Source organism: Aquirufa sp. (genome assembly GCF_964796385.1).
Genome location: NZ_CBAUBA010000011.1, coordinates 1 through 57,671 on the forward strand (window position 1 = coordinate 1; position 57,671 = coordinate 57,671).

56 protein-coding genes (1 of these 56 running past the window's edge) are annotated in these 57,671 nt (G+C 40.5%); 30 read left to right on the forward strand and 26 right to left on the reverse strand.

Translation table 11 applies throughout. The features are described 5' to 3' along the window. The 4 genes from AC1W6K_RS05115 to ribD form a co-directional block, all read left to right on the forward strand. Window positions 1-575: efflux RND transporter periplasmic adaptor subunit (locus AC1W6K_RS05115; protein WP_481946692.1), on the forward strand; the 575-nt coding region annotated here is incomplete at its 5' end. Between the two features lie 6 nt (window positions 576-581). Then, entirely contained in the window at window positions 582-1,589 is a 1,008-nt protein-coding gene (locus AC1W6K_RS05120; RefSeq protein ID WP_481946693.1) for a glycosyltransferase family 9 protein, read from the forward strand. A 3-nt stretch (window positions 1,590-1,592) separates the two neighbouring features. Beyond that, a complete protein-coding gene (locus tag AC1W6K_RS05125; protein WP_481946694.1) occupies window positions 1,593-4,667 on the forward strand; it encodes an efflux RND transporter permease subunit in 3,075 nt (1,024 codons plus the stop codon). Beyond that, a complete protein-coding gene (gene ribD, locus AC1W6K_RS05130) occupies window positions 4,660-5,685 on the forward strand; it encodes a bifunctional diaminohydroxyphosphoribosylaminopyrimidine deaminase/5-amino-6-(5-phosphoribosylamino)uracil reductase RibD (RefSeq protein ID WP_481946695.1) in 1,026 nt (341 codons plus the stop codon). The genes AC1W6K_RS05125 and ribD overlap by 8 nt, the downstream gene beginning before the upstream one ends. Here the strand turns inward: ribD and AC1W6K_RS05135 are convergent. After that, on the reverse strand, window positions 5,659-6,981 hold the full coding sequence (locus AC1W6K_RS05135) for an Nramp family divalent metal transporter (protein ID WP_481946696.1): 1,323 nt from the start codon (window positions 6,979-6,981) through the stop codon (window positions 5,659-5,661). The genes ribD and AC1W6K_RS05135 overlap by 27 nt on opposite strands. A 108-nt stretch (window positions 6,982-7,089) precedes the next feature. On the opposite strand from AC1W6K_RS05135, the gene AC1W6K_RS05140 reads away from it, so the two are divergent. Beyond that, window positions 7,090-7,749, forward strand: coding sequence for a metal-dependent transcriptional regulator (locus AC1W6K_RS05140; RefSeq protein ID WP_481946697.1), 660 nt, complete (start codon window positions 7,090-7,092; stop codon window positions 7,747-7,749). Here AC1W6K_RS05140 and AC1W6K_RS05145 read toward each other — a convergent pair. The 4 genes from AC1W6K_RS05145 to AC1W6K_RS05160 all read right to left on the reverse strand — a co-directional run bounded on the left by AC1W6K_RS05145 (window position 7,746) and on the right by AC1W6K_RS05160 (window position 13,374). After that, entirely contained in the window at window positions 7,746-10,682 is a 2,937-nt protein-coding gene (locus tag AC1W6K_RS05145; protein WP_481946698.1) for a DEAD/DEAH box helicase, read from the reverse strand. The genes AC1W6K_RS05140 and AC1W6K_RS05145 overlap by 4 nt on opposite strands. A gap of 96 nt (window positions 10,683-10,778) precedes the next feature. Next, entirely contained in the window at window positions 10,779-11,606 is an 828-nt protein-coding gene (gene prmA, locus AC1W6K_RS05150; RefSeq protein ID WP_481946699.1) for a 50S ribosomal protein L11 methyltransferase, read from the reverse strand. An 8-nt stretch (window positions 11,607-11,614) separates the two neighbouring features. Beyond that, a complete protein-coding gene (locus AC1W6K_RS05155; protein WP_481946700.1) occupies window positions 11,615-12,568 on the reverse strand; it encodes an MlaD family protein in 954 nt (317 codons plus the stop codon). A gap of 5 nt (window positions 12,569-12,573) precedes the next feature. Beyond that, window positions 12,574-13,374: an N-acetylmuramoyl-L-alanine amidase family protein gene (locus tag AC1W6K_RS05160; RefSeq protein WP_481719359.1), complete on the reverse strand. Its 801-nt coding sequence runs from the start codon at window positions 13,372-13,374 to the stop codon at window positions 12,574-12,576. Window positions 13,375-13,396: 22 nt separating this feature from the next. On the opposite strand from AC1W6K_RS05160, the gene AC1W6K_RS05165 reads away from it, so the two are divergent. Next, window positions 13,397-16,183: a putative LPS assembly protein LptD gene (locus tag AC1W6K_RS05165; protein ID WP_481946701.1), complete on the forward strand. Its 2,787-nt coding sequence runs from the start codon at window positions 13,397-13,399 to the stop codon at window positions 16,181-16,183. On the opposite strand, the gene msrA is transcribed toward AC1W6K_RS05165, so the two are convergent. Continuing rightward, the gene (gene msrA / locus AC1W6K_RS05170) at window positions 16,180-16,827 is read right to left on the reverse strand and encodes a peptide-methionine (S)-S-oxide reductase MsrA (protein ID WP_481719361.1); all 648 of its coding nucleotides are present in this window, start codon (window positions 16,825-16,827) and stop codon (window positions 16,180-16,182) included. The two genes, AC1W6K_RS05165 and msrA, sit on opposite strands and share 4 nt — an antisense overlap. Window positions 16,828-16,891: 64 nt before the next feature. Between msrA and AC1W6K_RS05175 the strand changes: the two genes are divergently transcribed. Beyond that, window positions 16,892-17,527 (forward strand): phosphatase PAP2-related protein, encoded by a 636-nt coding sequence (locus tag AC1W6K_RS05175; RefSeq protein WP_481719362.1) that lies wholly within the window; start codon window positions 16,892-16,894, stop codon window positions 17,525-17,527. Here AC1W6K_RS05175 and AC1W6K_RS05180 read toward each other — a convergent pair. The 4 genes from AC1W6K_RS05180 to AC1W6K_RS05195 all read right to left on the reverse strand — a co-directional run bounded on the left by AC1W6K_RS05180 (window position 17,517) and on the right by AC1W6K_RS05195 (window position 21,737). Beyond that, complete coding sequence (locus tag AC1W6K_RS05180) at window positions 17,517-19,445, reverse strand: polysaccharide biosynthesis protein (RefSeq protein ID WP_481946702.1); 1,929 nt, start codon at window positions 19,443-19,445, stop codon at window positions 17,517-17,519. The genes AC1W6K_RS05175 and AC1W6K_RS05180 overlap by 11 nt on opposite strands. A 64-nt stretch (window positions 19,446-19,509) precedes the next feature. Further along, window positions 19,510-20,211 carry a WbqC family protein gene (locus tag AC1W6K_RS05185; protein ID WP_481719364.1) on the reverse strand — a complete coding sequence of 234 codons (702 nt, stop codon included), beginning with the start codon at window positions 20,209-20,211 and terminating at the stop codon, window positions 19,510-19,512. A 3-nt stretch (window positions 20,212-20,214) separates the two neighbouring features. Next, window positions 20,215-21,237: a thiamine-phosphate kinase gene (thiL, locus tag AC1W6K_RS05190; RefSeq protein ID WP_481946703.1), complete on the reverse strand. Its 1,023-nt coding sequence runs from the start codon at window positions 21,235-21,237 to the stop codon at window positions 20,215-20,217. A gap of 50 nt (window positions 21,238-21,287) precedes the next feature. Continuing rightward, window positions 21,288-21,737 carry a hypothetical protein gene (locus tag AC1W6K_RS05195; RefSeq protein ID WP_481719366.1) on the reverse strand — a complete coding sequence of 150 codons (450 nt, stop codon included), beginning with the start codon at window positions 21,735-21,737 and terminating at the stop codon, window positions 21,288-21,290. Window positions 21,738-21,829: 92 nt separating this feature from the next. On the opposite strand from AC1W6K_RS05195, the gene AC1W6K_RS05200 reads away from it, so the two are divergent. The 4 genes from AC1W6K_RS05200 to AC1W6K_RS05215 all read left to right on the forward strand — a co-directional run bounded on the left by AC1W6K_RS05200 (window position 21,830) and on the right by AC1W6K_RS05215 (window position 26,761). Next, a complete protein-coding gene (locus tag AC1W6K_RS05200; protein ID WP_481946704.1) occupies window positions 21,830-22,069 on the forward strand; it encodes a cytochrome b5 domain-containing protein in 240 nt (79 codons plus the stop codon). Then, on the forward strand, window positions 22,066-22,914 hold the full coding sequence (locus AC1W6K_RS05205) for an N-acetylglucosamine kinase (protein WP_481946705.1): 849 nt from the start codon (window positions 22,066-22,068) through the stop codon (window positions 22,912-22,914). Before AC1W6K_RS05200 ends, AC1W6K_RS05205 begins: the two co-directional genes overlap by 4 nt. 81 nt (window positions 22,915-22,995) lie before the next feature. Next, window positions 22,996-24,405 carry a TonB-dependent receptor gene (locus tag AC1W6K_RS05210; protein ID WP_481719369.1) on the forward strand — a complete coding sequence of 470 codons (1,410 nt, stop codon included), beginning with the start codon at window positions 22,996-22,998 and terminating at the stop codon, window positions 24,403-24,405. 79 nt (window positions 24,406-24,484) lie between these two features. Further along, on the forward strand, window positions 24,485-26,761 hold the full coding sequence (locus tag AC1W6K_RS05215; RefSeq protein ID WP_481946706.1) for an ATP-dependent helicase: 2,277 nt from the start codon (window positions 24,485-24,487) through the stop codon (window positions 26,759-26,761). Here AC1W6K_RS05215 and AC1W6K_RS05220 read toward each other — a convergent pair. The 5 genes from AC1W6K_RS05220 to mutY all read right to left on the reverse strand — a co-directional run bounded on the left by AC1W6K_RS05220 (window position 26,751) and on the right by mutY (window position 31,659). Continuing rightward, window positions 26,751-27,626, reverse strand: a complete 876-nt coding sequence (locus AC1W6K_RS05220; protein ID WP_481946707.1) for a hypothetical protein — start codon at window positions 27,624-27,626, stop codon at window positions 26,751-26,753. The two genes, AC1W6K_RS05215 and AC1W6K_RS05220, sit on opposite strands and share 11 nt — an antisense overlap. Before the next feature lie 65 nt (window positions 27,627-27,691). Continuing rightward, on the reverse strand, window positions 27,692-28,648 hold the full coding sequence (locus AC1W6K_RS05225) for a hypothetical protein (protein WP_481946708.1): 957 nt from the start codon (window positions 28,646-28,648) through the stop codon (window positions 27,692-27,694). Continuing rightward, window positions 28,629-29,981, reverse strand: a complete 1,353-nt coding sequence (gene gldE / locus AC1W6K_RS05230; RefSeq protein WP_481719373.1) for a gliding motility-associated protein GldE — start codon at window positions 29,979-29,981, stop codon at window positions 28,629-28,631. The genes AC1W6K_RS05225 and gldE overlap by 20 nt, the downstream gene beginning before the upstream one ends. A 79-nt stretch (window positions 29,982-30,060) precedes the next feature. Continuing rightward, window positions 30,061-30,522, reverse strand: coding sequence for a single-stranded DNA-binding protein (locus tag AC1W6K_RS05235; protein ID WP_481719374.1), 462 nt, complete (start codon window positions 30,520-30,522; stop codon window positions 30,061-30,063). A 60-nt stretch (window positions 30,523-30,582) separates the two neighbouring features. Then, window positions 30,583-31,659 (reverse strand): A/G-specific adenine glycosylase, encoded by a 1,077-nt coding sequence (gene mutY, locus AC1W6K_RS05240; RefSeq protein WP_481946709.1) that lies wholly within the window; start codon window positions 31,657-31,659, stop codon window positions 30,583-30,585. A 153-nt stretch (window positions 31,660-31,812) separates the two neighbouring features. Here mutY and AC1W6K_RS05245 point away from each other — a divergent pair, with 153 nt between their 5' ends. From AC1W6K_RS05245 to AC1W6K_RS05275, 7 genes are all read left to right on the forward strand, one after another. Continuing rightward, window positions 31,813-32,109 carry an HU family DNA-binding protein gene (locus tag AC1W6K_RS05245; protein WP_395783160.1) on the forward strand — a complete coding sequence of 99 codons (297 nt, stop codon included), beginning with the start codon at window positions 31,813-31,815 and terminating at the stop codon, window positions 32,107-32,109. A gap of 22 nt (window positions 32,110-32,131) precedes the next feature. Continuing rightward, window positions 32,132-32,971, forward strand: coding sequence for a tetratricopeptide repeat protein (locus AC1W6K_RS05250; protein WP_481946710.1), 840 nt, complete (start codon window positions 32,132-32,134; stop codon window positions 32,969-32,971). Between the two features lie 334 nt (window positions 32,972-33,305). Continuing rightward, complete coding sequence (locus AC1W6K_RS05255; RefSeq protein ID WP_481719377.1) at window positions 33,306-34,862, forward strand: Rne/Rng family ribonuclease; 1,557 nt, start codon at window positions 33,306-33,308, stop codon at window positions 34,860-34,862. Beyond that, complete coding sequence (locus AC1W6K_RS05260) at window positions 34,840-36,066, forward strand: tetratricopeptide repeat protein (RefSeq protein ID WP_481719378.1); 1,227 nt, start codon at window positions 34,840-34,842, stop codon at window positions 36,064-36,066. The genes AC1W6K_RS05255 and AC1W6K_RS05260 overlap by 23 nt, the downstream gene beginning before the upstream one ends. Window positions 36,067-36,104: 38 nt before the next feature. Beyond that, window positions 36,105-36,731 (forward strand): 16S rRNA (guanine(527)-N(7))-methyltransferase RsmG, encoded by a 627-nt coding sequence (rsmG, locus tag AC1W6K_RS05265; RefSeq protein WP_481719379.1) that lies wholly within the window; start codon window positions 36,105-36,107, stop codon window positions 36,729-36,731. Between the two features lie 9 nt (window positions 36,732-36,740). Then, complete coding sequence (locus tag AC1W6K_RS05270; protein ID WP_481946711.1) at window positions 36,741-37,727, forward strand: glycosyltransferase family 2 protein; 987 nt, start codon at window positions 36,741-36,743, stop codon at window positions 37,725-37,727. 1 nt (window position 37,728) lies between these two features. Next, window positions 37,729-38,433, forward strand: coding sequence for a DUF5672 family protein (locus AC1W6K_RS05275; protein ID WP_481946712.1), 705 nt, complete (start codon window positions 37,729-37,731; stop codon window positions 38,431-38,433). 1 nt (window position 38,434) lies between these two features. Here AC1W6K_RS05275 and AC1W6K_RS05280 read toward each other — a convergent pair whose 3' ends face one another. Next, window positions 38,435-38,776 (reverse strand): LytR/AlgR family response regulator transcription factor, encoded by a 342-nt coding sequence (locus AC1W6K_RS05280; protein WP_481946713.1) that lies wholly within the window; start codon window positions 38,774-38,776, stop codon window positions 38,435-38,437. A 281-nt stretch (window positions 38,777-39,057) separates the two neighbouring features. On the opposite strand from AC1W6K_RS05280, the gene AC1W6K_RS05285 reads away from it, so the two are divergent. Then, complete coding sequence (locus AC1W6K_RS05285) at window positions 39,058-40,029, forward strand: aldo/keto reductase (RefSeq protein ID WP_481946714.1); 972 nt, start codon at window positions 39,058-39,060, stop codon at window positions 40,027-40,029. Here AC1W6K_RS05285 and AC1W6K_RS05290 read toward each other — a convergent pair. Continuing rightward, window positions 40,010-40,720, reverse strand: a complete 711-nt coding sequence (locus tag AC1W6K_RS05290) for a thioredoxin domain-containing protein (RefSeq protein WP_481946715.1) — start codon at window positions 40,718-40,720, stop codon at window positions 40,010-40,012. The two genes, AC1W6K_RS05285 and AC1W6K_RS05290, sit on opposite strands and share 20 nt — an antisense overlap. A gap of 132 nt (window positions 40,721-40,852) precedes the next feature. On the opposite strand from AC1W6K_RS05290, the gene eno reads away from it, so the two are divergent. Both eno and AC1W6K_RS05300 read left to right on the forward strand, forming a co-directional pair. Further along, on the forward strand, window positions 40,853-42,130 hold the full coding sequence (gene eno / locus AC1W6K_RS05295; RefSeq protein ID WP_481946716.1) for a phosphopyruvate hydratase: 1,278 nt from the start codon (window positions 40,853-40,855) through the stop codon (window positions 42,128-42,130). Between the two features lie 6 nt (window positions 42,131-42,136). Next, window positions 42,137-42,451, forward strand: a complete 315-nt coding sequence (locus AC1W6K_RS05300) for an FtsB family cell division protein (RefSeq protein ID WP_481719386.1) — start codon at window positions 42,137-42,139, stop codon at window positions 42,449-42,451. 30 nt (window positions 42,452-42,481) lie between these two features. Here the strand turns inward: AC1W6K_RS05300 and AC1W6K_RS05305 are convergent, their stop codons facing one another. From AC1W6K_RS05305 to AC1W6K_RS05315, 3 genes are all read right to left on the reverse strand, one after another. Further along, window positions 42,482-43,141, reverse strand: a complete 660-nt coding sequence (locus AC1W6K_RS05305) for an acetyltransferase (RefSeq protein ID WP_481719387.1) — start codon at window positions 43,139-43,141, stop codon at window positions 42,482-42,484. 99 nt (window positions 43,142-43,240) lie between these two features. Continuing rightward, entirely contained in the window at window positions 43,241-44,761 is a 1,521-nt protein-coding gene (gpmI, locus tag AC1W6K_RS05310; RefSeq protein WP_481946717.1) for a 2,3-bisphosphoglycerate-independent phosphoglycerate mutase, read from the reverse strand. 40 nt (window positions 44,762-44,801) lie between these two features. Further along, on the reverse strand, window positions 44,802-45,488 hold the full coding sequence (locus AC1W6K_RS05315; RefSeq protein WP_481946718.1) for an NAD-dependent epimerase/dehydratase family protein: 687 nt from the start codon (window positions 45,486-45,488) through the stop codon (window positions 44,802-44,804). Window positions 45,489-45,519: 31 nt separating this feature from the next. Here AC1W6K_RS05315 and AC1W6K_RS05320 point away from each other — a divergent pair, with 31 nt between their 5' ends. The 3 genes from AC1W6K_RS05320 (at window position 45,520) to AC1W6K_RS05330 (ending at window position 46,542) form a co-directional block, all read left to right on the forward strand. Continuing rightward, window positions 45,520-45,912 (forward strand): Dabb family protein, encoded by a 393-nt coding sequence (locus AC1W6K_RS05320; RefSeq protein WP_481946719.1) that lies wholly within the window; start codon window positions 45,520-45,522, stop codon window positions 45,910-45,912. Between the two features lie 52 nt (window positions 45,913-45,964). After that, complete coding sequence (locus AC1W6K_RS05325; RefSeq protein ID WP_481719391.1) at window positions 45,965-46,207, forward strand: hypothetical protein; 243 nt, start codon at window positions 45,965-45,967, stop codon at window positions 46,205-46,207. Between the two features lie 62 nt (window positions 46,208-46,269). Then, a complete protein-coding gene (locus tag AC1W6K_RS05330; RefSeq protein ID WP_395783192.1) occupies window positions 46,270-46,542 on the forward strand; it encodes a hypothetical protein in 273 nt (90 codons plus the stop codon). Here AC1W6K_RS05330 and AC1W6K_RS05335 read toward each other — a convergent pair. Continuing rightward, entirely contained in the window at window positions 46,539-47,240 is a 702-nt protein-coding gene (locus AC1W6K_RS05335; protein ID WP_481946720.1) for a TVP38/TMEM64 family protein, read from the reverse strand. The two genes, AC1W6K_RS05330 and AC1W6K_RS05335, sit on opposite strands and share 4 nt — an antisense overlap. A 49-nt stretch (window positions 47,241-47,289) precedes the next feature. On the opposite strand from AC1W6K_RS05335, the gene hisH reads away from it, so the two are divergent. Genes hisH through AC1W6K_RS05360 form a run of 5 tightly spaced genes read left to right on the forward strand, consistent with a single transcriptional unit; the run spans window position 47,290 to window position 50,314 of the window. Next, window positions 47,290-47,877: an imidazole glycerol phosphate synthase subunit HisH gene (hisH, locus tag AC1W6K_RS05340; protein WP_481946721.1), complete on the forward strand. Its 588-nt coding sequence runs from the start codon at window positions 47,290-47,292 to the stop codon at window positions 47,875-47,877. Window positions 47,878-47,880: 3 nt separating this feature from the next. Continuing rightward, a complete protein-coding gene (hisA, locus tag AC1W6K_RS05345; protein ID WP_481946722.1) occupies window positions 47,881-48,615 on the forward strand; it encodes a 1-(5-phosphoribosyl)-5-[(5-phosphoribosylamino)methylideneamino]imidazole-4-carboxamide isomerase in 735 nt (244 codons plus the stop codon). Next, the gene (gene hisF / locus AC1W6K_RS05350) at window positions 48,609-49,367 is read left to right on the forward strand and encodes an imidazole glycerol phosphate synthase subunit HisF (RefSeq protein ID WP_481946723.1); all 759 of its coding nucleotides are present in this window, start codon (window positions 48,609-48,611) and stop codon (window positions 49,365-49,367) included. Before hisA ends, hisF begins: the two co-directional genes overlap by 7 nt. A 10-nt stretch (window positions 49,368-49,377) precedes the next feature. Continuing rightward, the gene (hisIE, locus tag AC1W6K_RS05355) at window positions 49,378-49,974 is read left to right on the forward strand and encodes a bifunctional phosphoribosyl-AMP cyclohydrolase/phosphoribosyl-ATP diphosphatase HisIE (protein WP_481719396.1); all 597 of its coding nucleotides are present in this window, start codon (window positions 49,378-49,380) and stop codon (window positions 49,972-49,974) included. A 1-nt stretch (window position 49,975) separates the two neighbouring features. Next, on the forward strand, window positions 49,976-50,314 hold the full coding sequence (locus AC1W6K_RS05360) for a phage holin family protein (RefSeq protein ID WP_481719397.1): 339 nt from the start codon (window positions 49,976-49,978) through the stop codon (window positions 50,312-50,314). Between the two features lies 1 nt (window position 50,315). Here the strand turns inward: AC1W6K_RS05360 and AC1W6K_RS05365 are convergent, their stop codons facing one another. Beyond that, complete coding sequence (locus AC1W6K_RS05365; RefSeq protein ID WP_481719398.1) at window positions 50,316-50,690, reverse strand: hypothetical protein; 375 nt, start codon at window positions 50,688-50,690, stop codon at window positions 50,316-50,318. A gap of 62 nt (window positions 50,691-50,752) precedes the next feature. Between AC1W6K_RS05365 and AC1W6K_RS05370 the strand changes: the two genes are divergently transcribed. Next, the gene (locus AC1W6K_RS05370; protein ID WP_481946724.1) at window positions 50,753-51,847 is read left to right on the forward strand and encodes a glycerate kinase; all 1,095 of its coding nucleotides are present in this window, start codon (window positions 50,753-50,755) and stop codon (window positions 51,845-51,847) included. Here AC1W6K_RS05370 and AC1W6K_RS05375 read toward each other — a convergent pair. From AC1W6K_RS05375 to AC1W6K_RS05390, 4 genes are all read right to left on the reverse strand, one after another. Continuing rightward, complete coding sequence (locus AC1W6K_RS05375; RefSeq protein WP_481946725.1) at window positions 51,842-52,987, reverse strand: methionine aminotransferase; 1,146 nt, start codon at window positions 52,985-52,987, stop codon at window positions 51,842-51,844. The two genes, AC1W6K_RS05370 and AC1W6K_RS05375, sit on opposite strands and share 6 nt — an antisense overlap. Before the next feature lie 3 nt (window positions 52,988-52,990). Further along, window positions 52,991-54,061, reverse strand: a complete 1,071-nt coding sequence (gene nagA / locus AC1W6K_RS05380; RefSeq protein WP_481946726.1) for an N-acetylglucosamine-6-phosphate deacetylase — start codon at window positions 54,059-54,061, stop codon at window positions 52,991-52,993. A 98-nt stretch (window positions 54,062-54,159) separates the two neighbouring features. Further along, complete coding sequence (ggt, locus tag AC1W6K_RS05385) at window positions 54,160-55,848, reverse strand: gamma-glutamyltransferase (RefSeq protein ID WP_481946727.1); 1,689 nt, start codon at window positions 55,846-55,848, stop codon at window positions 54,160-54,162. A gap of 146 nt (window positions 55,849-55,994) precedes the next feature. Further along, a protein-coding gene (locus AC1W6K_RS05390) for an efflux RND transporter permease subunit (protein ID WP_481721359.1) crosses the window boundary here: on the reverse strand, window positions 55,995-57,671 show its 3' portion. 1,695 nt of this gene lie beyond the right edge of the window; 1,677 of the gene's 3,372 nt are visible here — the last part of the coding sequence; its start codon lies beyond the right edge, outside the window; it ends in the stop codon at window positions 55,995-55,997.

A 57,671-nucleotide genomic window follows, 5' to 3' on the forward strand; every position in this document is an offset into this window, starting at 1 on the left:
AAACGACCGTTTTAGCACCCTTCGCAGGAACGATAGGTTTTCGCTATGTGTCCTTGGGTAGTTATATCTCACCCACAACGCGGATTGCGACATTAACGAATACAAATCCAGCCAAAATTGAATTCTCCATTCCTGCAAAATATGCGACGGCCATCCGCAAGGGAAGCACAATCGAATTTATAACAGAGAGTGAAGAAAAAATGTACAGCGGAAATGTATATGCCATCGATCCTAAAATTGACCCCTTAACACGTACGGTTCAAATACGTGCCCTAGCACCTAATCCATCAGGAAATTTAGTGCCCGGAGCGTTTGCAAAGGTGAATTTGATCTTAAAAACCAAAGGTAATGCAATTCTTATTCCAACCGAATCTGTTGTTCCTGAGGCAAAAGGAAGCCGAGTTTTCATTGTCAAAAATGGCAAATCAATTCCTGTGAAAGTCGAATTAGGAAACAGAGGCGAAAAGAATGTGGAAATCATTTCAGGCCTAAGCATTGGGGACACGCTAATAACCAATGGTATCATTCAAGTGAAACCAGACGGCGAAGTTGAAATCAAAGAAGTTCTTCAATAAAAAGACATGTTGTGGAATCAATCTGTATGGCAATATAAATGGCGCAAGCTAGCTCACGTGCTAGCAGCTCAAATTGCCTATGTTCGATTCTATTTGCAAATTCGCGTACAAAAATGGAGGCGGCCAACAGATAAATTCATAGGGATATTGCTCGCTGAGCACCTCGGTGATATCGTTGCGGCAGAACCGATAATTGAAGCTTTATGTGGCAAATTCCCCTCGGCAAAAATTGTGTGGATTATAAAGCCCGCTTTTCGCGCAATACTTGAAAATCACCCAAAAATCGAATTACTCGTCGACGAGCAAAGCGTGTTGTTCAGCATGTATGTAACGAAAAAACACCCATTTGACCTATTTTACAATTTGCACCTTGGTGATTTACGAAGTGATCCTTTCTTCCCGGGACAATTTTTAAAAAATTCTAAAGCAGCTGAGATGGGAATAACAAAGGAAAACTACCTTCACCATTTCAATCTATTAGAAGTCGTTTCGCAATTAGCCGACCTTGGAAAATTGATCGGATATCCACATATCTACCTCGAAAAAGGGGCGAAAAACACTTTTTTGCAAAAACCATATTGGATTATTCATCGCAAATCCAATGCCCAAATGCGTGATTGGCAAGATCCATTATGGTGCCGATTAATCGATCAGATTATTACAGAAAACGATGTTAATGTCGTTGAAATAGGCATAATTGAGCCATTGGCGTATCAATCATCTCGATTCACTTCGCTTGTAGGAAAAACAAGCCTCCATGAAACATTGCAGATTATCCGCGATGCGGAATATTTCATAGGTGTGGAATCAGGACCAGCACATATTGCAAACGCATTTCGAATTCCCGCACTGATTCTTTGCGGTCAATTTATAAATTTCGATCAATACAATGTATATTCTGGCGCATATCAACATGATGGTCTTGCCCAGATAGTATTTAACTCAAAAGGCACAGCGTCCGAATTAACGTTCGAAGACGTTTATGCCCAACTACCACAAAAAAACCTAGCTTAACATATGGCCTCTTTATCAGAAATTAGTATTAAACGCCCAGTCCTATCCATTGTGATGTCGGTCTCAATTATTGTATTTGGATTAATTGGCTATTCCTATTTGGGAATTCGCGAATATCCATCCGTCGAACCACCGGTAGTTACGGTGCAGACAAGTTATACAGGTGCGAATGCCGACATTATTGAATCTCAAATTACGGAACCTCTCGAGGAATCAATAAATGGTATCGCCGGTATTAAGACACTTTCCAGTACAAGTCGTGACGGAAGGTCCAGTATAACGATCGAATTTGATTTGTCGGTCAACATTGAAGATGCGGCGAACGATGTTCGTGATCGTGTCTCACGCTCGTTGGCATTATTACCAAAAGATGTTGATCCGCCAGTTGTCTCTAAAGCGGATTCCGATTCAAGCCCCATTTACAACTTGAATATATATTCCAATGCAAGGGATTTATTAAGCTTAAATGAGATTGCTACGCGTAGTGTGAAGGAAAAACTACAAACAATTCCTGGAGTTTCTTCAGTTCAAATGTGGGGCGAGAAGAAATATGCGATGCGTTTAAATATCGATCCAGAGCGCTTGGCCTCATTCCGTTTAACGGCACCCGACATCGTGAATGCGTTAACGAAACAAAATATCGAACTTCCTTCTGGCAGTATCGAGGGAAACAATACCGAACTTACCGTGCGTACACAGGGCCGATTATCTACGGTGGAAGATTTCAATAACTTAATCATCCGAGAAGAAGGTGACCGCTCAGTGAAATTTTCAGATGTTGGTAATGCTGTATTAGCCCCCGAAAACGAGAAAACATTCTTTAAACGTGACATGGTCCCCATGATTTCGATTGCGGTGATTCCGCAGCCGGGTTCAAATCAAATTGAAATTGTCGACCAGATTCATAAAAAAATGAAGCAAATTCAAACGACCATCCCCGGTGATGTTATTTTGAAGGAGGGGTATGACAACACCAGATACGTGCGTAAATCCATCGAAGAGGTAGAGGAAACAATCTTGATAGCTATCTTATTAGTGACAATCGTTATCTTCCTATTTCTGCGTGATTGGCGATCTACGATCATTCCGTTAACTGCCATTCCGGTATCGTTAATTGGGGTATTCTTTTTCATGTATTTGGCTGGATTCTCCATCAATGTGCTCACATTACTTGGAATCGTTTTATCCATTGGACTTGTCGTAGATGATGCTATTGTTGTTTTGGAAAACATATACTCCAAAATCGAGGAAGGTTTAACACCTTGGCAGGCGGCCTTGGCAGGTTCAAATGAGATTTACTTTGCCGTAATTTCGACCACGGTTACACTAGCAGCGGTTTTCTTGCCCGTTATCTTTTTGGAGGGTATTACAGGTCAATTATTCCGTGAATTTGGTATTGTAGTTGCCGGTTCCGTCATCATATCCGCCTTTGTTTCGTTAACCTTAACGCCCATGTTAAGCTCTAAATTACTCAAGGGTGGCCATTCAAAACCATGGTTTTACAATGTAACCGAACCTTTCTTTGTATGGATGACGCTGGCATACGAAAGCTCACTAAATTCATTTTTAAAAGTTCGTTGGCTCGCATGGGTAATCATGGTCGGGTTAATGGGCGTAATTTACACTCTTTTCAAAACAGGTGCTATTCCTTCTGAATTAGCTCCACTCGAAGACAGAGGTCAATTGCGGATTAATGCAACAGCACCTGAAGGGGCTACGTTTGAATATATGCTCAATTTTACGGATGAAATTTCAAAATTTCTTATGAACGAAATTCCCGAATTAGAACGAAAATCAATTTATACAATTACTTCGCCGGGATTTGGAAATGCGGGTTCGAATTCAGGCTTTATTCGTGTTTTGTTGAACGACACGACGAAGCGTAGGAGCCAACAAGCTATCGTGGATGCAATTCAACCCAAAGTGAAGAAATTCACAGGCGCGAAATCTATTGTATATCAAGAGCCTACTTTACAGACAGGTCAACGAGGAGGTGGGGGATTGCCCGTTGCTTTTGTTGTTCAAGCACCAAATTTCGAAAGATTAAAAAAATTGATGCCACAATTTATGGCTAAAGTACGCGAATCTCCCAAATTTGAAATTTCAGATATTAATTTAAAGTTCACCAAACCAGAACTACGATTGGAGATTGACCGTTCCAAAGCTCAAAATTTGGGAGTATCGATTCAAGATGTCGCCCAAACGCTCCAATTAGGCCTTTCTGGCCGTCGATTCGGATATTTTATCATGGACGGAAAGCAATATCAGGTAATTGGACAAATCAACCGTACCTCTCGAAATGATGTAAATGATCTCAAATCCCTTTATGTAAAAAATAACCGGGGTGATTTGATTCAATTGGACAACATGGTCAAAATAACTGAGCAGAGTACGCCGCCGCAATTATTTCGTTTTAACCGCTATTCAGCAGCGACAGTGACCGCACAAATGGCCAAAGGGGTAACATTAGGTGAGGCTCTTGACGAAATGGATAAACTTGCGAAAGAGACTTTTGATGAATCTTTCTCGACAGCCTATGATGGCCAAAGTAAGCAGTTTAAAGAATCAAGCTCCTCATTACTTTTCGCGTTTGCGTTAGCAATCTTGTTGATCTACCTAATCCTTTCAGCCCAATTTGAAAGTTTTATTGATCCATTCATCATACTATTTACGGTGCCTTTGGCCGTTGCAGGTGCGTTATTATCCCTGTGGGATTTCGGACAAACATTGAATATTTTCTCGCAAATTGGTATTATCGTGTTGATTGGCCTCGTGACCAAAAATGGTATTTTGATTGTTGAGTTTGCGAACCAACAAAAAGATACGGGATTAATGAAAATGGAGGCCGTAAAAAATGCAGCATCTGCTCGTTTCCGCCCTATTATCATGACATCGCTTTGTACGATTTTGGGTATTTTACCTATTGCTTTAGCCTTAGGCTCAGGCTCTCAAAGCCGGGTTTCGATGGGTATAGCAGTCGTAGGAGGTATGTTATTCTCAACCACATTAACACTATACATCATTCCAGCAATTTACAGTTATATGTCATCAAGCCGGAAAAAAGTTGAACATGACTAACGACGAAATTTGGATGCAACGTGCGCTAGACCTGGCCTTGTTAGGCGATGGGCACGTTGCACCTAATCCGTTAGTCGGCTGCGTAATTATACTCGAAAACAAGATCATCGGTGAAGGGTATCATGCCCGATATGGTGATTCGCACGCAGAGGTAAATGCGTTTAAGAACCTTACTAATACAGCAAAGGGAGCAACTGTATATGTAAATTTAGAACCGTGCAGTCATTTTGGAAAAACGCCTCCCTGCGCTGATTTGTTAATTCGAGAACGGGTCGCTCGCGTCGTCATCTGTAATTTAGACCCCAATCCACTTGTTTCAGGAAAAGGTATGCAACGACTTTTACAAGCGGGAATCGCAGTTGACATAGGCATACTTGAATCAAAAGGAGTTTATTTAAATCGGCATTTTTTTCATTTTCATGATAAAGGACGGCCGTGGGTCACACTAAAATTTGCAGAATCTAGCGATGGATTTATTGCGCGTGAAACGGGAGAGCCTGTTGGCTTTTCAAATCTACTTAGCCAAAAACTGGTACACAAATTACGCACACAGCATCAGGCAATTTTGATTGGCGTAAATACGGCCAATGCTGATAATCCAAAATTAAATGCACGATTTTGGCCGGGCAATACCCCCATACGTATGGTCATTGATCCCCACAACCGCATGCGTCGCGACATAACACTCATGACTGACGAAAGTGCGGTCATCATATTTACACAAGATTTCTCGTATGAAGAAAGTAATAAACAATGGATAGCGCTTGGAGAAAATCTGCTTTTGGGGATAATGAAATATTGTCATGACCAGGGAATTCAATCAATTTTGGTAGAGGGAGGTGCGCAAACCTTGGAGGCATTTTACACGGCAGGATTGTCTAATGATATCCTGAAAATCCGATCAGATGTATCTCTTTTAAAAGGAATCAAAAGTCCATTTAAAGATTTTATGTGGGACTCAATCGAACAAGTTGGAAATAATAACCACTGGCTACGCGCCAAAGAAAATCTGCGCTAATAAATACAAATTAAGACTTAAGATTATGGCGCTTATGATCCATGCGCTGACGGTCAACCAAGGTACATTCACGAATTTGCCCATCTTTTTTGCATCACTAGTAAATAAAACAAGCGGTATAACTGCAAAGCTAAGTTGCATAGAAAGAACAACTTGGCTAAAAATTAACAAATCGCCAATCTTACTTTCTCCCCAGACCCAAGTAATAAAAAAAGCGGGTAAAATAGCCAACATACGTGTAATCAAACGACGAATCCAAGGTTTCAAGCGCCAATCTAAAAACCCTTCCATAACGATTTGACCCGCTAGAGTACCTGTTAACGTAGCATTTTGGCCAGAAGCTAATAAGGCAATAGCAAACAAAATAGCAGCCCACCGACTCCCTAAGGCAGGATTTAACAATTCATACGCATCCCGAATATCGGCTACATGCTGTTGTCCACTCCAATGAAACGCCGCAGCTGCCAGAATAAGAATTGCAGCATTAACAAAAAAGGCAATAGAAAGGGAAAGCGTTGAATCCCATGTGGCAAATTTAATGGCTTTCGTCCGTTCTTCATCTGTATGAGCAAAAGCCCGCGTCTGAACAATACTTGAATGTAAATATAAATTATGCGGCATGACGGTCGCGCCTAAAATACCAATTGCTACATATAATTGATTGGAATCCTGAAAAATTCCCGCCGATGGAATCAAGCCTTGCAATACAGGGCCAATTTCCGGCTGAGCTATAAAAATCTCATAAATAAAGCAGGCGCTAATTACGCCCAAAAGTGCCAAAACGATTGATTCAAGAACCCTAAATCCCCGATTTTGAAAATATAAAATCAAGAAAACATCTAATATTGTAATAACAATTCCTCCCAAAATAGGTATCCCAAACAACAAATTTAAAGCTAATGCCGAACCTATAACCTCAGCTAAATCACAGGCCACAATCGCAAGTTCACAAATCACCCATAAGAAAATTGCGACAGGTCGGGAAAAGGCATCGCCACATGCTTGAGCCAAGTCACGTCCCGAGGCGACCCCTAACTTTAAGGCTAAGTGCTGCAAAAGAATAGCAAATAAACTTGATATTAATATAACGGATAACAACGTGTACCCAAATTGCGCTCCACCAGCTAAATCCGTTGCCCAATTTCCGGGATCCATATAGCCAACAGCTACCATAAAACCAGGACCCATGAAAGCACGAAGATTCTTCCAAAAACTCCCTCCTTTAGGAATAGGGATGCTCGCATAAACTTCACTCAGTGAATGAGTTTTAACTTCAGAACGCCAAGGCTTAGACATAAATGAAAATCAAAAATCAAATATATAGAATATTCTAAAATAATTTTTAGACTTACCTAAAAATATTAGTACAAATTTTTTTGTACTTTTGATTTTTAAATCAATAATATGGCTATTTCCTTCGCAGAAGAAAACTATCTGAAAATTATTTTTAGGCTATCCGAGTCAACTAAAGAGGACATTTCAACCAATGCCATTGCTGAATTAACTCAGAATAAAGCGGCTTCAGTGACAGACATGCTTCGTAAAATGTCTGAAAAGGGTTGGGTAAACTATCAAAAATATCAAGGCGTTCGATTAAGTAGCCTAGGTGAAAAATTAGCATTGGATATAGTACGTAAGCATCGCTTATGGGAAGTGTTTCTCGTAAAAAAGATGGGATTCAATTGGGATGAGGTGCACGAAATCGCAGAGCAACTCGAACATATCGAGTCAGAAGAACTCATCGACAAGTTAGATGCCTTTTTGGACTACCCGAGGTCTGATCCACACGGCGATCCTATTCCGAACAAAGATGGGATTTTACCACAATTAGGGTATGTATCGTTGGCCAATATGCCTATCGGAAAAGCGGGTAATCTCTTAGGTGTAGCTCAAGACTCCGCCGTTTTTCTACAATTGCTGACCAAACTTAACTTAAGATTGGGGGCGACGTTGGAAATAATTGAAATAAATGCATTTGATTTATCGGTATCACTCCGCATCGACAATAATCCGCCGGTATTGATTAGCCACGAAGTGGCCAAAAATGTATTGGTAAAACGCTAGCTTAATAAATCCAAGACCTCGTCCTCACTCAAAGCACGTAAAATACTTTCATCTGACGTAACTAGATCATTCGCTAAATCCAATTTGCGTTGTTGGAGCGAAAGAATTTTCTCCTCAACTGTTTCTTTGCTAATAAACTTGTAAGTAAACACCGTTTTCTTTTGGCCAATCCGATGGGCTCGGTCAATCGCTTGTGCCTCTGCAGCTGGATTCCACCATGGATCCAACAAAAATACATAGTCGGCAGCCGTTAAATTCAACCCTACTCCACCGGCCTTAAGTGAAATTAAGAAAACGGATTGCCCATCATCTTTTTGAAAACTTTCCACTTGACCCATACGGTCAGATGTACTACCATCTAAATATGCATAAGCGATACCTCGTTCGTCCAAAGCCCTCCGAATCAATCCCAAATGCTGAACAAATTGGCTAAAAATCAACACTTTATGATGTTGCTCTAACACCGTTTCTAGCTTTTCTAACACCGCTTCCATTTTACCTGATTCCCCAGTAAATCCTTCTTCACACAAGGCCGGGTGATTGGCTAATTGGCGTAATTTCGTTAATCCTTGCAACACCGAAAAGCGCGATTTTTGTAATCCTTCATCCTTAATCTGCTTTAAAAGGATGTCACGGTAAAACGATTTCGTTTTATCATACAAGCGTTCTTGCTCCTCCGACATAGCGCAATACGTAATCGATTCCATCTTTTCAGGTAAGTCGGCCGCCACCTGACGCTTCTCTCTTCGTAATAAATAGGGTTTAATCAAAAAGTATAAACGCTTTTTCTGATCACCATCCGCCTTTTTCTCGATAGGTATTTGGAAAGAATCCTTGAAATATCGTTGTGTACCAAGCAAGCCTGTATTGACGAAATTCATCTGCGACCACAAGTCCATCGTGGAATTCTCCAACGGTGTGCCTGTCATAACTAAACGAAATTTGGCATTTAATTTTTGCACTGCCTTGGTAATATTTGCGAGCGGATTTTTAATCGCCTGCGACTCGTCCAAAATAACATAGCTAAATGACTGCTTTTCAAACCAATCAATATCCGAGCGCACCATTCCAAAAGAACACAAAATCAAATCAACCTTGCCAATTTGAGCCTGTAATTTCTCCCGTTGGGGCCCACTATAAACCATTACACGAAGCTGAGGCGTAAATTTTTTAGCCTCCATTTCCCAGTTATATAACAAAGAAGTGGGCATCACGAGTAATGTTGGAAGTGTCTCTCCTTGCTCCTTTAAACTTTGCAATAAACACAGTGTTTGTACCGTCTTTCCTAAACCCATGTCATCCGCCAAACATGCCCCTAAACCAGCCACTTGACGCGTTCGCATCCACCGGTAGCCTTCAAGCTGATACGGACGAAGTGTTCCTTTGAAATTCTTTGGAATCGGAAATTCCTTCGTCTCTAACTTCAGGTCATTGAGGGTTTTTGCCTTCAATGAAGTCTTGACCAAATCCTGATTTTCCCACTCCTGAATCAACTGAAAATGCTGTCTGCGCAGATAAACGCCATCATCACCGGGACGTGTCTCGGAGAAATAAAATAAATCTTGGTAATCGTGAAACCAGTTATCTGGAATAATGGCGATGGAGCCATCCGGCAAATGAAATTCCTTTTTCTTCTGAAGAATTAATTGACGAATCTTCAAAAATGGAATTTGAAATTGGCCAAACGAAATAATGGCTTGAATGTCAAACCAATCAAATTTCTCACCAATACGAATACTAATTTCTGGCTTCCCTAAGAAGTAGCGCGGAGCTGAGCCATCTCCTTTAAAGTGAACGGTAAAGCCAGCTTGATCTAAATCTTGTTTGTGAGCGGTCAGCCATTGGACAGCATCTGAACGAGAAATCGTAGCCCTACCATCTGATTCCATCGGCAAGCCCATCGATTTCAAACTTTGGAAACTGCGTTTTTCCTTGACAAGCGAACGCATGATCTTTTGAAATGCAAAACTATCGGCTTTCTTCTCAAACAGAACATTCGCCTCCGCCGCCAAACCATCCCAAGGAAAACGGTTGTTCCCATACTGAAATGATAATACAAATTGCCAGCGATCCGCCGCTTCTAATGCTTTTTTCGAAGTTGGCTTATCATCCCCATCAAACTTAGGCACAATCGGACCATAGGATAATAAGTACTGGCAATTCTTCTCCGTATTCGTTATTTCAAATCCTTTGGCATGCACCGGATAACGGGCAACCATCGCTTTTACAAATTTTCGAAAATAGTCTTCCTCCATATTTTTGGGGATGACTACAAATTTTTTGGTCAGAAAAGCGCGTAATTTCTTACCTTCTAACTGGGGCTTAAAGTGATATAATTTTTGATTTAAAAGCATCCAAGCTGGTTCATCGCATAACATTAGCGCATCCTTATATTGGAACTCAAGCTTGTTTCCTTGATATTTTAATGATGGGAAATAATGTGTATTCTCTTCATTACGCATGAAATGAAACAAAACCTCAACAGCTTCAGCCTGGATTTGCACCGACTGCCGCATGGGGTTTCCATCATTCCCCATGATGAAAAGCGTTTTATCTGGGCAAATAAGTTCAAATATTTGAGCCCGCCGACGCTCAATATTAGCGTGTACTGATTCAGCAATCTCCTTATCCCCTTTCTCAGGATCAAAGGTTTTGAGATAAAATTCCTCAATCGTTTTGCGCTTCGATGTATTGTATTTTTCAAAAATGGCCGCAGGCTTCATTCCTTCAATCAACTTCACACATGCCTCATCGCGCTCATCCAAGCCTGCAACAAATTCATGGTAATTGCGGGTGGTAAGGGTTTGATATTCCCAAGTCAACTGACCCTTCTCATTTAATTGCACGACAAACACCTCGAACAAGTAGCCCAAGCATTCATGTGATAATAAAGAGTAAACAACCTGAAAGGGTTTGTTTGGGGAGATCTTCATGTGCTATAAAAAACTCGAACCAACGAGTTATATGCGTAAAACCTTCAAAAATAAGGTTTTTTCATGAATTAATGATTTTTTTGCCGATATTTTAATCTAAGCCTTTATCAATCGTAGACATGCCCAATGCTCTTTCTCAGATTGAATCTGCAATGTAAGCCCATGTAACTTGGCTGCTTCGGCCAACAAAGATACGTCGGACGTATAAAACCCACTTAAGAACAAATAACCTCCCGAACGAATCCGCTTCGAATATTCTTCCAATTCGTCCAGTAGAATATTTCGATTAATATTTGCAATCAAAACATCGTATACGGTTGCATCTTCATCCCGAATATTTCCAAGTGAAAAAGTCACTGAAGTACAATCATTGAGTCCGGCATTCTCTATGGAATTCTCCACGGCCCATGAATCAATATCAAAACCATGAACACGCAAAGCACCACGCTTCCAGGCAACAAAAGCCAAAATGCCTGTGCCTGTGCCTGCATCAAGCACCGTTTTATTGGTCAAATTTATTTCCAACAATGCCTCTACCATCAACGCCGTAGTTTGATGATGACCGGTACCAAAAGACATTTTGGGATTAATGATAATTTCAAGCGGAAAGGATTCATCAGCCTCATGAAAACTAGCTCGAATATGAACTTTATTTGAAATGCTAATCGGATCGTAATTAGTCTCCCAAACAGCATTCCAATTTTCCTTTTCGATGTCATTGTAAACAACATCAATAGGCCCTAAAAATAGATAGCGGTCTATAATTTCTTTCGCTTGATCCGCGTCATACACATCTGCCGAACAATACGCAGCTATCCCTGAGTCAAGATCTTCAAAAATATCAAATCCAATTTCGCCCAATTCGGCCATTAAAATATTCGTTATTTCAACAGATGCCGAAATAAGCAATTGCTTCGTAACCATGTAAGGGTCTATTTATCAGTGGGCGGATTGGGGTCTTTTTTCCCAAAAACAGAGAAATGTATATAACGCTTCGGCTGCGTTCTAAAATCTATCAATAGGCGATCTAGATCTACAATCGTCTTATTCAGGCCCGTATAAAGTGAGTCGTTTGTCAAAAATTTACCCGCACTTCCCTGACCTTGTTCTAGTTTTGAAACGATTCGTTGGAGCGAAACAATCGCCCGGCTGGCCTCTTGTATGGTTTGCCCAATCCGTGCCGCCTGAATGGAATCGGCTACCGAATTAAACTTCATCAATAACGGTTTTAGCTGCTTTTCTGTTTCGGTTAAACTTTGAGACAACGTACGCATGTTGGCCGTAATTTGTTTGATATTCACACTATTTTCAGCCACGAGCGTATTCACTGAGCCATTAATGTTCGATACAGCACTATTGGAATTTTCAATTAAACGATTGAGGTACAACCCTGTTTTTTCAAACTTCCCACTTACCTTCCGGAAAGAAACTAATAACGAATCTGCATTAGAAAGGACCGGCAATGCCCGCTCCTTAAGCAAAGAAGAAAGTCCTTTTTCATTCACGCCAGTTATGTAAGCTTCGTCGGCAATTGCTCCCTTACCCTGCAACTCTAACCGAATGACTTTCCCTCCTAGCAATGCCCCATCTGATAAATAAGCAATGGTTTTATCAGGCAAAATCAACCCTTTTTTAACCCAGATTTCGACTTTGATTTTATTCCCATCCAAAGGGTCTAAAAATACCTTTTTGACTTTTCCTACTTCAACTCCATTGATCATGACCAGGTTGGATGCTGTCAACCCATCCACGTTATCATACTGAATATAATAGGTATTTGATTTCGAAAATAGGTCATTCCCTTTCAAGAAATTAAACCCAAAATAGAGGATTAAAAAGGCCATTAGGGCCAAAAAACCTACCTTTAATTCGTTGCTTTTGAACATTTGGGCTATCTTTCTATGTCTTCTTTGTACTTCTTAAATGCTGTTGCAATGGCATCTGCCACTTGGGATTGTCCGTGCTCTGAGTTTAAATATTCCTCTTCCTCGGCATTAGTCAAAAAACCCGTCTCCACGAGTACGCTGGGCATAGCCGTACGCCAAATTACCAAAAATCCAGCTTGCTTTACCCCAAAACTTTTCCGTTTGTAGGTTTTTGCAAATTGGTCTTCTACTAATGAAGCGAATTTGACCGAGCTAGCCATAAAGGCACTTTGGTAATTTGCCATCATAATGTGCGCTAATGGTGAACTTGGATCAAATCCATTATAAGCAGTCTGGTAATCTTTCTCTTGTAGGATAACCGAGTTTTCACGCTTTGCTACGTTCAAATTACCGTCTGTTTTGTGCAAACCCATAGTGTAGGTTTCGGTTCCGTAGGCCGACTTATTCGTTGCTGCGTTACAGTGTACCGAAATAAACAAATCTGCTTTGTTCCGATTCGCAATATCAGCTCGCTCAAATAACTCAATAAATTCATCTGTTTCGCGGGTATATATCACCTTTAAATCTGGGTATTCCGCCTTTAATTTGCGTCCTAATTCTAAAATAATCTTTAACGTAACTTTCCCTTCGCGGGCACCCTTGGGGCCTAAGCACCCTGGATCTTTTCCTCCATGCCCTGCATCCAAACAAATCGTCCGAATTACATTCTTTTTAGTTGGATTTGTTGAAGGCTGCAGTTCCGCTTGTGCATGACCGTAGACCAAAAATAAAGCCGCAATAAAAATAACTCGAATCGCTGAAAACATTATTTTTTCAATTATTAGACGTATGATAAGTGGCAATGATGTAATTTTACAAATTCCATTGCCACACGCAAAGATAATTTTTAAATTCCATTTGGTAAAGCAATCCACATATTACCTTTTTCTGTTCATAGGACTATTCCTTGTTGGCATATCGGATTCTTTCGCCCAACGGATTATTGTGAAAGATTCGGCTCAGTCGCGCGTCATTCAGGGAGATTCGCTAAACAAATCCCAAGATTTACAAACTACCGTATATTATTCAGCTTCAGACTCGACTATCTTGGATGCGGCAAACCAGGTTGTTTATCTGTACGGAAAGGCAAAAGTTAAGTATGGAGAAATCGTACTAGAAGCTAACTACATTCGGCTAGACTGGGAAACAAATGAAGTATTTGCCAAGGGGACATATGATTCAACTACCCATAAAATGGACGGATTACCCGTATTTACCCAAGGAGGAGATAAATATGATTCGGACGAAATACGCTATAATTTCAAGAGTAAACGCGCGGCGATAAAAGGAATTGTGACTCAGCAGGGCGAAGGATATGTCCAAGGAAAAACTGTCAAGAAAGATGAGGAGGAAAATCTTTACATCCGAAACGCTATTTATACAACTTGTAATTTAAGCCATCCACACTTCCACATCAATGCGAGTAAAATTAAAGTAGTAGGTAAAAAAGAAATTATTTCTGGCCCCTTTCACTTCGAATTAAATGATATTCCTTTGCCAATTGGACTGCCTTTTGGCTTTTTTCCTTATTCCCAACCAAAAGAGGCGGGGAAATCGGGTATATTATTCCCTACCTATGGAGAAGAGCCTACAGGCCGTGGGTTTTATCTTCGTGAAGGTGGTTACTATTGGGCGGCCAGCGAAAATATTGGTATACGTTTTACCGGACAAATTTATTCCAAAGGTGGCTGGGGATTGGGCGCAAATTCACAATACAATAAACGTTATCGATATAATGGAAGCTTTAATTTTGCTTTCAACAGAAATAGCAATGGAGCAGAATTTAATCCAACCAAACGGACAGATTTCTCACTTCAATGGTCGCACAGCCCACGTAGTCTAGGGAATTCTAGTTTCTCCGCATCAGTTAATGTCGCATCAAATTCCTTTAATCAATTCAACACGTTTTCAACGCAACAATACCTGACCAATACCATCGGATCCTCAGTTCAATACACAAAAAATATTGGCCAAATCGTTCGAAGTGGAGTTAGTTTACGGATCAACCAAAACACTACTACACGCGTTTTTGATGCAGGAACAGAATTTAACTTTGGCTTGAATCAGTTCCAACCATTCAAGAGAAAGAATTCAATTAGCGATCGATTTATGGACCAATTTCGACTGGGATTAGATTTTTCAGGAAGTATTTCATTGACCAACCAAGTTTCGGATCCTTTTACACGCTACGAGTTTGATGTTTTTCCTAGAGCGTCTAATAGTCAACGGGGGACCGTTCAAAGACCGTTTTTGCCAACTACCGCAGGGGAACTACCGCCAGGAGTTATCCCTGTAAATGCTAGTACAATCCCAATGCTATGGGAAAAAGCGCAGACGAAATTTCAGTATAGTGTTCCACTTTCCTTACCCAATATAAAGCTTACACCGTATATCAACCTGACTCCAGGTGTTTCATTGGCTGGAAATATGTTTACCCGATCCTACAAATACACCTACATGCCGATAGATTCAACCGTCCGTATTGATACCGTGGGGGGATTGCCAAAATTCAATTCCCAACTTTCATTTTCGGCCAGCATGAATACGCGTGTATATGGAACAGCGCGTTTTAATAAAGGTCGCCTAGAAGCGATACGCCATACGGCTGTTCCCAGTATTAGTTTGAGCTATGCACCAGATGTTTCTGATCCATCGTTAGGTTATTTTCAAGACGTCCGCATCAATAACCGTAAGTTTATTAATGCTGAAGGAGTAGAACAAATGGGAGATATTCGACGCATTTCAAGCTTTGATCCACGAACATTAAGTTATGGGGGTGCTACGGGTGCAGTTAGTTTTGGCATTCAAAATACGTTGGAGGCAAAACTAAAAACCAAATCTGATACCGCGACCAAACAAAGTGAAAAAATTAACCTAATCGACAACTTTGGGATTAATGGAAGCTATAACTTTCTAGCAAAAGAATTTCCACTATCCAATCTGAGCTTCACGGCTAATTCGCGTGTTAGGGAATTTGATGTCAACATCGGAGGCAGTATTGACCCGTATCTATATGTTCAAGACAAGGCATTTTTTGATGTGGGCCGACGAACCAACGACCTGATGTTTGGTAAGGGCGAGGGATTGGGCCGGCTACAAGGACTTAATTTATCCATAGGCCGCAGGTTTGCCCCTTCAAAAACAAAAGAAAAAACAAGTAAAGAAGGGAGCGAGTCACAATTACGTCAAATTAATCGCAATTTGGATGATTATGTGGATTGGAATATACCTTGGACTTTTTCGTTCAGTTATCAATATAGTTATAATCGGATGGGCTTAGCCGCTGCACAAAAAATCGCAGGTTTAACTTTTCAAGGAGAATTGAGCCTTACCGAAAAATGGAAACTTTCCGTGTCTTCGGGATATGATTTCAAATTTAATGGGTTAACCTACACGAATATGTCGGTGCACCGTGACTTGCATTGCTGGGAAATGAATTTTAATTGGACACCTATTGCAAGCCCATTTTATGGTCGAGCGAGTAATTATTCTTTCGACTTACGTGTCAAGTCCTCCTTGCTCCAAGATTTAAAATTATCTAGGAGAAGAAGTTTTTATGATAAGGGAGGATTCTAATTCAATTTATCTTTAAACGCCTTGAGGAATTTATCCATTTTAGGCTTTATGACGATCTGGCAATATGGTTCAGTGCCATTTTGATTGAAATAATCTTGATGGTAATCTTCAGCTGGATAGAATGTAGACTCCGCAACAATCTCTGTCACAATCGGATTGGGGAATACATGTTTTTCATTCAAATTACGTTTCCAATTTTCCGCTGCTTGTTTCTGTGCATCATTGGAAAAGAAAATAGCGGAACGGTATTGCGTCCCAACGTCCGCACCTTGTCTATTGAGGGTTGTCGGATCATGCGTCTGCCAAAACACCTCTAATAAGGTTTGAAACGAAACGACATTCGGATCATAGGTAATCTGGCATACCTCAGCGTGACCTGTCAACCCTGTGCAAACTTCGCGGTAGGTAGGTTGTTTGATTTTCCCACCCATATATCCAGAAGTAACGGAATATACTCCTTTGACGCGCTGGTATACGGCTTCTACACACCAAAAACATCCGGCTCCGAATGTAATTGTATCTAATTTTGCGACTGAATTATCTTGCATGGTTGGCTTTTTTATCGATGTACCTCCGCACGAAAAATGAAGAAAAGCACCAGCTATGCTAAGTATTAATCCGACTTTTTTCAAATAGAAGCTCATATCTTTTTTTATTTTAATGTAGTTTTGCGAACTTAAAATTACTGAAGGATAACTAACAAGGTGGATGAATAGTTTTAAAAAATCGATTCCCGCTGCCTGGTCTATCGCTTGGCAAGATAAGCAATTTCAGTGGCGATTGATTTTAGCATTAGTGGTATTCGCTATTTTCCCTTGGAAAGCGGCTGAATATTTTCAGTGGATACAGTTACGAGATGGCAAAGTTTGGCCAGATTATATTTTAGCACAAATTCCTTCGGCAAATGTTTCATACCTGATTTTTGGGATAATTTATTGCAGTGTTATTTATTTAGTCATTCGCTTACTAGCCAAACCCCATCAATTTCTTTGGTTTGCTTGGGCTTTCAATATAGAGACGTTAATGCGCTCAATAAGTATCTATTTTGTTGCATTAAACCCTCCAAACGGCATAGTGGCCTTACATGACCCCATCGCCGAATTTTTTATATATGGAGATAATCTACCGATAACAAAAGATCTCTTTTTCTCTGGCCATACAGCAACGATGGTATTTGTTTGCTATTATTTAAGGGGTATAGAACGAAGGATAGCACTTGTTTTAGCGGGATTTTTGGTTTGTCTTTTGCTGATTCAGCATGTGCACTACACATGGGATATTTTGGCGGCACCTATAGCTACGCTTGCTTCTATTTGGATTGCGAAGCGACTGATTAACGCTTGATTGTAAAAGATTTACGATCTAGTTTTTCGAATACTGAATTATTTGACTTGTATTCAGGAATGACTTGCTTGATTTTTGCTACCAGTTCATTATTACCTCCATCCGCTAATAACTGAATCATCTCGGCTACTTGAATTTCCATGAATGCATAAGTAGGCGTATTAACTTTCGCCACCAAAATTTTAGGATGGTGTGTTGGCAATGAATTTTCATCGTTATTCAAAAGCTCCTCGTACAACTTTTCACCTGGACGAAGCCCAGTATATTTAATTTCGATGTCACGATCTACGCGTAATCCACTCAGCGTAATCATCTTCTTAGCTAGGTTGACAATCTTAACTGACTCCCCCATATCAAAAACAAAAACCTCGCCGCCCTCACCCATCGTTGCAGCTTCTAACACCAGTTCACATGCTTCGGGGATGGTCATAAAGTAACGTGTAATTTCGGGATGGGTTACCGTTACAGGGCCTCCGCGTTCAATCTGTTTCTTAAATAATGGAATAACAGAACCGTTAGATCCCAATACGTTCCCAAAACGTGTCGCAATAAATTTGGTACGCATACCATCCAATTGATTCATAGATTGCGTATACATTTCGGCAAAACGTTTAGTTGCACCCATCACGTTGGTGGGATTTACTGCCTTGTCCGTGGATACCATCACAAACTTATCCACGCCATTTTCAGCTGCTAATTCAGCCAAAACTTGCGTCCCGATAATATTTATTTTTACTGCCTCGTATGGATTTTTTTCCATCAATGGCACATGCTTGTACGCTGCGGCATGAAAAACAATACTAGGCTTATGCGTCTTGAAAATAAATGCCATTCGTTGGTAATCCGACACATCCGCAACCTTAACCACTAGTTCTGTATTGGAAGGAATCAACCCGGATAGCTCGTATTCCAAATCAAATAATCCCGACTCAGCCTGATCTACTAAAATAATTTTGGCTGGGAAATAAGCGATTAATTGGCGGACAATCTCACTGCCGATTGATCCTGCGGCACCGGTCACCATGATGGATTGCGAATTCATTTCTTCGCTGATCCGTTTATTATTCATTTGAATTTCCTCTCGGCCTAATAGGTCTTCAATTTTGACATTATGGATTTGATTAATTGCAAATTCCCCGCCTACCCATTTATCAACTGGAGGCAATGTTTTAACAATAACTCCTCGGTCTAGAAATACATCTGAAATCTTACGTTTGGCTTGTAACCCGATATTATTTATGGCCATAATGACCTGTAAGCCTTCGTAATTGTCTACAAACTTATCCAGGGTCTCGACCAGACTATACACGCGAATACCCTCGATCGTTTTATTGATTTTAGACTCATTGTCATCGATAAAGCCGAGCACTTGGTAATTGATGCTTCGGTCATTTTGAATGACATTTTTAGTTAACAAACCAGAATATCCAGCACCATAAATTAGCACTCCTACCGCAGGCTTAAACTCGTTAATAAATGATTCATAGAACGATTTAACGAGAAATCGAAGTGTCACCATCAAGAATAAACAGATGAAAAAATCGATAGCTAGAATGGACAAAGGAACATACAACAACATATCCAGTCCACTGTAATATCGAAGTGTAATCGAAAAAAATGCAGCAATAAACGTACCGGTAAATACCGATTTTAAAATTAAGACAGCATCTTCAATACTTGTATGCCGAATGATCCCCGTAAAGGATTGAAAGTAAAGGAATGCGCCTATTCGAATGAGGAAAAGAAATAGAAAATGAAATTGAAAGTTATACAAATCAATTTCTTGATATCTAAAATTGGTTCGCAATAGGGTTGCTAACGTAAACGAAAACATGACAATCCCCAAATCAATAACTAATACCAGCCACCTAGAGAGGAAGCGGTTTGAGTATTTACGAATGAAGATAGATTGAGTCATGAAACAAAGTTACTAATAACTTGATAAAATATTTTTGAAATTTATTTTACGGAGAAAGATTTCCTCAATCGAGTGTATAGCTAGTTAGCATTTCGCGAATTCGAGGAATATCATTCCACATCAATACATCTATCATCGATAACCCAGCCAAAAAATCAGGATTATTTCCCTGCGAATAAACGGGCAATTCACTTTCAATAAATTGCAACTCAACTCCCTGATGAGCAAAGCTAGGCTTATCATACAAAGCTTTGCCATTTGCAGCATTAACATAAACGGATTCCTTGAAAGACTTCGTGATTTCGATCAAACGTTCTGCCCGACCAAGCTCTGAGGACACCGAAAGTGTTGAGCTGTAATAAAATGCTTTTTTTAACCCTAGGTAATCCCAAGTTACTTTAACACTAGAACCCGCTAATTCAGCTAAACTGGATGGTTTTTCAACCAAAACCCCTTCAATCAAAGACATCACAGACTCTACATGTGGAGCTTTTTTATACGCCGAGCGCAGTTGAACTAAAAATTTGGACGGAAATTCAGAATTCCACGCAACGGTTGACTCTCGAATTGTTTTATTCTGACTTTGCTTTTCAAGCGGAATTGTAAACATAAAATCCTGGCCTTGCATCATAATTCGGTTACGATTAATCCATCCTTTTTTAATAAACATCACATCATCATACAACACAAAATGATCCACAGCTTGGACTAATTGAAAATAGCCTAAGTAAGGGAAAAAGTAAGGTTGCATGATTGCTACTGCCATGACTTATGCGCCGAATCCGGGGGCTGTTAGATTTACCAACTGATCTGATTTCATAACAATGACACGTTCATCTTGCTTATCAGTCATGTAACCAATCGCCGTGACATCCGAAATTTTTTCAATTTTCTCATAGTCGGCCTGCGAAACCGTAAAAACCAATTCATAATCTTCTCCCCCATTTAAGGCCGCGGTCAAAGGACTGAGATTGAATTCGGTTGCCGACAAATATGTCTCATCGTCTATTGGGATATTTTTTTCGAAGATACGTGCTCCGGTGGCTGATGCTTTACACAAGTGTAAAATTTCAGCAGCGAGGCCATCCGAACTATCAATCATGGATGTAGGAACGACCCCTAAATCCCGCATTTCATGTAAAATATCAAAACGCGCCATAGGTTTAAGCTGGCGTAATACCACATAGCTCTTATTATCTAATTCGGGCTGCATTTCTGGATTGGCCAAAAATACCTGCTTTTCACGCTCCAATGATTGAAGCCCAAGCAAAGCCCCTCCAAAATCTCCTGTAACACAAATAACATCATTGGGTTTCGCTCCGGAACGTTTCACTAATTCTGTAGAATCGACTACCCCAATCGCCGTGACAGAAACGATTAATCCTTGGGGAGAAGCCGTGGTATCTCCGCCCACTAGATCAATTTTGTATTCCTCACATGCATTTTTTACCCCCACATAAAGTTCCTCAACAGCCTCCACGGAGAATCGATTACTCAATCCTAAACCCAAAACGATTTGGGCAGGAATCGCATTCATCGCCGCCAAATCAGCCAAAGCCACACTTACAATCTTATATCCTAAATGCAAAAGTGGCGTATATGATAAATCAAAATGTACACCTTCAATCAATAATTCAGTGGTCGTAACGGTTAATTTTCCGCCTGAATTCAATACCGCCGCATCATCTCCAATGCCGACAGAAGTCCACCCTTGGTAAGTCTTAAATGGTTCGGCCAAACGATTAATCAATCCAAACTCCCCAATACTGCCTATTTCTGTTCTATTTTCCATATATAAAAAAAGCCGTCCTAATAGACGGCTAATCTGTCAAAATAATCTTTTTATGGGTTAACCAATGTTAATCCTACACGCTTATTACTTGCCTTAATGTAAGTTGCCAACGTCTCTAAGCCCAATGTTGTAGCAGTAGGGGTGCCTACTATTCGAAATTCAATTGTACCATTCGTACCCGTTGGAGCACCTTCAGAGCCTTTCAGATCGCTGAGCGTGATTTTGCTATTATCCGTTGCAAGCACGTATTTACCTGTAAATTGCTTGCCATCAAATTCGGTCAAAGTTACCGAGCCGGCCACACTTAGGTCTAATTTAAATTGTGCATACCCATTAACTAAATTAGAACTGCCTCCCTTGGTATATTGAGTCGTTCCATCCCATTGCGCAGAACTAACAGACCAAGATTTTTTAATCAATTCCGAAACGGGTGTTGGCTCATCTTTACTACAACCAAAAAACATGAAAGCCACAACCGCAATCCAAATAAAATTTTTCATCCTTCATTTATTTACGTTGTAAAATTAAAAATCTTTAGGAATAAAACGGGGTTTGGCACTTTTTATTTAGTTTCGTGCAAATTAAAATAACCGTGCTTACTGAGCTTCCTAATTTCACAAAATCACAATTATCTCTTCGCAATGGGCAAGATAGACCTGAAATTTGGATTGCATTTCAAGGCCTAGTCTACGACATGACCACATCAAAATTGTGGAAAAATGGCAAACATTATGAGCATTGGGCAGGACAAGACTTAACGTCTGAGTTGGCTGACGCTCCGCACACGGCAAACGTATTTGAAAAATTCACGCCAATCGGGAAATTAATATGATTTTAATCGTTGAAAGTGGTTCGACAAAAACCGAATGGCGCTACATTTCCGGCCCTACTCAAGCCTATGAAAGCTTCTTTTCAGACGGTATAAATCCGTATTACCAGTTGGCCGCCGACATCACCGCGGCCCAACGACCTACTTTGGAAAAACTAAGCCAAAAATCTATCCAGTATGTATTTTATTATGGAACGGGTATCGCGGATGAGGGTAAAAGTGAAATAATCAATCAAGTGCTTCGACCATTTGTGGGAGATGCCCAAATCTCGGTAGCAAATGACTTAATTGCCGCAGGCATCTCGTTGTGTGGAAATGAGCCCGGAATTGCTTGTATTTTGGGGACAGGTGCCAACTCGGGATATTTTGAGGAAGGAAAGCTAAAAGAGCAAATTCCACCCCTCGGATTTTGGTTGGGAGATGAGGGCAGCGGAGCGAACCTTGGTAAGCGGCTCGTGCTAACTTATTTACATCATGAACTACCGCTTGATTTACGTGAGTTATTTATTAAACGATTTGGATCATTGAGTAGGCTAGATATATTTGAACACGCCTATCAAAAAGAATTCCCCAATCGCTGGTTCGCAAGCTTTTCTAAATTTCTGTTTGACCACCGTAAACATCCATTTTGTTATGAGCTAATAGAAAAGGCATTTCAAGATTTTTGTCAATTGTATCTTGTTAAGTATGATTCTGCAAAAATGGTGCCCGTGCACTTTACGGGCTCGGTTGCATTTTATTATTCAGACATTCTAAAACGGGTTGTAACGAATTCTGGCCTACGTGTGGGAATCATTAGTGAGGCTCCTATGGCCGGGCTTACGCTTTTTCACAAAAAATTGATTTAGGATTTTTACAAGAAAATGAACCGAGCTTCCGGAATAATTTTTTAAATTGCACATCGCCTAAACACCATCAACAAAACACGCATGACAGCTTCTATGAAGTCCATTGGGACGAAACAAAAAGCATTGAACATCAACTTAGATCGTAGTATCTACGGGTCATTTGCTGAAATTGGAGCTGGGCAAGATGTAGCTGCTATTTTTTTCAAAGCTGGGGGTGCCTCAGGAACCATTGCAAAAACAATTTCCGCGTATGACATGGCCTTTTCTGATGCTATTTACGGAGAGGAAGAGTCAGGTAAATATGTTTGTGAGCCAAGATTAATGAAAATGCTCACGCGTGAATTTAAATTGTTGAAGGTTCGCTTGACTGATACGGCAGATGAAAAACGATTTTTTGCTTTTGCGAATACGGTCTCGGCGTTAAATTATCAAAAAACGAACGATGCGCATGGTTGGATTGGCTTGCGATTTCAACTAAAACCAAATGGGCCGGTAAACAATTTAGTTATCCACGTGAATATGCTGGATAACGACAATATTTTACAACAACAAGCGCTTGGAATTATCGGCGTTAATTTATTGTATGGATGTTTTTTCTTGCATGCAGATCCAGAAAAATTACTTTGTTCGTTGTTGGATGACTTGTCAACTGACCGTATAGAGATTGATATGATTCGTTTTGAAGGCGATGATTTTGCGGATGTTGACAATCGCCTGATGTCCTTATATCTGGTTAAACACGGATTTACACAGGCTGCCGTTTTCGGACCTGATGGAACGGTGATGCAACCTTATAATGCCTTATCTAAAAAACACATTATAGCTATTCGTGGCAGATTTAGGCCAGTGACTAACATATTTTTGGATATGTTGAAGAAAGGCCAAACGCAATTTGAACAAGAATCCGACGTAGATGATGATAAAATTTGCGTGTTATCAGAGCTGACATTACGTAATTTAGAAGATGGGTCCCATCATATAAATGAAAAAGATTTCTTAGATCGCGTAGACATTTTATGTTCTTTAGGTCAAACCGTTCTCATCTCAAATTTTCACGAGTACTTTAAGTTGGTTGCCTACCTATCCCAATTTTCGCCTTTGAAAATGGCATTAATCATGGGTATGCCAAACTTGGAATATATATTCGAAGAGAAACATTATGCCCAAGTAGATGGTGGAATTTTAACCGCGTTTGCTGATTTGTTTGGCCATAATATCAAGTTATATTTATATCCCACAATCGACGATAAAGGGGCGGTTTTGAATTTAAAGACCTTCAAAACTGTGCCACACCTTCGTGGCTTGTTGCACTATCTGCTCGACAACAAAAAGCTGGAAGATATCAAAAAGTCGGATGAAAAGTTGATGAATATCCGCACAGACCAAGTTCTAGCGATGATTCAGCAAGGGCCTGGAGATTGGGAAAAATTAGTCCCTGAATCAGTAGCTAAACAAATTAAGGAGCACGCCTTATTTGGTTTTCCGCAGTAACAAATTATCAGTTTAGCAGCCCATAAAGCGCCAAAAAATTCCTATTTTTGTTGCCCAATTGAACACTAAAAATCACTCAATGGATTATTTAGCAGGCCTTAATGAGCCCCAGCGACAAGCAGTTGAACATATCGATGGCCCGTTAATGATTATAGCAGGTGCTGGCTCTGGAAAAACCCGCGTCTTGACCTACCGAACGGCCCATTTGATCGAGAGGGGTATCGATCCTTTTAGTATTTTATTACTGACCTTTACTAACAAAGCAGCTGGCGAAATGCGCCATCGGATAGAAACTGTGATCGGTTCGCAAGCCAAAAATATTTGGATGGGAACTTTTCACTCCGTTTTTGCTAAAATTTTACGTTTCGAAGGGGCGCGTCTGGGGTATACATCCAATTTTTCTATTTACGATACGGACGATTCGAAATCACTAATTCGTGCGCTGATTAAAGAGCAGAATTTAGATGACAAAATTTATAAAGTCAATTTAGTCCTCAATCGAATTTCTAATGCAAAAAACAGGCTAATTGGTCCCGAACAATACATGGCTAGTTCGGTCCTGGAGCAGGAAGATCGCTTTGCGAAAATTCCGATGCTGGGTCAGGTGTATAAATTGTATTGCCATCGTTGTTTTCAGGCTAATGCCATGGATTTTGATGATCTCTTATTTCAAACTAATATTCTTTTTAGGGATCATTTAGACGTTTTAAACAAATACCAGCATAAGTTTAAGCATGTAATGGTGGATGAGTTTCAAGATACCAATGTGTCTCAATATTTACTCACGAAGAAACTTTCAGCTGTTAATCAAAATATTTGCGTGGTAGGGGATGATGCGCAAAGTATATACGCATTTAGAGGAGCGGATATCCAAAATATCCTGAATTTCGAGCGTGATTACCCTGATTTGGCAATGATTAAATTAGAGGAAAATTACCGGTCAACGAAAGCGATTGTGGCGGTAGCAAACTCGATTATCGCACGAAATAAATCGCAATTAAAAAAAGACGTATTTACGTCAAACGAAGATGGAGACCAGATTGAAATTATTCGAGCAGGTAGCGATAATGAGGAAGGGCGAATCATCGCATCGACTATTCTAGAAACGCGGCAGCGTGATGGACTGATCTGGTCGGACTTTGCTATTCTCTATCGAACAAATGCCCAATCACGTTCTTTCGAGGAGTCACTTAGGCGACTAAATATCAAGTATAAGATCGTAGGTGGATTATCTTTTTACCAACGAAAAGAAATTAAAGATGTGTTGGGCTACCTGCGATTTGTTGTCAATCAACAAGATGAAGAAGCGTTTAAACGTATTATCAATTTACCTAAACGAGGGATTGGCGATACGACAATTGCTAAAATCGCAATTACGGCAGCGGAACAGAATTCTTCTGTTTGGGACATTGTGGCTAATATTCAACAATTTCAAGGGGTTCGTGGGACGGCACCGATTGAGCAATTTGCCGACTTGATTAAGTCCTACAAGTTAATGGTGGAAGTGGATGGAAAAGATGCCTATGAAGTTGCCAGTCATGTAGCAAAAACATCTGGTTTAGTGCGTGAACTTTATGAAGACAAAACGGTAGAAGGGCTTGCACGTTATCAAAACGTTCAGGAATTATTAAATGCCGTCAAGCAGTTCGTAGATTCTGAGGAAAATGAAGACAAATCACTAGCAACCTTTTTGCAATCCGTTTCCTTGCTCACTAATGCTGATACGACAGAAGACCCCAATGACACAGATAAGGTCACATTAATGACCGTCCACTCAGCCAAAGGATTAGAATTTAAACACGTGTTTTTAGTTGGCCTAGAAGAAGACCTTTTCCCAAGTCAAATGATGCTACAGAGTCAGGCCGACCTAGAAGAAGAGCGTCGCTTATTTTATGTAGCGATTACGCGAGCGGAGAAAAAGCTGATGATTTCCTATGCGGAATCGAGGTATCAGTTTGGCCGATTAAAATCTTGTGAACCTAGCAGGTTTATAGATGAATTAGATAGCACCTATTTAAAGATGGCTAAAACACCTGGGAAAAAGGATGTGTCTAATTATCGCCCAGTACAAAAAACAGGGTTTGTTGAAAAATCAACAAATGTCTCAGCGGCTCAATTGATTCAGAAACCCAAGCAAAATACAAATTACCAACACGTTCCTTCGGCTGATTTCAAGCAGTCAGATCCGATGAGTTTACAAGAAGGACAGCGGGTCGAGCATCAAAAATTCGGCTTTGGAATGATTACTAAATTGGAGGTCAATGGGGCAGAACGCAAAGCACACATAAACTTTGAACAAGGAGTGGGGGAAAAAACGCTCTTATTAAGCTTCGCCAAATTGATGATTATTTCTTAGGCGTATAAAATATATGTGCCGGACTAGAAAAACTGGCTACCTCTGAAATGGTACTATACCCTTTTCCGTTTCGGTCAAAAGCTACTGCCTCACCTTGAGGTTCTAAAGCGCTTGGAACTATTTGAGGTTTGCGGCGTAAAGCATCAGCGAGTGATTCCGTTTTTCCTTTTTTCCAATAGTAGATTTCTAGATAATTACGAATAACTACCTCTTCATTAGAAACAGCAATATCCCCTCCTGTGATGTAATACAATTGTTTCAAAATAGTCAAATCGGAGGTTGGCACTGAAAAATTTAACTCTCGGATAAATTCAGCTTGATACAATTTATCTTCCTTACTAAATGAGGCTGCGGGAATACGATATAAATGTTTTCGGTCTTCGCGCTTTGAAATAATAAACATGTCACCCGAGATTTGGTCAACCAAAAGGCACTCTAAATCACGTGATCCATCGGGTAGTTGAAAGTGTACCGTTTGGGTACCATTGATGACACGCGTCAATGGATTAGATAATTGTAAGGAAGGTTCCAAAAAACGATGAATGGAATATACGGATTGATTGCTTGCATTATCACCGATATCTGCAATGTAAATATAGGTTTGGCCCGTTTTGTTTTGCCAGCGCCCCAAGGCCTCCCAATCGCGGTTTCGTAGTCCATTAATCAGAAATTCAACTTTACCTTGACCGTTTTGGCTTACCAAAAAGATACGGTTAATGTCCTCTGAATCATTGATGACCCAGTAAGACCCCGGATTCCTCCAAGACGCTACCATACCAGAGGCCTCATCGAGCTCCATATTAGAAACCTCACCTAAATCCTGCGTAGGCGCAAAATACGTTGTATTTAAATGGGAATCCTTCACGTAGAAAGATTGGCTTAGCCATATCAGAAGGCCCACAAAACCTAACTTTAACTGACCTTGCACCCTCACTTTTTCTTATAGAAATATAAACGAGCTGAAGTGCCTTCCCCAAGGGTATAATAGCCGGATCCGTCAGCTGCAAAACTAACTGCCTCTCCCTGAATTTCTTGGCCCGTTCCATCTGAATTAATCCCAGCATAAGTAACTTTTATAGGCGGCCTTTTCAATGCCGAAGGTATTGACTCTCCTGAACTGCGCTTCCAATAATGCATTTCGAAATAATTCTTAATCAATATCTCCGAATTATCAGCGGATACTGCACCACCAGAAATAAAATTTACCGAAACAACACGTGGATCCGCAATAATGGGTATCGAAAAGCTCAATTCTTGAACGAATTCTGCTTGGACGCGCGCTGATGGAACAACATTTGAGGCGGATATTTTGTAGAGGCGTTTATTATTTTCGCGTTTGGAGACGATAAATATATCTTTGGTTTTTTGATCAATCAAAAGGCATTCCATATCACGAGCTCCATCAGGCAACGTAAATTTCAATGAATTAACTGCCGTAATTTTAGTTGACGTACTCGCATTTACAACCGGTTCCCTAAACCAATAAATCGTGTAATCTGTGTATGCAGCATTATTATCGCCGAAATCAGCCACATAAACGGTTGCTGATCCATCCGATTCTCCCAAAATGGCCATGTCTTCCCAATCGCGATTCGAAGTGCCTGTAAGCTCAAATGCGCGATTTCCTTTTCCTTTATCATCAAAATAATAAAGTACGTTAGGGTTTCCAGAATCATTGTGCGACCAAAAATACCCTGGATTCACACGGCTTGCGGCTAAGCCAGATGCCTCTGATAGTCCTGGATTTTCTACATCCCCTAGGTCAATTGAAGGGAGAAATGTTGCACTTGCAGCGTCCGGTGCGACAGGAACTAGGCTGATATCACACGCATTTAGCAATAAAGAGCTAAAAAATAATAGACTGATTTTAATTAGTCGCTTCTTCATCCGGCTTTTCTTGTGTGGCTACTTTAACATGAACTTTTTTAACACGGCGCAAGTCAACGGATTGCACCTTAAATACAAATTTATCAAATGAAATTTCCTCGCCTGCATTGGGAATTCGAGCAAATAACTCAATCATCATACCGCCTAACGTTTCACTTTCACCTCGTACTTTTTCAAAATAGGTACTATCTAAATCAAAAACTTTACAAAAATCATTCAACGAGGTTTTGGCTTCAAAAACATATGAGGAATCATCGATACGCTTATAATCTTTCGTCTCATCATCAAACTCATCGTTAATCTCACCCACAATCTCCTCGATGATATCTTCCATGGTAACTAGCCCCTCCGTCTCGCCATATTCATTAACTACTACAGCCATATGAACGCGCTTTTCTTGAAAATCATATAATAAATCATCGATTTTCTTATTCTCAGGAACAAAAAATGGTTGGTGCAACAATGAAATCCAATCAAAATTTTCATCTTTATCTACGTGCCTCAGTAAATCTTTAATGTATAAAATGCCTTCAATTTTATCAATTGTGTCCTTAAAAACAGGAACTCGAGAGTACCCATTCTTATTGATTTTATCCATCAACTCATGAAAATCCATCTCCGTGTCAAAAGCAACAATATCACGACGCGCTTGCATTACAGATTTAACGGATGTATTACCAAAATTCAGAATACCACGCAAAATATCTTTCTCTTGTTCGGTTGTATTTTCGTCCGTGGTAATCTCTAAGGCATGATTTAATTCATGCGCGGTCAGCGTATATGATTTTTTTTCAATTCGTTTTTCAATCAAATTTGAAATTGCCAACAAAGATTTTGCTAAAGGCAAAAAGATCAACGTAAAGAATTCAATGAATGGAGAAGTAAAAAGGGCAAACTTGAGGTTATTTTGTTGAGCCCAAACTTTTGGAATCAATTCCCCGAAAAATGTGATAATAAATGTAACCCCAAATAACAAAAACAAAGTGACGACTAATGTTCCCACAGATTGTGGGCCCAAAATCATTTCTGTCAAATAATTAGACAGTGTAATAAAGATAATATTTACAAAATTTATAGCAATTAAAAGGGTTGCAAGTAATTGCTGAGGCTTATCCAAGAGAATACTGACCGCCTTTTCCGCAGATTTATCACTTTCGCGCAAAGCAATACGCTGGTCAGCATTTAAGGAAAAAAAAGCTACTTCTGAGCCGGCCAACAAAGCAGAGAGGCCAAGTAAGGCAAGTAAAATTAGGCCAATGACGAATACCGAAGTGTAGTTGAGCTGAGGCTCAAGAATGGTTACTAATTGAATCGTATAGGGGTCGGCGTCCATGTTATAAAATGCGCATTTGATGCAAATTTAAGAAAAAGGGAATAGAGTCGCCTATTATTCCCTTTTTCTTACATAAAATTTAAAATGGCAAAACATCCCCCTCTTCCATCATCGGCGGAAAGGCAGTCCCACTTGCTGATACGGCATTTCCCAGATTAACAGGTTCTGGCCGTGGTCGGGATTCAGGTGTTTCTCCGGCAGGTCGATCGTTCCGACTGCCGATTAAATTAAGTGAGGTAGCTCGAATTCTATAACCTCTTACTGTTGCACCAGCTTTGTCTTGCCATTCCTCTGAGCGAATTTTACCTTCAATGTAAACCTGATTACCTTTTTTTAGGTATTGCTCAGCAATATTGGCCAAATTGTCCCATAATTCAACACGATGCCATTCCGTCTGTTCGACCCGCTGGCCATCTTTTCCGGTATAAGATTCTGAAGTTGCGATGTTGATGTTCGCAACTTTCATTCCACTAGGCAATGCACGTACTTCTGGGTCCGCACCCAAATTGCCCAAAATAATCACTTTGTTTACTCCTGCCATGGTAATACTGTTTAAAGGTTAGGTTTATGTGAAATTGTTGGCTCAAATGTACCGCTTCTATTAAACAAGCAATTCATGTAAAACCAAATTATCAGTTATCATATTTAAAATCAAAACAGGTTTTCCGCATTTTTCGAAGTCCTGTGCATCCATCCACTGAAAATCCCCGAACATGGCTAGGTCAACAAAATCAGGAACTTGGATTAACCAGGCCCTCGAAAAAATTCGTTGGTGACTTAATAAATGCTTACCCGGAGACCTCAGTTCGGTGGTGGGGAAGGCCAGCAAATCTCCGAAAGGGCCAATGGCTTCAGGAAGCTCACAAAGTTGGCTCGTTTCATGCTGGACAAACTCCCACAGTCCTTGCCAAATATCTTTCTCGTGGCGCATATGCACCAGAACTCTATGTTTTTGAACAACAATGAAATAATTAAAATATCTATTTCGGGGGGCTTTCCCTTTCGATTTGATTGGCAATGTTTGCGTCCGATTAGTAGCGAAAGCCACACATGAAACTCGAAGTGGGCATGTTTCACAAGCAGGCACCGGACTGCATTGCAAGGAACCAAACTCCATAATGGCTTGATTAAAAGTTGCCGCATACGCTCGTGGGATTAAACTTTGGGCTATCTCTGTAAATTGTTTCCGTGCGGAAGAGTGCCTGATATCTGTTTCAATACCAAAATAGCGTGAAAGAATACGAAAAACGTTCCCGTCCACAACGGGGACTGATTCATCAAAAGCAAATGAGGCGATAGCTGCGGCGGTGTACGGACCAATTCCGGGCAATTGCACAAGCTGCTCGTACGTCTGCGGGAACTCGCCATTAAATTTTTCGACCACTAAACGAGCCGTTTTATGCAAATTCCGCGCCCGACTGTAATACCCCAAACCCTGCCAATTACGAAATAATAATGCCTCATCCGCTTTGGCAAGATGATTAATGGTCGGAAAGACATGTACTAATTTATGAAAATAGGGCAACCCTTGTGCCACGCGCGTCTGTTGGAGTATAATCTCAGATAACCAAATCACATAAGGATCTCGCGTTTGACGCCAAGGAAGTTCGCGCGCATTTGCAGGATACCAGGCTAACAAACTCTCAGAAAAGGGATGCAGTGCGTCTTTATTCATCATCTGACTCAAATATACGGTCTACATTCAAAATTTTAATTTTTATTCGAGCTTTTCATTTGCCTCTGTTAAAGAAAAGCCTTACTTTTGTGTCCCTTTTGGAATAAGAGGAAAGCGTAAAATTCAATCAACGATTAACTTAAAGAATTCATTACCGTGACTAAGGCAGATGTAATTGCTGAGATTTCCAGCAAAACAGGGATTGATAAGAAAGATGTTTCTGAAACGTTAGAGAACTTCTTTCAGGTTGTAAAAGACAATTTAGCGAATCAGGAAAACATTTATGTTCGTGGATTTGGGAGTTTTATAAATAAGAAAAGGGCTAAAAAAATTGCTCGTAATATTTCTAAAAATACGTCTATTACTATTGAAGAGCATTTCGTGCCAAGCTTTAAGCCGGCAAAGGTGTTTATAGAACAAGTTAAAACAAGCACTGACCCTGCAAAAGCTTAATTTATTAAGTTAGGTCAATAAAATGAATAAAACGCTTGCGCTCATTTTATGTATTGGCCTGGGATTAAGTGCCCTCATATTTCAATTACCGAAAGGGAATGTGAGTAACAAACCTGGAGAAGTTTCCTCTGGTGAAGCAAATCGTGACGCTGGAAATACTCCAAAAGCTAAAGTCGAGGAAGAAGCTCACGCTACTCCACTGACTCCAAGCCAGCAGAAACAAATAGCTCAGTTAAAAGCTAATTTGACAACAGCAAAAACTGAAGCCCTTCAAGTAGGTGCTTTAGAGAATTTGGCAACAACTTTTATTCAGCTTGACAAATACGACAGTGCAGCTTATTATGCTGCTCAGTTTGCGGACCAGCATCCCGAATTGTCTAACGTTCTGCGTGCAGGACAATTGTATTTTGAAGCACAAACGTTTGCCATTAATGTATCAAAAGGGAAATTAATGGGGGAGAAAGCCCGAAATTATTTTGAAAAAGCGTTAACGCTAGATCCGAATAACCTATTGGTTAAGACGAACATGGCGATGACTTATGTAGATACACCTACACCGATGAAGGGAATTACACTTCTGAGGGAAGTAATTGAACAAGAGCCGACTTTTGTGCCGGCGATTTTCAATTTGGGGATATTAGCCATTAAATCGAATCAGTTTGGCAAAGGCCAAGAACGATTCACACAAATATTGAAGCTGGAACCTACTAACTTTAAAGCCGCTTTAAATCTCGGTTTTTGTTTAGCCCAGTTAGATAAAGAAGTCGAGGCAAAAAAGATCTTAAAACGTGTTCTTACAGAAAGTAAAGATGCGCAAGAGGTCAAAGCCGCGAAAGAATTGCTCGCAGAAATGCAGCATTAAACATTGTTGAGTTCATTTATATGAACTTCTCAAAAAATAGAAAAGCTGAAAGTCAGCTTGGTAAATTATTAAAAACTTAAACGCTAAAAGCTATGCCTTGCGGAAAGAAAAGAAAACGTCATAAGATTTCAACACACAAACGTAAAAAACGTCTTCGTAAAAATCGTCACAAGAAGAAATAGTAACAGCTAACATTCTTCATTTTTAGATTGTAAGACATACCCAAAGACAGGCATTTTATTTAGCAATAAATAGCCTGTTTTTGGCGTTCGCTTACCTGTATATTATATATTTGGGTTTTACGCCTGAATGAACATTCTTCTCGTCAAACATTGTGAGTAATGAACTAATCATAAATTCCACACCCAAGGGTGATCGAATTGCCCTTTTGCATGACAAAAGGATTGTTGAATACCACATCGAACAGTCGGAACCACAATTCTCCGTTGGAGATATTTATATAGGTACGATTAAGAAATTGGTTTCGGGATTAAATGCCGCATTTATTGATATAGGTTATGAAAAAGATGCATTCTTGCACTATCATGATCTTGGGCCAAATTTAGCTACCCTTCAAAAATTCACTCGGGATGTTTTAACCAAAAAAGGTAAAAATGTTCGGATTGAGAATTATAAATTAGAAGAGGAAATTGACAAATTAGGCAAAGTAGAGAAAGTATTAACTCGTGGTCAGTTAGCCCTTGTTCAAGTGGTTAAAGAACCGATTTCCACTAAAGGTCCTCGGTTATCTTGCGATATTTCCATTGCAGGAAGATTCCTTGTGCTTGTTCCCTTCTCTAATGGAGTGAACATATCGAAAAAAATCACGTCCAAAGCGGAGCGTAATCGCTTGCAAAAGCTCATGAGCTCCATTAAACCCAAAAACTATGGTGTCATTGTACGGACCGTAGCCGAAGGGAAGGCCGTTGAAGAAATGGAGCGTGACTTGAAAGAGTCTATCGCGAAATGGGAGGACGGAATCAAAAAATTGGTAGACGCAAAACCGGCCGACCGGATTATCGGAGAGATGAGTCGGGCTACCTCCATGTTACGCGATTTATTGAATAATGACTTTGATAACGTCATTGTGGATAGCCCAGATTTATACAATGAGGCCAAAGAATATGTCCACAACGTCGCTCCAGAAAAAGAGAAAATCGTTAAGCTCCATACCGGAAAAACAAAATTGTTTGAACAAGTAGGTATTGAAAAACAACTTAAAATGTTGTTTGGCCGCTCTGTTTCACTTCCTGCTGGTGGGTACCTTATCGTAGAGCATACAGAGGCACTCCATGTAATCGATGTGAATTCTGGAAACAAATCCAATTCAGAAGATGACCAAGAAGCCACTGCTTTAAGTGTAAATAGAGAAGCTGCCAAAGAAATTGCGCGGCAATTACGTTTACGTGATATGGGTGGCATTATTGTTATCGACTTCATTGACATGAAAAAAGCGGATAATCGCAAGATGATCCAAGACATCATGCGCGATGAAATGCGTGGCGACCGTTCAAAATACACAATCTTACCATTAACCAAATTTGGATTGATGCAGATTACACGCCAACGGGTTCGTCCTGAAATGAACGTGTCTACGCACGAAACTTGTCCAAGTTGCGCAGGAACTGGCAGTATTACGGCCAGCATTGCTGTATCTGAAATTATCGCCCAGCATGTCGAGCATCTAGTAACAAAGCAGAATGAGAAAAAATTAACCTTATTGGCTCATCCATTCTTGTCGGCTTACTTTACCAAAGGTTTCCCATCGATTCGGATGAATTGGTTTTTGAAATACAAAACATGGATCTCCATTATGGAAGACTCCTCATTTGGCATTACAGAATTTAAGTTCTTAAACCAAAATGGAGATGAAATTGAAATATCATCTTAAGTGTTTTTTACTACTGATTAGTTTACTACCATTGGCCTTCAACATGCAAGGTCAATGGTGGAAATTAACTGAAGAGGCTGAAAAAGAACGTTCCAAAGGGATGCTACTTCTTACCGCCGAAGTGCAAATTGAGGCAACTACTGCCATCAATCAAATGTACAACTTTCACTTCCCCGAAGCTGAACGCGAATTCAATTACCTAAAAGTCAAATACCCCAAACATCCCCTACCCGATTTCCTTCTCGGCCTTATGCAATGGTGGAAAATTGTACCCAACACCAAAAGTGAAGTATACGATGAGCGACTAATCCAATACATGGATAGTAGCATTGAAAAAGCAGAGCTTATTTGGGACGAAACAGAAAACCCTGAAGCCGCTTTCTTTATGGCTGCAGCTTATGGATTCAAAGGACGATTACATGCAGAAAGGAAGAATTGGACTCGAGCTACATTAGCCGCCAAAAATGCCTTGAAATACCTCGAATATTCACGAAATTTTTCCGACTTCAGTCCTGAGCTCATGTTTGGTGACGGCTTGTATAATTATTATTATCATTTTATTAAGCAAAATTTTCCCTTGTTAAGGCCCGTACTTTGGCTATTTCCAAAAGCCAATAAACTACAGGGAATCAAACAATTAGAACAAGTAAGCTACCAAGCTTTTTATACCCGAACCGAAGCGCGTTATTTCTTATTGCAAATTTATGCCATGGAAAATATGGCAGATAAGTCATATGACATGGCTAAATACACGCACGAAAATTTTCCGGAAAATCCATTTTTTCATCGGTATCATGCGCGGGCAGCTTTTATGGTGGGCAAATTAGACGAAGCTGAGGAACAAGCCAAATCAATCCTTGATCGCATCGAAAAACACCAAGTCGGCTATGAAGGAGTCTCCGGACGATATGCCAGCTATATCCTTGGATATTATAATTTATATGTTTTTAAAAACACGATTGAAGCGAAAAAACGCTTTTTGCAGTGCCTGGAATTCAGCAAGCAAACGGATGGAATGGAATCGGGCTACTATTGGGCCTCCGTTTTGGGCCTTGCACGTATCGCTTTTCAAGAATCAAATTATGATTTAGCTGTCAGCTATTGTAAAGAAGTATTAGACAAGGCAGATAAAAAATCAGCCCAACATACCGAAGCAAAAAAGCTCCTATCAGAATCAAAAAAGGCAAGAAGAAGGCAAAAATAGGTACGATATTTGCGTATCTTTGGGGCTGAAAATCGACTATGAAAGCGGAATTAATTAAAAAGTATTTTCCCGAAATTACGGAAACACAATTCCAGCAGTTCGAACAATTGTTCCCCTTATATGAAGAATGGAACGAAAAAATCAACGTCGTTTCCCGCAAGGACATCGATAACTTAATGATGCATCATGTGTTGCATTCATTGGCAATCGCCAAATTCATACAATTTAGACCAGGCACGGAAATATTAGACGTAGGTACTGGAGGTGGATTTCCCGGTATCCCATTAGCAATCCTATTTCCTGCATGTACATTTTTGCTAGTTGATAGTATTGGTAAAAAAATAAAAGTTGTCGAAGGTGTCACAGAAGGACTTGGATTAACAAATGTACAGGCCCAACATATCCGTGCAGAAGATGTAGATCAAGACTTTGAATTTATTGTTAGTCGGGCCGTCACACGCCTAAGCCCTTTTTTCTATTGGGTACGAAATAAAATTAGTCCCAACCATTTTCATTCGAAAAAAAACGGTTTAATCTTGCTTAAAGGAGGCGATTTAAAAGAAGAAATTGAGGAATTAGAACGCAAAACAAAAGTTGTCAAACTTCCTTCTTATTTCGAAGAGCCATTTTTTGAAACGAAAAAACTCGTATACGTTCCTATGTAATTTATTGATATGGAGTCAATTTCAGTAGCTTTATGTACGTATAACGGGGAAGAATTTCTACCCAAACAGCTTGATTCAATCAAACAACAAACATGCCAAGTGCATGAGCTTATCGTTTGCGATGATGGATCACGCGACGCGACGCTTACGATATTAGAGAAATTCAAAGACTCTGTTTCTTTTCCCGTACACATTCACCAAAATAGCAGCAATTTAGGAAGTAGTAAAAATTTTGAGCAATGCCTCCAAAAATGTTCAGGAGAAATCATTTTTTTATGTGACCAAGATGATGTTTGGATGCCAAACAAAGTAGAAATAATGCGCGCGTACTTTCAGCGAAATCCTACTCAGGATGCCGTTTTTTCGAATGCTCAGATAATTGATCAACGCGGGCTAAAAACCGGGAATACGTCTTTTAATCAAATAGAATTTAATCAGGAGGCACAGGCCAAATGGCTTGCAGGTGGATCATTTGAAATCCTGTTAAAAGGATATGTAGTCACGGGAGCTACTATGGCTATACGAAAAAATTGTTTGCCCGATTTGATACCCGTTCCAGATATTATCCCCGAATTAATCCATGATGGATGGATGGCGCTTAAATTGGCTATACATAATCAAATCGGGTATATAGCTGAGCCTTTGATTCAGTATCGGGAACATGAAAGCCAGCAAGTCGGATTGAAGGCGAAAAATGAGCGCGTTTCTTTAGTAGATCGATTCACTCGAACCAGAGATGATAAACTATCACGGATTGAGAAAAAATATCAGGATGCAAAAGCGCTCTATTTATATATATCCTCCTTACCTAATATCCCTGCTGACGTAATCGAAAAAATTGAACATAGGCATGAATTTTATTCCATGCGCGCACAATTACCAGCAAATCGATTGAAAAGAATACCCCCAATTTTAAAATATGTACTTGCAGGCTCATATAAAAAATTGGAGGGCGGGAAATGGTGGAGACCCATTTTAGGTGATTTATTTGAATAGCATGCAACAAGTAGCAATCGTCATTCCTGTCTATCAAGCAAAGCTTTCCAAAAATGAGCAGATTTCGTTGCGTCAGTGCCAACGAGTTTTAGGAAAACATCCATTAATTATTGTTGCACCACACCAACTAAATACAGATTTTCTCACTGAATACATCGACGCCTACACAGTTATTCGATTCCCTGACACCTACTTCGTAAGCCCAAAGACTTATAATCATTTACTGGTTAGTGAGGCATTTTATCAAGCATTCATCGAATTTGAATATATACTGATTTACCAATTAGATGCCTACGTATTTGAAGATCAATTACTTGCCTGGTGCAAGAAAGGGTATGACTATATAGGAGCACCTAAATTAAAAAAGGCCCATTTTACAGGTGAAAGTACCCTATTACATGAGCCAATACTAATGAATGGTGGATTATCGTTGCGAAATGTCAAATCACTACTTCGCTACATTAGATACTATGGATATTTTTTCAATGAATGGAAAGCAAACGAAGATGCCATGTTCTCGTTCGCACAACGTCGCTCCTATCCCTTTAGGTGGCTTTTGAAATTACCAAATTGGCAGGACGCACTCGCGTTCTCTATTGAAAAAAATCCTGAAATTGGTGTAAAATTGCTTGGCGGGGCCTTGCCATTTGGGTGTCATGCGTGGGAAAAATATAGCCCAAGCTTCTGGCAAAAACACATTCGCTAAATTATGCGAGCGTTTGAAAATATTCTTTTAATGGGCGAACTTGTCTTCGTGAAATTGAAATCACTTCCTCATTAACCAAACGTATCGTTTTTTGTGATTTGAAATCAATGTGCACAATGGCTGAAGGGTTAATCAAAGCAGATTTAGAAGGGCGAATAAAACCATCCTCGCTTAGCAAATTCGCAAAATACTTTAGCGTACGACAAGAAAGAATTTTACGGCCGTCTTTCAGGAAAAAATTAGAATAATTCCCTTCACCGCGAATGAATAAAATATCAGAGGAGGGAATGCTTAAAGTGCCCAATAAAATTGTACTTAAAACTTCTTTTTCGTTGACCTCCATAGCTTAACAAATGTTAATTTTCAAATCAAATTTAGATTAAAGTGAAAGGGGAAATGAGAAGATTTGTGTTATTTGTGTTATTGTTGTATTTAATGTTTAAAATCACTTATTAAAAGGTAAAACAAAATATATTTATAATACGTATAAACATATTTATATCCATCAAGCATAAATTGAATAGGTAAAACCTAAATTGAAATATAGCCAAAAACGTAATAAACGGGACACTAATTAAAGGATTTAAATGCTACATTTAAACTCAAAAAAACAGCCATAAATATATGAAAACAAGGAGATTTGGAAGAACAGAATGGAACGTAAGTGAAATGGGCTACGGAATGTGGGGACTGGCAGGATGGACGGGCTCAGATATAGAAGAAGTTACTAAATCATTAGACCATGCTGTATCACTTGGATGTAATTTCTTTGATACGGCTTGGGGGTACGCAGAAGGGAAAAGTGAACAAATTTTAGGCGCATTGGTTAAGCGTCATTCAGACACCAAAATATATGCTGCAACAAAAATTCCTCCAAAAAATTTTACGTGGCCTTCTAAATCTGGATTTCTTTTAAAAGACTGCTTCCCGGCAAACCACATTGTTGAATACACCGAAAAAAGCTTAAAAAATCTAGGGGTTGAGCAAATTGACCTACAGCAATTCCATGTTTGGGAAGATGCGTGGGCGAATCAGGATGAGTGGCAATTAGCGGTTGAAAAGCTAACAAAAGAAGGGAAAGTTGCTCATTGGGGCATATCTGTGAATCGGTGGGAGCCAAATAATTGTTTAGAAACATTGAAGACAGGTCATATTTCATCCGTACAAGTGATTTATAACATTTTCGATCAAAACCCAGAGGATTTACTTTTCCCTCTTTGCAGAGAATTAGATGTCGCCATTATTGCACGTGTACCTTTTGATGAGGGCACTTTAACGGGAACCATGAACTATGACACTAAATTCCTCGCAGACGATTGGAGGTCGACCTATTTTGTTCCTGAAAATTTAATTTCCAGTGTTGATCATGCGAATGCACTAAAGCCGCTTATTCCTGAAGGTATGGATATGCCCGAAATGGCATTACGATTTATCTTATCAAACCCAGATGTGGGAACAATTATACCGGGCATGCGCAAGACAAATCACGCAGCAAATAACATTGCCAGTTCAGATGGAAAGGGGTTGCCAACAGATTTACTTAACAAATTAAAACTTCACAGATGGGATCGCGAGCCTACTGAATGGTCCCAGTAGCCTGAACAAATAATTCTTTGAGTTTTGGCTCTTCACGAAATCCCGATGTTTTTTGCAGTAATTTGCCCTGGCGGAATACGATAAAACTTGGGATTTCATCTATTCCATACGCCTGAAGTATGGACTGATTGCCGTCGGCCTCCACTTTTAGGACAGTCACTTTCCCTTTAAACTCCCCTGCCAATTTATCCACAAAAGGCATCATTTTTAAACATGGAGCGCACCATTTGGCATAAAAATCAATTACGACCGCATCATTATCTTTAACTAATTTTTCAAAATCAGTCAAACTCCAAGCAGCATCATGCTTAACAGCTGGAACTCCTTCTAATGGCTTCATTTTGGTCGTCCATTTCAAATATCCACCCTGTAACTCGGTTACTTGAAAACCTTTGGCTCGCATCACTTCAGCAGCTTGTGCAGAACGCCCACCCGAAAGGCAATAAATGAGCACAGGCTGGCTCTTGTCCAGTTTATCTATTTCCTGAGCAAAAGAATCAGACCGAAAATCGATATTTTGCGCTTTAGGTAAATGGCCTCCACCAAACTCACCAGACGTACGTACATCTAACAATGTAGCCTTAGGCAATTCCGTGATTTTGGCTGAAAAGGATTCAACATCAACGACTTGAGCTTTAACAGTAAAACAAGAGAAGGTTAAAAACAGGATTAGAAAGGAATAATTTTTCATTTTGAAAGGAAGCAAGGTTATATAATCATGATTAAACACAAATTCATCTAAAATTATCCAGATTTTGCGTTATTTTGCAAGGCAATTTAAGCAATTACATCGTAATCATTTATTCACACTAACAATAAAAAGATGAGTGCAATACAGTACGTACACGCCAGACAAATTTTAGATTCACGCGGAAATCCAACAATCGAAGTAGATATTAAGACGGAAGACGGTGCTTTTGGTAGAGCGGCAGTTCCTTCTGGAGCTTCAACTGGTATCCATGAGGCTGTTGAACTTCGTGATGAAGATAAATCAGTATACGTTGGCAAAGGCGTTTTAAAAGCTGTTGAGAATGTTAACAGAGCTATTGCTGAAGAATTATGGGGCTTAGAAGTTTCTGAGCAAAACATGATTGACCGTTTAATGATTGAATTAGATGGTACGTCAAATAAAGGCAAATTAGGAGCAAATGCTATTTTAGGTGTTTCAATGGCCGTTGCGAAAGCTGCTGCACAAGAAGCAGGATTACCTTTATATCGTTACATTGGTGGAGTTAATGCCAATACATTACCAGTTCCCATGATGAACATCCTGAATGGTGGATCACATGCCGACAACTCAATTGACTTCCAAGAATTCATGGTAATGCCTGTGAAAGCGGAGTCGTTCTCACATGCGTTGCGTATGGGTACGGAAGTTTTTCACGCGTTGAAAGGTGTGTTAAAATCAAAAGGATATTCGACAAACGTTGGCGATGAGGGTGGTTTTGCGCCGAACATCAAATCAAACGAAGAGGCAATCGAAATCGTATTGCAATCCATCGAGAAAGCGGGTTACAAGCCAGGTGAAGAAATTTTCATCGCCATGGATGCCGCTGCTTCTGAATTCTATGATGAGAAAACAGGCCTTTATACATTCAAAAAATCGGATGGCAAGCAATTGAATAACATGGAAATGGCTGCTTATTGGAAAACTTGGGCAGACAAATATCCTATTATTTCAATCGAAGACGGTATGGCTGAAGATGATTGGGCTGGCTGGGCTGAGCAAACTAAATTAATAGGCTCTAAATGCCAGTTAGTTGGCGACGATTTATTCGTCACAAACGTAAAGCGCTTACAAGAAGGTATCGAAAAAGGAGTAGCAAACGCGGTATTAGTTAAGGTAAACCAAATTGGTTCATTAACTGAAACAATTGATACGGTGAACTTAGCGAAACGCAATTCATACAAAAACATCATGTCACACCGTTCAGGAGAGACGGAAGATGCGACAATTGCCGACTTAGCTGTTGCGCTGAATACGGGTCAAATCAAAACTGGTTCTGCGTCTCGCTCTGACCGTATGGCTAAATACAACCAATTGATTCGTATTGAGGAAGAATTAGGGGCAAATGCCTATTTCCCAGGATTGAACTTCTAAGAAATAATGAATTTTGTCAAAAGGCTTTTTTGGGGAGAATATCGCTTTTATTCGATTTCAACAAGCGTCCTATTTGTTTGGATGTTTATCTTGGATTCGAATGACCTGACAATACAATATCGTTTGTGGAGTGAGTTAAGTGATATGAAAGCTGAAAAAGCCTTTTACCAACAAAAAATCAAAGAATTAGAAAAGGAAAAACGAATGGTTATCGGGAATCCGGCACTGTTGGAAAAATACGCCCGCGAAAAATACCTCATGAAGAAACCGAAACAGGACATCTTTGTGATTGTCGACGAGGCAAACCAACCCATTGAATAACAATAAGCCCTTCTATTGAAGGGCTTATTGTTATATTTTAATATCCTTACTAGATATCGCAGCTTTCTCAGCAGGATTACCTTTCCAGATACTCCAAGGATCTGTTTTTTGACGGGTGAGATTTGCTCCCATGGCGATTAATGTGCCCTCTCCAATGATTGTCTGATCTCGAATTGTTGCGTTAACACCTATGAAACTATATTCACCTACATGGCATCCACCTGACAAAACCACATGTGATGTAAAGAATACGTGATCCCCAATCGTACCATGATGACCAATGTGATTCCCAGACCATAACACGACATTATTCCCAATTTTCACATAAGGCTGAATCGTATTATCTTCTAAAATGAAACAATTCTCCCCTATTTGATCCGTTAATACGGTCGCATGAGAGCTGATATAGGAAATGTACGAATACCCCTTTTCCAAGCCTTGCTCATATACACGCGCTCGAACGCGATTCATATTTTTTTCCGTCAAAGGTGCAAAAAATTTGAACTCCGAAGGCGAATAAATTTCTTCTACTGTCTCAAATGGAACCAAAGGTAATCCATGAAATGTAGGCTCTTCAATGTAATCTTGCTCAACCGTAAAGGCAACTACCTCATGATCTGAGTCATGCTGCAAATAATAAAGAGCCAGTTCGGCGGTTTTGGTATTCCCAAAAATAACAACTTTAGCCATAAATGATTTTAAAACAAATAAAGGTAAAAATTCAAATGATAAAATTGATAAAATCCCAATTTGATATTTATCAAATGGTCATTAATCAAATTTTACGGCTTAAAACAATGGTACTCCCGTCATTTCCTTCGGCTGAGGCACACCCATTAATTTTAGAATAGTAGGTGAAACGTCGCCTAATTTACCATTATTTAATGTCGGGTGAAATTCGTTATCCACCAAGATACACGGTACTAAATTCGTAGAATGCGCTGTGTTAGGTGAACCATCCTCATTCATCATTACATCCGCATTTCCATGGTCCGCAATGATGATGAATGAATATCCATGCGCCAAACCTTCCTTTACAACAGCCTCCGCACACGCATCCACAGTTTCAACGGCCTTAACAACCGCCTCAAAAACACCAGTGTGGCCAACCATATCCGGATTTGCAAAATTCAAACACACAAAATCAACTTCTTCTTTTTCTAATTCTGGAATTAGGGCATCCCGTAAATCAGCTGCCGACATCTCGGGCTGCAAATCGTATGTGGCAACTTTAGGTGAATTGCGCAATATATTTTCTTGCCCTTTGAACAATTGCTCGCGACCACCAGAGAAAAAGAACGTCACATGTGGATATTTCTCCGTCTCAGCAATCCGAATTTGCTTTTTACCAGCACCTTCCAAGACCTCTCCCATGGTCATCGGTAAATTCGAATCATTGAAAATCACGTTCACATGTTGGAATTCTTTGTCGTATTCTGTCATCGTCAGATAGTACAAATCCAATTTGTGCATATTTTCCTCATGAAAATCTCGCTGCGTTAACGCTTGTGTAATTTCACGACCACGATCCGTGCGGAAATTGAAACAAATAACCACATCACCAGAAGCTATTTTTGCCAACGGTTTTCCTGTAGCATCCGTAGCAATGATTGGCTTAATAAATTCATCTGTCACCCCAGCATCATAACTTGCTTGAATAGCCCCTAAAACATCTTGAGTTGGCGCACCTTCCGCATCCACCATGGCATGATAAGCCAATGCAACTCGTTCCCAGCGATTATCGCGGTCCATCGCAAAGTAACGACCTGTCACTGAGGCGACGGCAGTTCCTGTTTTTTGGGTATGATTAACTAAATCGGTCATGAACTTCATCCCTGATTTCGGATCCGTATCGCGGCCATCCGTAAATGCATGAACAAAAACTTTTGTCAAACCCGCTTCTTTTGCGGACGTCAACAACGATTTCAAATGTTCAATATGGGCGTGTACACCTCCATCTGAAACCAATCCCATGAAGTGAACTGATTTGTTTTCTTTTTTCGCATATTCAAAAGCCTTAGCTAACTCAGGTTCTTGACCTAATGTATTTTCGCGAACAGCTTTGTTGATGCGTACCAAATTCTGATAAACCACACGCCCTGCACCCAAATTCATGTGTCCTACTTCGGAATTACCCATTTGGCCTTCTGGCAAACCTACTGCTTCTCCAGATGCTTCCAACTTTGAATGTGGGTATTTTGTATATAATGAATCAATAAACGGGGTCTTTGCCGCATCAATAGCTGAAACTTTTGGGTTGGTAGCGATTCCCCAACCATCTAAAATCATGAGTACAACTTTCTTATTCACAGGTTATCATTTAGTATATCGTACAAAAATAGCCAAAAAGCTATAAACGCATGCGCATTTGCTTGGCTAATGCCAAAATATCATTCCCTTCAATAATTTTTTTAGTCGAACCAAAAATGGAAACTTCCAACATCGCCTCGCCTAACTCTTTTAGCGTACAAGCTATATGTGGAGCCAACATATTCAAAATCGGGAAGACCCAATTAATATATTTATAGAATGGTAAGGCATTTTTCAATCCGGGAGTTGGCTTAATCATCGCAGGTCTAAATGAATAATAGTCTCCAAAACCCAATTTAGATAGGTCATTTTCAGTTTTTCCTTTCACACGTGCCCACGCCAATCGCCCTTGCTCTGTCGAATCAGTTCCTGCCCCCGAAATATAGCTAAACGACATATTCGGGTTTTCTTCTTGTAATACGTGCGCAAATCCTAGTGTCAAGTCATACGTTTTTTGCTTATACTCCTCGGCATTCATCCCCACAGAGGAAACGCCAAGGCAAAATAAACAGGCATCATAGCCTTTAATAGCTTTGCGCATTTCTTCAGGTTTCAAAAAATCAGTAAGTAGATATTCTTTGACCTTTGGATGATCCACTCCGCAAGGTTTGCGGTTGATGACTAAGATTTGGCTAACAAAAGGAGATTTGATCGCCTCATGTAACACACCTTCGCCTACCATACCGGTAGCACCTGTAATGATTAATTGCTTTTGTAAATTTTCCATTGTAGACTTGAATAATATTTAAAACCTATTTATGACTTCGAGAAGAAATTTCCTCCAACAAGCCGGAATGGCAACAGCTGCGAGCAGCCTTTTACCTAATGCAAAAACTTCTATGACCTTTGTTCACCACGTCTTGTTTTGGGCCAAAAACCCAGGCAATGAAGCAGAAAAAACACAATTATTGGCCGCTTTAAAACAATTAGGCACTTTGCCAATGATACAAATGGCGCATGTAGGTAGACCAATTGTAACGGAATTCGACAAAGGAGCCACGGATGGAAGTTATACTTTTTCTGTCGTTTTAGTATTCGAAAATGCAGCGAAAGAATCTGAATATTTGTACCACCCGTTGCACAAGAAGTTCATTGATGCCAACAAACACCTGTGGGGAAAAGTTCAGGTTATTGATTCCGAATTGATTTAAATTAGTCAAAAAACGAATTGACACTTCCATGGAGAGGCCCTACATTTAGGGCATGAAACCACGTACCCGGAAATTATATCAATTAGTTCGAGCTAAATTACGCTTAGATGGGATGAAATTCATATACTGGCTTCAGGCGGAGATGAAAGAATCTACGCAGGAGTTTAGTAGTAAGGATTTTGTGCATCAAACGGTTGCCGAGGCAAAAAGCGAGCTCATTAAATGGATGTTTATTTTTTGGGTGGGTCATGGAACGGCGATTTTTATGATCGGCGCATTAGTTATAAAAAACTGATAAATCATGCGTTATTCAAATATTGAATTGTACATGGATACGTTTAGTCCTAGATTTGCTACATGGAAGCGAAATCAATTCAATTGTATCAATTAGCGCATAAAAAACTCCACTTAGTGGAAAAAGATGCCATGGAATTTGTAGACCTAGTTCAGGGAACTATTGAGGAGCGAACTGATGAGTTGGTGACCAAGGAATATTTGAACATAAAGTTGATGGAGTTAGAAATCAAGATGGTTAAATCTGAAAAAGCACTTATTATGTGGATGTTTTCATTTTGGATAGGCCAACTTGCCGCAATGTGGGGCTTTCTCTATCTATTCCTAAAACATTAGGCTTTTCGTTTTGCGAGCACAAACATCCCGATGACGGAAATGAGTAACATTCCGAGGCTCGCGACATCTTGCCAACGGAGCATTTCGGGGTGATTAAGCAAATTGGCCCACGAAGCCGCCTGCATCCCAGTCCACAAGGCAATCAGCGTCCGAGGTAACATACCCAGCGTGCCACCTACGAAAAATTGACGTAAAGGAACTCCCAAAAAAGCCATTAACGCATTTGTAATAGCAAAAGGAAAAATCGGAGATAGTCGAGCCAAAAATACCCAAGCAAAGGATTGCGCCTGTACATTCTCAAGAAAATCAGCCACTTTAAACTTGACACGAATCAATTCAATTAGCGCATCTCCTTTCATTTTTCTAGCCAAAGCATACCCAAGTAAGGAGGCAACGGCGTAAGCAATAATCAAAGGAAATAATCCCGACCAGCTCCAGACATAACCCGTGAACATAGCGAAAAAGGTCGTAGGGCATAAGGCAAGTCCCATGATGAAAACCGCACTAATCCAGAATAATACGAATTCTACTAACGAAAAACTTGCAAAAAAACTCGGGTTAGCGAGGGCAAAATAACCCAACAACATACTTGAAAGAACAGGTAGAGCACCCATCCAAATTAAGTATAACGTTTCAAGAAGGATCCGACGGTTGATGGGCATAAGGCCAACAAAGATACGCTTCTTTTCATAATCCAAGCCCTTTTACCTACCTTTGCAGGGCATTTTGCCCATTAAAAATACGTCCATGGAAATCGCAATCATCAAATACAATGCCGGGAATGTGCAGTCGGTCATGTACGCCATGGACAGAATTGGGGTAAAATACACCTGGACAGACGACGAAAAGTTGATTGAATCTGCTGATAAAGTCATCTTTCCCGGAGTAGGCGAAGCGAGTACGGCGATGGCCTATTTACGTGAAAAGGGTTTGGATCAATTGATTCCTAAATTAAAACAACCTGTCTTGGCCACCTGTATTGGCATGCAATTGTTATGTCGTGACTCTGAAGAAAATAACACGACGTGCATGGGGGTTTTTGATGTTTCTGTTAAACGATTTATTAGCCCTGATTTAAAAATTCCACATGTGGGTTGGAATTCCATTCAAGCTTATGGTGAAAATCCCCTGATGGAAGGGCTCAAAAATGATGAATATGTATATTTTGTGCATTCATTTTATGCCCCTATAAACCCATATACATCAGCTGCTTGTGCATATGTGCAACCGTTTTCTGCCATGATGCAGAAAGACAATTTCTACGCGGCACAATTCCATGCAGAAATTTCAGGATTGGTAGGTCAAAAAATCATTCAAAACTTCTTAGCGCTTTAATCTATGTTTCAACTCATTCCAGCCATCGATATTATTGGAGGACAATGCGTTCGATTAACGCAAGGGGATTACCAACAAAAGAAAGTTTATAGTTCTGACCCATTAGAAATTGCCAAAGCATTCGAAGGAGCTGGCATCCAACGATTGCATTTAGTTGATTTAGACGGAGCCAAAGCAAAAGAAATAGTCAATGCAGCCGTTTTAGAGCGTATTGCTTCGAATACATCGCTACATATTGATTTTGGCGGAGGCGTACAATCCGATGAAATGATTGACCGAGCTTTTTCGGCCGGTGCAGCACAAATTACCGCAGGAAGTATTGCCGTGCGGAATCCGGAACTCGTTCATAGTTGGTTTAAAAAATATGGCCCCGATAAAATAATCTTGGGTGCAGACGCACACCACGAGCAAATCGCAGTGTCTGGTTGGCAAGAAAATTCAAATATTTCCATTTATAATTTTTTGACCGATTATCAAGCTTCAGGTGCTCAATACGTCATTTCAACAGATGTAGCGAAGGACGGTTTATTACAAGGGCCGAGCTTTGATTTGTATGAAAAAATCCAGGCTAATAACCCCGGATTAAATATTATTGCGAGTGGTGGGGTTGCCAACATGCAGGATTTGGAACAATTACGCGAAATGAATTTATTCGGTGTGATTGTTGGCAAAGCCTTTTATGAAGGCCGCATTACACTTGAAGATTTAGCCACTTTTGCCAAAGAATCTCTATGCTAACGAAACGAATTATTCCCTGTTTGGATATTAAGGAAGGTCGGACTGTGAAGGGGACCAACTTCATTGATTTGCGTGATGCGGGAGATCCTGTGGAACTGGGGGCTTTGTATGCGGAACAAGGGGCAGACGAATTAGTCTTTTTGGATATTACTGCAACTGTAGATAACCGGAAGACCTTAGTCAATCTAGTTCGTGAAGTTGCGCGTCATGTGAATATACCCTTCACCGTAGGTGGCGGAATAAGTAGCATCGAAGATGTTTCAGCCTTATTAAATGCTGGCGCCGATAAGGTTTCCATTAACTCTTCGGCGGTTCGTCGGCCTCAATTAGTGGATGAATTAGCCATGCAATTTGGTTCTCAATGCATCATTGTAGCGATTGATACCCGTTTTGTAGGTGGGAAAAATTGGGTACATACACACGGCGGGAGGAAAATCACTGAAATTCAAACCTTGGCTTGGGCCAAAGAAGTGGAATCGCGCGGAGCAGGAGAAATCCTTTTGACCTCCATGGATGCTGATGGGACCAAAGCAGGTTTCGCAAATGAATTGACGAGTCAGATTTCATTACAATCCTCGATTCCCATTATTGCCTCGGGTGGAGCGGGCAAGATGGAACATTTTTATGAGGTTTTTACGGAGGGGAAAGCGGATGCCGGTTTGGCAGCGAGCATATTCCACTTCAAGGAAATTGAGATTATCGAATTGAAAAAATACTTAGCGAACAAAGGAATTCCCATGCGGATATACTAATTTAACCCTTATGAGTTTAGAACCAGATTTTTCAAAAGGCTTAGTTCCCGCTATCATTCAAGATGCGAGCACCCTAAAAGTGCTTATGCTCGGGTACATGAACGAAGAAGCCTATACCAAAACACGTGCAGAAAATCGAGTAACCTTTTTTTCTCGCTCAAAAAATCGCTTATGGACCAAAGGTGAGGCGTCTGAAAACTATTTAGATGTGGTCAATATATCCATTGATTGTGATCAAGATACCATTTTGATTCAAGCGAAGCCAGCAGGGCCAACTTGCCATTCGGGAACAGATACCTGTTTTAATGAATCAAATGTTGATAATGCGGCGTGGTTAGATCACTTGAAGCACATTATTCGATCACGTAAAAGCGCATCGGCAGATACGTCATATACGGCTTCCTTATTCGATGCGGGCACGCACAAAATTGCTCAAAAAGTTGGTGAAGAAGCAGTCGAATTGGTCATAGAAGCCTTAATGAAAAACGATGATTTGTTCAAAGGGGAAGCAGCTGATTTAATTTTCCATTTATTGGTTTTATTGGAAGACCGAGGAATTGGGTTAGAAGAAATCGTTAAGACATTACAAGCTAGACATCAGAAATAACATGATTGGATTTATTATTCGCTATATCATAATTGCCGGAGTGGTCATGATTATACCTCGATATTTGAAAGGAATCACCGTAGATGGATTTACAACGGCATTAGTAGTCGCGCTAGCTATGGGATTTTTGAATTCCTTCGTTAAACCTATTTTGAAAATTATCAGTTTGCCAATAACCTTTATGACACTTGGGTTATTTTCACTGGTAATTACCGTAGGAATGGTTTATTTGGTTGAAGTATATGTTCCTGGCTTTAAGGTAAGCGGATTCATTGCTCCTCTAATCTTCAGCTTCGTGGTTGGATTTACAAATTCGGTGGTGGGGATGATAACCAAGTAAATTACAAAGGAACACCGTTTTGGAATGTAATTTCGGTAGCTAAGCCCATGGCGCTGAAACGAAAAGCAATTGATTTTGCTTGCGATGGTTTTTGTTGGCATTGCGGCCCCGGCTCCAAAAAGTATACATAATATTCTTGATTCCGATCAGCTAGTTGTTGCAAGTCAGGCTTACCCAAAATATCATCTATATTGTTTGAAGTGGCGGCTTGAAAATTCATTTTATGCGCTTTTAACCAGGCAATTTGTTGGCCACGCTTTCCACCACATGCCCCCCGATCTTGCTTAAATGCTTCCGCATCAAAACCTGTGAGGTCTGGCTGATGCGTACAAGCGCTAAATAATAGAGCAAAGATGAACAAAATGAAATACTTCATATGATTGAGTTAGAGCACAAAAGTAAAGAAATGTCAGTAAATTGAACCATTAAATTCAGCGCGTGAATATTTTAATTTGCCCAGATAAATTCAAATCATCCTTAACGGCTCAAGAAGCGGCAGAAGCACTAGCCAAAGGAATTTTAACCAAACGGAAAAATTCTGTAATCCAAATCGTTCCACTCGCAGATGGTGGTGAGGGTACGTTAGAAATGATACAAAAAATTCATGGGGGTGCTTGGCAAACGCATACTGTGAAAGATCCACTAGGCAGACCTATACATGCGGCATTTTTGTGGCTTGCCGACCAAAAGACTGCTTATATCGAAATGGCGCGCTGTTCTGGTCTCCAACTACTTAGCAAAAAAGAACAGAATCCACTGAAAACGAACACGTTTGGAACAGGGGAGTTAATTCAACAAGCGGCTAAAAAAGGGGCAGAAATGATTGTTTTAACAATAGGGGGCTCAGCTACGAACGAAGCAGGAATAGGCATGGCGGCTGCGCTCGGTTATCAATTTCTTGATAAAGCCGGAAATAACTTAGAGCCAATAGGCGAAAATTTAGTCCAAATCGCAAAAATTCAAGGACAAAATCCATTCCCTAAGATCCAATTTATTGTACTTACAGATGTCGACAATCCTTTACATGGACCACAAGGTGCGGCACATATTTTTGCCAAACAAAAAGGGGCAAGTGCAACATCAATTAAACAATTAGACAAAGGTCTAATTAATGTATCTCAATGGCTTCCGGATGAATTACCTGGGGCGGGTGCAGCTGGAGGCTTAGGTGCTGGGGCAGTTTATTTTTTAGGGGCAAATATAGTCTCTGGAGCAGAATGGCTTCTGAATAAAGTACACCTAGATCGTGCTATTCGTAAAGCCGACTATATTATCACTGGGGAAGGGAAAATAGACCAACAAACATGGTCGGGCAAGTTAGTGGCCAATGTCGTGGGGCGCGCCGACAAGCAATTTAAACAGACTATATTGGTATGTGGGACGTTTGAGGATGAAGATAAAATACCTTTGTTTATGGATGCTAAAGACATTTATAGCGTTCTGAGCGAATCTAAAAGTACAGCAGACGCGATGGCTAATGCGGCTTCTTATTTAGAAGTGATTGGCGAAAAAATAGCGCTTAAGTACTTATAATTGTGCCAGTTTTTGAGCGGCTTCTTTCAAAACATCGTCATTTTTGGCGAAGCAAAAACGCAAAATCCGGTCTTCAGGGGGTGTTTCATAAAATACGGAAACAGGTATCGAAGCAACTTTTAACTCCTTAGTCAGACGTACCGATAAATCCACATCGGATTCATCACTAATTTCCGAATAATCCAAACACTGAAAAAAGCTACCATATGAAGGTAAAATCTTCCACCGAGAACCCTTGAAATAGGAAGCAAACAAATCACGTTTTTGTTGGTAAAATGAGGATAAACCCAAGTAATGCGCAGGTGTCTTTAGGTAGTCGGCCAATGCATATTGCAAGGGGGTCGCACTCGAAAAAGTGACCCATTGGTGTAATTTTCGAAACTCTTGGGTTAGATATGGGGGTGCTAAGCAATAACCAATTTTCCAGCCAGTAATGTGATACGTCTTGCCGAAAGACCCACAAACAAAGCTTCTTTGGCGTAATTCAGGATGTAAAAGTACAGAAGCGTGCTGTGCCCCATCAAATACAATATGCTCATAAACCTCGTCTGAAACGATTAGAATATTGGTTCCCTTAACCAGGGAAGCGAATGCCTCAAGGTCTTCCATGGACCAAATTGCTCCCGTGGGATTATGGGGCGAATTGACCATAATCGCTCTAGTTTTGGGTGTGATTTTACGACCTAATTCTTCCCAATCAATTTGAAAACTATTGGATGATTTTAGTGGAATATGCACAGGAATACCACCTGCTAGACGCACGATGGGGTCGTATGCATCGTATGATGGATCAAACATGATCACCTCATCACCCATAGAAACACAGCAATGAATTGCCGCAAAAAGTGCTTCCGTCGCCCCAGAAACAACAGTAACTTCGGTGTCTGCGTCGAGTGTGACTCCGTAAAATGAGTTAGTTTTGTTGGCAATGCTTTGTCGGAACACCGGAACACCGGCCATAGGCGCGTATTGATTGTGCCCTTTAGCGTAAAACCTAACGAGTTCTTGCAGCTCTTCTGAACAATCGAAACCGGGAAAACCTTGGGATAAATTTAAGGCCCCCTCCTCCGTAGCGAGTTGGGACATTTTAGTAAAAATGGTCGTTTGAACCTTCGGTTGTTTCGATGGAAAATTAATCATCTTCTAATTTATCAAAGCTTCCCCATCATACCAAACTTGCTTCACGTGCAAATCATCCGAAAAATGAACAAAACAAGCTCTTTTCCCAGCTCCAATTGAGCCTAAATGTGCCAAATTCGCTACTTCAGCTGGGTAAACTGTTGACATACGAACAGCTTCTTCCAGCGATATTCCTGCTTTTTGGACACAATTCCGAATCGCTTCATCCATCGTCAAGGCAGAACCAGACAAGACTCCTGCCTCATTGGTAAACCGGATACCAGTTTTCGTGAAAATATAAGGGCCAGATTCATCATGCGTCACGGCGTCTGTAATCAAAAAGAGCTTTTCACCCTTAAGTTGTTTTGCCAAACGTAAGGATTCAAAATCACAATGTAGTCCATCGGCGATGATACTTGTCCAGGCATCTAAGCGAAAGCTGGCGCCAACTAAGCCCAAAGATCTGCTATGCCATTGGGACATCGCATTAAATAAATGGGTAATCCGAGATATGCCTGCCTGTTGGGCTTGTTCATAGGTCGCATCTGAATGACCCATTGAACACATGATATGGCTATTTTTCAATAAATTTAAATCTTCCGGTACAAACATTTCAGGTGCAATGGTCATGTACGTGGGCAGTCCTTGCGTACGATCTATAATTTCTTGCACAAATTCCCAGGTGGGTTCCTGGACAAATGCTTCCGTATGCGCACCACGCTTAATTGGGTTAAAAAAAGGTCCTTCCAAGTGCAAGCCTACCAAACCCTTTCCTATATACGATTTGCAAGCATCAATAGCGGCCCACATAGATTTCTTAGGCGAGCAATTTAAGGTAATTTGGAAAGCGACAGTCCCTGTATTTATATGTTCATCAAAGGTAGCTTGAATGGCCGCTACGGTTTGGTGATTTGAAAAAAGCAGACCTCCCCCGCCGTATACTTGCAAGTCAATGAAGCCCGGAACTAGAAATCCATCAGAGATTCCTCCAGCTTCGTCATGCAGGGAATTAATGAGACCATCCTCGATGGATATCGCTTGATTTGAGAGCCATTCATGGCCCGTAAACACGCGTTCGAATATCAGTTTTTGCATCTTCAAATTGCTTTTTTTCACCTACCTTTGGCAAACCTTGGAGGATTGCCAAAGGTAAGGGGGACCAAATACCTGCAGGAACAAAGGTAAGAGGGAGGTTAGTACCCGGCGGCTTGTCCGTCTTTCCGCGACTCCGTCGCACCGAAATAAACTTTGCGCACTGGGTCCCAACGAATACACTGGTAACCTCCATAAGTCCCATTTATATACCCAACTTGATGCCCCTTCTGTAATAATTCACGAATCACCTCATATGGATAGCCATGTTCCAGCGTGATCATGCCACCCGTAGCTTCCATCTTCTCGCCCGTTGGCTCAGATGACCCTTCATGATTCATCCGCGGAAAGTCCCCTGCCTCCTGTACATTCATACCAAAATCAACCACATTCATCACAATCTGCACATGACCCATCGGCTGAAAGGCTCCACCCATCACCCCAAAACTCATTACCGGAACCCCATCTTTCGTCATAAATGCTGGAATGATCGTCTGAAAAGGCCTTTTTCCCGGCGCATAGGTATTGTTTTCTCCCTCCTTCAAATTGTATAATTCGCCGCGATCCTGGAACATAAAACCCAAACCATCTGGCATCATGCCCGAACCAAAACCGCGATAATTGCTTTGAATCAATGAAACCATATTCCCATCTTTATCCGCAACAGTTAAATAAATAGTGTCACCCTCCTTTAGCGCAGGATTTCCTGCTTCATAATGCCGACCAGCACGGTTTGGGTTAATGAGCGCCCGACGTTTCGCACCATAAGATTCCGAAATGAGCTCCGCAACAGGAATTTTCGCAAACTCTGGATCTGCATAATATTTCGCCCGATCCTCAAAAGCTAGCTTTTTGGCCTCCGTAAACAAATGAACATGTTCCGCGGAACCCAACTTAATTTTGGAGAAATCATAGCCTTCTAAAATTGTCAACATCTGCAAGGCAGCTATCCCCTGGCTATTCGGTGGTAACTCCCACACATCATAACCACGGTAGTTGACAGAGACCGGCTCCACCCATGTCGACGTATGTGTCGCCAAATCATCGTAACTCAAAAAACCTCCATTCTTCTTCATAAAGGCATCCATTGTCCGAGCCATATCACCTTTGTAAAACGCATCTCGACCATCACGACCTATTTTTTCAAGGGTATTCGCCAAGTTCGGATTTTTGAAAATATCACCTTCAACAGGCGCTTTACCGGTTGGATAATAATGCTGAGCCACATTCGGGAATTTCCCATAATTGGCCTCCACACGTGTTAATGCGGAAGCAAACTCACCATGTACCGGGAAACCATTGCGCGCATACGAAACGGCGGAATTCAATACTTTTGGCATAGGCATCGAGCCGAATTTTTTATGCAACTCAAACCAAGCATCCACCGCACCAGGAACTGAAACGGGAAGAGGACCTAAAGAAGGGATATGCGCCAACCCGCGCTTTTTAAATTCTGCCAAAGTCAGTGATTTTGGCGAACGACCTGAGCCATTAAGCCCGTATAATTTTTTTGTTTTGGCATCCCAAACAATCGCAAATAAATCGCCGCCAATCCCATTCACATGGGGTTCCACCACACCCTCCATCGCATTCGCTGCGATTGCCGCATCAATTGCATTTCCTCCTGCCTTCAACACATCCAATGCCGCTTGCGTCGACAAGGGGTGTGACGTGGCAACCATGCCATTTTGAGCCATAACCTGCGAGCGTGTTGCCCACAACTTACCATAGGTGCGATCTTGAGCTAATAATCCAAGAGGCAATAAAAGCAATACCAATAAATACTTCATAGCAAGTGATTTTTAAAGAAATGTAAGTTAACCCGTTTTTTCACTTTTTTCAAAATTTAGTCCAGCTGATCTAACCTGAAGATACCCAACAAAAAACCCCCGAACATTGTTCGAGGGCTTTCGCAATCTACTTGAACCACCAAAAATTACGCTCTTTTTGGAAAGAATTTTTGCTTAATTCGCTCCGAGATATAATACATACACGGCACAATCAACAAGGTTAATACAGTCGAGAACGTCAATCCAAAGATGATCGTCCACGCCAAAATCCCCCAGAAGTCGGCCGACTCAGATCCAAAGAATATATGTGGATTTAACTCCGTAAACATGGCCACAAAATCAATGCTCAATCCTACAGCCAACGGAATCAAGCCCAATACGGCCGCCGAAGCTGTCAATAATACCGGCGTCAAACGAATTCCTCCTCCTTCAATGATCGCTTCCTTCAAATCATAACCGCGTTTGAAACGCAACTCCTCAATGAATTCAATCAACAAGATTCCATTCTTAACCACGATGCCAGCTAGTGCAATAATACCCACACCCGACATAATTACCGAGAATGTCATACCAAAGGCCATAAAGCCTAATAACACCCCGATTAACGAAAGTAAAATAGTCGCAAAAATGATAAATGGTTTCACCGCTGAATTAAACTGAGTAGCCAAAATCAAATAGATTAACACCAAGGCCGCCAAAAAGGCTACTCCCAAGAATTCCCCTGACTCTTTTTGCTGCTCCTGCTCGCCACCCATACGGATTTTATATCCCTGCGGCATATCAATCGTTTCAAACAATTGCTCCAATTCCCCCACAATCTCATTTGCATTATAACCTTCAACCACGTCAGAACCTAATGTAACCACACGCTCCTGATTTTTACGATTAATTTGACTAAACGAAGTCGCATAACGAATATCAGCTATTGAATTTAAAGGTACTTGACGAAGCACACCCCCTAAATTCATATCCCGATACGTAATATTCATCGACAATAATTTTTCGATTTGATTCCGAGAATCGCCTTTTAAACGTAATTGAATCGGGTATTCATCCTTGACGTCACGGAACTTTGAAATCTCCGCTCCAAATAAACCCGTACGAACCGCCATCGCTACCTGTGCTGAAGATATCCCTTCGCGACTCGCCTTCTCCCGATTCACATCTATAATGATCTCCGGTTTATTTGTAACCAAATCTGATTTCAATTCCTGAATTCCTTCAATCCCAGACTGCTGAATAACCTTCCTAACTTTTTGCTCTAACGCTTGAAGCTGAGCAAAATCATCCCCCGCAATTTCAATCGAAATCGGCTTGCCCGTTGGTGGCCCTTTCGCCTCCCGCTCAATCGCCATTTCGACACTTGGAATAGGCTTCTCAAAGAACTCTTTTTGAATTTTTTCCAATAATTCGCCTGAAGAAATTGCTCCACGCTCTTGCTTCGGCGCAAATGCGATCGTCACCTTACTTTTATGCGGTGTCGCACCACGATCCGGCTGCATCGGATCTCCTGCATTCTTACCCACATTCGATATCACTGAATTGACAGCCTTTCCAGCATTTTCCTTTTTGATGAACGCAAACACACGCTGCTCAACAATTTTAGTCACCGAATCCGTCACTTTCGAATCTGTACCAATCGGCATTTTCGAATAAATATAAATGTAATCTGGATCAGAAGCCGGGAAGAAAATAACCAACGGCTTAACAATACCCATCAGGACAATTGTTAATACCAACAACCCAAACGCACTTAATGTAGCGTAAACCGGTCGGCGACCTTCCAATACCCAAGATATCGCCCTGCGATATGCATTCTTAAA

What these genes read in the sequence shown, in the direction of transcription:
- AC1W6K_RS05120 (WP_481946693.1), top strand. Translation starts at nt 582, where the DNA reads ATGTTGTGGAATCAATCTGTATGGCAATATAAATGGCGCAAGCTAGCT.
- AC1W6K_RS05160 (WP_481719359.1), bottom strand. Translation starts at nt 13,374, where the DNA reads ATGTTTTCAGCGATTCGAGTTATTTTTATTGCGGCTTTATTTTTGGTC.
- AC1W6K_RS05275 (WP_481946712.1), top strand. Translation starts at nt 37,729, where the DNA reads ATGCAACAAGTAGCAATCGTCATTCCTGTCTATCAAGCAAAGCTTTCC.
- AC1W6K_RS05205 (WP_481946705.1), top strand. Translation starts at nt 22,066, where the DNA reads ATGATTTTAATCGTTGAAAGTGGTTCGACAAAAACCGAATGGCGCTAC.
- AC1W6K_RS05285 (WP_481946714.1), top strand. Translation starts at nt 39,058, where the DNA reads ATGAAAACAAGGAGATTTGGAAGAACAGAATGGAACGTAAGTGAAATG.
- AC1W6K_RS05145 (WP_481946698.1), bottom strand. Translation starts at nt 10,682, where the DNA reads ATGAAGATCTCCCCAAACAAACCCTTTCAGGTTGTTTACTCTTTATTA.
- AC1W6K_RS05225 (WP_481946708.1), bottom strand. Translation starts at nt 28,648, where the DNA reads ATGAAGAAGCGACTAATTAAAATCAGTCTATTATTTTTTAGCTCTTTA.
- AC1W6K_RS05305 (WP_481719387.1), bottom strand. Translation starts at nt 43,141, where the DNA reads ATGGCTAAAGTTGTTATTTTTGGGAATACCAAAACCGCCGAACTGGCT.
- gldE (WP_481719373.1), bottom strand. Translation starts at nt 29,981, where the DNA reads ATGGACGCCGACCCCTATACGATTCAATTAGTAACCATTCTTGAGCCT.
- AC1W6K_RS05260 (WP_481719378.1), top strand. Translation starts at nt 34,840, where the DNA reads ATGAAATTGAAATATCATCTTAAGTGTTTTTTACTACTGATTAGTTTA.
- AC1W6K_RS05290 (WP_481946715.1), bottom strand. Translation starts at nt 40,720, where the DNA reads ATGAAAAATTATTCCTTTCTAATCCTGTTTTTAACCTTCTCTTGTTTT.
- AC1W6K_RS05125 (WP_481946694.1), top strand. Translation starts at nt 1,593, where the DNA reads ATGGCCTCTTTATCAGAAATTAGTATTAAACGCCCAGTCCTATCCATT.
- AC1W6K_RS05315 (WP_481946718.1), bottom strand. Translation starts at nt 45,488, where the DNA reads ATGGAAAATTTACAAAAGCAATTAATCATTACAGGTGCTACCGGTATG.
- mutY (WP_481946709.1), bottom strand. Translation starts at nt 31,659, where the DNA reads ATGATGAATAAAGACGCACTGCATCCCTTTTCTGAGAGTTTGTTAGCC.
- ggt (WP_481946727.1), bottom strand. Translation starts at nt 55,848, where the DNA reads ATGAAGTATTTATTGGTATTGCTTTTATTGCCTCTTGGATTATTAGCT.
- AC1W6K_RS05280 (WP_481946713.1), bottom strand. Translation starts at nt 38,776, where the DNA reads ATGGAGGTCAACGAAAAAGAAGTTTTAAGTACAATTTTATTGGGCACT.
- hisF (WP_481946723.1), top strand. Translation starts at nt 48,609, where the DNA reads ATGCTAACGAAACGAATTATTCCCTGTTTGGATATTAAGGAAGGTCGG.
- AC1W6K_RS05185 (WP_481719364.1), bottom strand. Translation starts at nt 20,211, where the DNA reads ATGGCAGTAGCAATCATGCAACCTTACTTTTTCCCTTACTTAGGCTAT.
- AC1W6K_RS05365 (WP_481719398.1), bottom strand. Translation starts at nt 50,690, where the DNA reads ATGAAGTATTTCATTTTGTTCATCTTTGCTCTATTATTTAGCGCTTGT.
- hisIE (WP_481719396.1), top strand. Translation starts at nt 49,378, where the DNA reads ATGAGTTTAGAACCAGATTTTTCAAAAGGCTTAGTTCCCGCTATCATT.
- nagA (WP_481946726.1), bottom strand. Translation starts at nt 54,061, where the DNA reads ATGCAAAAACTGATATTCGAACGCGTGTTTACGGGCCATGAATGGCTC.
- AC1W6K_RS05250 (WP_481946710.1), top strand. Translation starts at nt 32,132, where the DNA reads ATGAATAAAACGCTTGCGCTCATTTTATGTATTGGCCTGGGATTAAGT.
- ribD (WP_481946695.1), top strand. Translation starts at nt 4,660, where the DNA reads ATGACTAACGACGAAATTTGGATGCAACGTGCGCTAGACCTGGCCTTG.
- thiL (WP_481946703.1), bottom strand. Translation starts at nt 21,237, where the DNA reads ATGGAAAATAGAACAGAAATAGGCAGTATTGGGGAGTTTGGATTGATT.
- rsmG (WP_481719379.1), top strand. Translation starts at nt 36,105, where the DNA reads ATGAAAGCGGAATTAATTAAAAAGTATTTTCCCGAAATTACGGAAACA.
- AC1W6K_RS05135 (WP_481946696.1), bottom strand. Translation starts at nt 6,981, where the DNA reads ATGTCTAAGCCTTGGCGTTCTGAAGTTAAAACTCATTCACTGAGTGAA.
- AC1W6K_RS05360 (WP_481719397.1), top strand. Translation starts at nt 49,976, where the DNA reads ATGATTGGATTTATTATTCGCTATATCATAATTGCCGGAGTGGTCATG.
- AC1W6K_RS05140 (WP_481946697.1), top strand. Translation starts at nt 7,090, where the DNA reads ATGGCTATTTCCTTCGCAGAAGAAAACTATCTGAAAATTATTTTTAGG.
- AC1W6K_RS05210 (WP_481719369.1), top strand. Translation starts at nt 22,996, where the DNA reads ATGACAGCTTCTATGAAGTCCATTGGGACGAAACAAAAAGCATTGAAC.
- AC1W6K_RS05175 (WP_481719362.1), top strand. Translation starts at nt 16,892, where the DNA reads ATGAATAGTTTTAAAAAATCGATTCCCGCTGCCTGGTCTATCGCTTGG.
- hisH (WP_481946721.1), top strand. Translation starts at nt 47,290, where the DNA reads ATGGAAATCGCAATCATCAAATACAATGCCGGGAATGTGCAGTCGGTC.
- AC1W6K_RS05195 (WP_481719366.1), bottom strand. Translation starts at nt 21,737, where the DNA reads ATGAAAAATTTTATTTGGATTGCGGTTGTGGCTTTCATGTTTTTTGGT.
- AC1W6K_RS05165 (WP_481946701.1), top strand. Translation starts at nt 13,397, where the DNA reads ATGATAAGTGGCAATGATGTAATTTTACAAATTCCATTGCCACACGCA.
- eno (WP_481946716.1), top strand. Translation starts at nt 40,853, where the DNA reads ATGAGTGCAATACAGTACGTACACGCCAGACAAATTTTAGATTCACGC.
- AC1W6K_RS05180 (WP_481946702.1), bottom strand. Translation starts at nt 19,445, where the DNA reads ATGACTCAATCTATCTTCATTCGTAAATACTCAAACCGCTTCCTCTCT.
- AC1W6K_RS05375 (WP_481946725.1), bottom strand. Translation starts at nt 52,987, where the DNA reads ATGATTAATTTTCCATCGAAACAACCGAAGGTTCAAACGACCATTTTT.
- AC1W6K_RS05155 (WP_481946700.1), bottom strand. Translation starts at nt 12,568, where the DNA reads ATGTTCAAAAGCAACGAATTAAAGGTAGGTTTTTTGGCCCTAATGGCC.
- AC1W6K_RS05330 (WP_395783192.1), top strand. Translation starts at nt 46,270, where the DNA reads ATGGAAGCGAAATCAATTCAATTGTATCAATTAGCGCATAAAAAACTC.
- AC1W6K_RS05270 (WP_481946711.1), top strand. Translation starts at nt 36,741, where the DNA reads ATGGAGTCAATTTCAGTAGCTTTATGTACGTATAACGGGGAAGAATTT.
- prmA (WP_481946699.1), bottom strand. Translation starts at nt 11,606, where the DNA reads ATGGTTACGAAGCAATTGCTTATTTCGGCATCTGTTGAAATAACGAAT.
- AC1W6K_RS05320 (WP_481946719.1), top strand. Translation starts at nt 45,520, where the DNA reads ATGACTTCGAGAAGAAATTTCCTCCAACAAGCCGGAATGGCAACAGCT.
- msrA (WP_481719361.1), bottom strand. Translation starts at nt 16,827, where the DNA reads ATGAGCTTCTATTTGAAAAAAGTCGGATTAATACTTAGCATAGCTGGT.
- AC1W6K_RS05235 (WP_481719374.1), bottom strand. Translation starts at nt 30,522, where the DNA reads ATGGCAGGAGTAAACAAAGTGATTATTTTGGGCAATTTGGGTGCGGAC.
- AC1W6K_RS05300 (WP_481719386.1), top strand. Translation starts at nt 42,137, where the DNA reads ATGAATTTTGTCAAAAGGCTTTTTTGGGGAGAATATCGCTTTTATTCG.
- AC1W6K_RS05215 (WP_481946706.1), top strand. Translation starts at nt 24,485, where the DNA reads ATGGATTATTTAGCAGGCCTTAATGAGCCCCAGCGACAAGCAGTTGAA.
- AC1W6K_RS05325 (WP_481719391.1), top strand. Translation starts at nt 45,965, where the DNA reads ATGAAACCACGTACCCGGAAATTATATCAATTAGTTCGAGCTAAATTA.
- hisA (WP_481946722.1), top strand. Translation starts at nt 47,881, where the DNA reads ATGTTTCAACTCATTCCAGCCATCGATATTATTGGAGGACAATGCGTT.